The sequence below is a fragment of the Spirosoma agri genome, assembly GCF_010747415.1.
Lineage (GTDB): Bacteria > Bacteroidota > Bacteroidia > Cytophagales > Spirosomataceae > Spirosoma > Spirosoma agri.
The window spans coordinates 115,343-173,013 of record NZ_JAAGNZ010000001.1; the positions used below are offsets into that span (position 1 = coordinate 115,343).

Consider the following 57,671-nt stretch of genomic DNA (forward strand, 5'->3'; position numbering starts at 1 on the left):
TGATGTGGCACAAAGAATTATGGCTGATCGACCACGGTGCCGCGCTCTATGTGCACCATACGGGTCCCAACTGGCCCGAACAAAGCCATCGCCCGTTTGCGCAAATCAAGGATCATGTACTCTTGGCTCAAGCTACTGAACTGGATGCCGTCGATGTCCGCTCGCGTCAGTTGCTCACGGCTGACCGTATCCAGGCAATCGTTTCGCTGATTCCCGACGAGTGGCTGACCAACGAGCTTGCGGTGGAGTCGCCGGATGAACAGCGTCGGGTGTATTCCCAGTTTTTAGAGGCACGACTGGCCTCATCAGCAATTTTTGTCAATGCAGCAAAGGAGGCCAGAAATGCACTTGTTTGAATACGCCGTAATTCGGGTCGTGCCACGTGTCGAACGGGAAGAATTCCTGAACGTCGGTGTCATTTTGTACTGTCGCGGGCAAGGCTTTCTGCAAACGGTATTCGACCTGAACGAGAAACGGCTCTGCGCTTTTTCGAACGAACTGGACATTCAGGAGCTGGAAGCAAGATTTCGCGCTTTCGAACGGATTTGCGCCGGTCGGCGGGAGGGTGGCGTCATTGGTCAACTGGCTATTGCTGAGCGATTTCGCTGGCTTACATCGACCCGTAGCACCGTCGTGCAAACATCACCGGTTCACCCCGGATTATGCGCGGATGCCGCCGAAACACTCGCCCGACTCTTCGCCCAGTTGGTTCTATGAAAGATTGGCAGACGACGCTTCGTTTGTGATTTTCCGTCTTCTTTCGCATCTTCATTGTCATGCGATCCATTCCGAAACGACTCATCGGCGTTTTATCCGTCGTGGCAACCATCAGTTACGGGCAGCCCCGAACAGACTCCTTCCTGACGAACCTCTTTCGCTCGAATCGGAGCGCAGTTTTCCAGGAAGTCATTCGGTATCCGGATACGTACCGACTCCAGATCATTTACACGCAGATCGACCGCGATAAGAACAATACGCCATCGTTCAGGAATTACTATTTTAACGAAGATAGTACTCGCTATTTCAATCCGGCATCTACGGTGAAACTACCGCTTGCCCTGCTCGCGCTCGAAAAACTGAACGACCTGAACAAGCCGCAGGTGACTAAGTCAACCGCCATGCAGTTCGACAGCGCCTATAGTAAGCAAACCAGAGAATGGCGGGATGAAACGTCCGAAACGGGTTACCCCTCGATCGCGCATTTTATCAAAAAAGCGTTTCTGGTTAGCGACAACGACGCTTATAGCCGGATGTATGAATTTGTAGGGCAAGGCGCCATTAATCGTTCACTACACGCAAAGGGCTATCTGGATACGCGCATCACACACTGCTTCGTGCGCATGACTGCCGACGAGAATAGACACACAAACCCGATCCGGTTTATTAGGTCGGATGGGTCGGTAATTTACAAGCAACCAGCCGCTTACAACACCGATCCGTTTGATTTTCGCCGGACGGCGAAGCTCGGCAAGGGCTTTTACCGGAACGATACGCTCATCCATCAGCCGTTTGACTTTACGGAGCGAAATAAGCTACCGCTCGAATCGTTCCAGCAGATTTTGCAGTCGGTTCTATTTCCGTCCTCGGTTTCGCCCCGTCAACGATTCAACCTCAAGCCCGACGATTACACGTTTCTGTACCAATACTTATCGCAGTATCCCGGTGAAACTAACTACCCAAAATACGACGCGAAGCAGTACTACGATAGCTACGTAAAATTCTTTTTTATGGACAGTCTACACCACCGGCTGCCCGATGAGGTGCGGGTTTTTAACAAGGTCGGCTGGGCATACGGTTTTCTGACGGATGCTTCGTACGTAGCCGACTTTAAAAACAAGGTCGAATACATGCTTACCGCTACGATTTACGTCAACCGAGATGGCATTTTGAACGACGATAAATACGAATTCGAGAGTGTAGGTCACCCGTTCATGTATCAGCTGGGTCAGATGATCTATCAGCACGAATTGACGCGTAAGCGGCCCTACAAGCCAAACCTTACCAAATTTCAGATCCCTTACGAGAAACGACGAAACGATAATCGACCTGTTATTAGAGATGTTGATAACTAGAATGTTGAGCTAAAATCAGTTCCTTTAAAACCGCCACCTTGTCTGAATCTTTACTTCCGATTTATGAGGTGCGTTAATCTGGTCAAGGTCGGAGCCGATGGTTTTTTGATCAATCATATCGGTTCGTGACCAGCGCATCCAGATCGACAAGTGCTGGTTCAGGTTGTATTGTACCAGCAGATAGTGTCGAAAGCCGTGATTAAAATAGGCCGGAAAAGAAAACGCGTATAAAACGTCGCGCTCGTACACATATTGGCGGCTGTCGTAATCGTCCGTCCCGAACAGAGCTATTCGTCCGCTAATACTCAATCGCCGAATGTCCAGAGTAGCATCCTGAACCAGCACAAAGCCATTGGACGGCGGCTGACCCGCATACGAGAAGCTGCCAAACTGAATGCGGGACCGTAACGATAATCCCCGCGTGAGCACATAATCAGCGTTCAGTGCTAGGTTTCGGCGCGTTGTGCCAACCGTCTCTTTGGGATCACTATCGGGTAGATTCTTTTCTTTGTGCTCGTCGTGATAAACCAGATAGAAAGCCGTTTGCCGGTTGGGCGTGTAACGCGCCTGGAGTAAGTAATCAAACCCACTGGACGGCTTATCGACCAGGTACTTCAGCCACGGGAAACGAAAATAATCGATGAAGCCGCCAAGGGTGAGCTTTCGGTAAAGGCTGTATTTCAGGCCCAGGTAAGCCCCCGACTCGTTGATGGTGCGGCTTCCTTCACTAAAGCCATTGCTGTAAAAACTGTGAAAATTTCGGTCATAATGCCGTAGCGCGACGGCCATGTCCACTTTCTTCGTTAGGCTTGCCAGCGTACCCGCAACGGCACCGATTTCCCCCGAATTAGTCACAGAGCCACTACTCCGCGCGATCTCACCGAAGAAATTCCAGTTATGCCAGATGTATCCACCGTGCAGGCCCACGACCAGGTTTCGGTTTCCCGTAAATTCATACTGATTATAAGGCAAATTGCGTCGCTGGTAAGCGTGGTCAAAGGTTGTTTGCAGGATGGTCAGACCGGCCTGTACCTGCTGCCGGTTGTGGTATAGCAGATGTGTACCAATGTTGGTTTCGAGCAAACTACCCTGATCGTCGAGTTCGGATTGGGTCCGGTGCAGACCTGATGTTTGCAGAGAAGTCGCCATAATCTCCTGATTGGCGATGGTCATATTGGCGTCGCGTCGGTTGCGGGCGGCTATGAGGGTAAGGTCCAGCGTGGGACGAATGGCATAGGTAGCCGTAGCACCTCGGAAATAACCGTACTCCGTTAAGGACGTATACGGTCGGGCCCCCAGCGTTGGCCGTCGAACCGTCTGTACCGTTTCGGCGCTTTTGCCCAGCACAAAACCTGCCGACAGCACCAGACCCTGCCCAATCTGTACCTGATAATCACCAAGCAGGATAGTACGCCAGCGACCTCGATTCTGCACCTGCGCATGAAAAGAAATGTAATCGGCACCGTACCGGCGGATGGACGGTTGCCAGTCTATAGGTTCGCCGGAATCTTTCTCTAGTGTGAAACCGACACTAAACGCCCGTGGCCGACTGTAACGATAACGGGCGTACCATTGCTGCGCATTGCCGAGATAGCGCGTTGGTAACTTACCATTTTTGTCGGGCGTCGCGTCCGAAAATCCTTTCTGCTGCTCCAAAACTCGCTCATAGCGTACGAGCAGGTAGTTGTCTATAGGCGTTGGCAGGGTTCCGAACAGGCGTGGATTGCCTGCTACTGTCACAAACGGGAGGAGCCGTCGAATCGTTGGCAGATCGAAGTCGGGTACAGCCTGAAGCTCATAAATTGACAATAGATCGCCAAATTGAGCCCGGTAAGTCGCCAGATTACTCAACTGCCGTTCGGTCAGGAGGTAGGTGGCCGCCAACTCATCACGCGTTGCTGTGTTCAGATCAAGCGGATTGGCATAAAGCTGTGTCAGTGCATCGTAAACAGACGGGTAGTCAATGCCTTCCGTCTGAACGGGAAACAAATCCTGTATGTACCGGCTGATAGCGTCAGTCGATCGATTCGGTTGCGTTGATTGGCAAACGGCTTGATTATCAGTGAGAAAATATGCTACGATAGACAGACAAACCGTACGCATAACTACGTACGATGTGAACCGGCCGATTCTGATTACAAACGTCATCTGACTTTGACGAATGCAGTCAAATTAGGTAACTAATATTGCGCTTATAGTTGACTAATCGATACGATCTGAATTGCCCCTTATGAGAACCGTCGTTTCAGGATTTCGACCAATTCGCTGACTTCATCACTGCTCATATCCCAGAGGTATTGGGATGCGTATCGATACGAAATCAGATCAAGCGCCTGACCGTAGTTGCTCAGCGTGTCAATTTCATCAATGGCATTATTATAGGCCCCCGTGTTGCCGTTGAAAAGCTGATTGATGAACCGGAATTTCTGGTTGAGCGAGATGCTGCGCGCTACACTTTCGATGGGTGCTCTGGTAAACGCTTCAGCTACGGATTCTGGCTCGGCAGGTGTAGACAGCCGAATCGTATCGTTCAATGTGGGCGTTGACTCCGTTGTATGGTCAATAGTAACGGATGTATCGTTCTGATCGACTGATGGTTGCGAAATAGCGCCGGTCTGCAACTGCGATGGCTGACTGGTGGGTGCAACCGGTTCCGGACCGGGTGTATTACCGAGAAATAAAGAACCTCCCGAACTGGAAAAATCGTCGGGGAGCGGTGCTGGTGTTGGATCGGGCTGCGGAGGAATGGCGGGTGCTATGCCTTCGGTAGACCAGTTCGTTGTTGACGTCGTGTCGAGCGCAACCAGCGGAGCCGGGGGAACTGTTGGCTCGATGGCCGTATCGAAAAACGACCGTCCGGGGGTTGCCGGAATGCTGTCGGGAACATGACTGCGGAGTAGGGCCGGCACATCCATCGGCACTTTTTCGGAAAATAGCGCGACGAATTTATCGTAATGTTCTAGTTCGTGGCCACGCTGCGTCAGGGCTTCGTCCAGGAAATTCAGGGCCTGGTTGACGTACACAAAAGGCTTGCCATTCATCCGTTGGGCGATGTGTGCCGGGACAAACTGGTTGATTTTCGTGTACCGGGTTATTTGCTTCAGGGCCGTAGCCGTAAGCGTAAATTCCGGTTGACTGCGCAGAATGTCATCAAAGTAAGCGCGCGGATCAAAAATCATGGTAATTGTCCGACGGGTTGCCTCGGCCAGTAAAGGCTCCAGCTGTTCACGCCGAACCGAAATATGCTGCGACACCACGTTCATGAAATTCTGCAACGCTTCCTGAACATCAGCATTGGTAAAGTCGAAATAGGGACTACGGAACTTCTCCGCGTCGCTCTGCCACTTTTCCGATAGGCTGCTGATAACGAACAGGTTGATCTGACTGATGGGTGTCAGCGCCAGAATTTGCTGCCCGCTGATGGTTGAATGATGCTGGTAAAAGTCGGAGGCTGTCCGACGGGCGTATAACTTACTGTATTCGGTGAGCGCGTTGGCGTTAAACTTGTTCGACATCAGGAAAAGCCTTTGTTTTGTAAAGATAAAGTTTTCGGACACAAACCACTTTTTGGCCCTTAAAGAAGTTAAAAAAAAGTGGTTTAAGCCTTAATGTAGGCCAACGATCCAACGCTCGACCTGGTTGCGCGTAAAGATCGACTGGCCTCTGAACCGACTGGCACCAAATGTTTATTGAAACCACTCGACGACCTGAGCCACCTCACCTTCGCACCGGCTGGATTGAGGTAATTTGCGGCTCCATGTTCTCCGGAAAGACCGAAGAACTGATCCGGCGGCTCACGCGCGCACGAATCGCCAAACTGAAGGTCGAGATCGTTAAACCGGCTATCGACACGCGGTATGACGCAGAAAATATCGTTTCGCATTCGTCGCTGAGTATTCAGTCAACACCTGTGCAAACAGCGGGCCAGATAATCGCCCTCACCGGGGACTGTGATGTAGTTGGTATCGACGAAGCCCAATTTTTTGATAAAGAGATTGTCGATGTTTGCCGAATGCTGGCCAATCAGGGAAAACGAGTAGTGCTGGCCGGTTTGGACATGGACTATTCCGGACAGCCGTTTGGTTGCATGCCCCAACTCATGGCCATTGCCGAATACGTAACCAAAGTCCACGCAATTTGTGTAGTCTGTGGCGATATTGCTCAATACTCTTACCGACTCGTGCCTTCCCAGGAACGAGTGCTTCTCGGTGAAACGGATAGTTACGAAGCGCGCTGCCGACGTTGTTTCAATTTGGGCGACAAAGCCGGTCGAAAAGAATGGGCGTACGAAGACGTTCGCGAAAATGAGTGACTACAGGGCTGGCATCCCAGGCAGGAACGAGAGCTGTAGCCAAATCAAGTTGCGGTTCAGGCGATTCAGTTTATGGGGCCTAATGCTGGTAGCCATCGTTCATCAGTCGGTACTGGCCCAAATTGGTAGCTGGCAGACCCACGTCAGTTATCGCTCGGGCCAGTCGATAGCCATAACCCCAGCAACCGTTTACGCAGCTACGCAGAATGGCCTCTTCTATGTAGACAAAGCCACGAATGAACTCGTTGTAGTATCAAAAAAAGATGGATTAAGTGATGTCGGTATCAGCCGATTGCTCTATCTGGCCGATCAGCAACGGATATTGATCGCCTACCGAAATGGCAACCTGGATTTTCTGGCTCTATCAAACGCTGGTGAGCCAGCCGGAGTTGTCAACGTCAATACGATTCTGGCGGCCACCAATCTCCCTGCGTCACGTACGATCTATCACATCAATCGCGTAGGATCGAACGCGTATCTCAGCACCGATTTCGGACTAGTTGTACTGGATGTGGTCAAAAATGAGATTCGGGATACGTACTTTAGTCAGCGTGCCGACGGATCGGCTTTACCGATTTATCAGACAACGACAACGGCTGATAGTCTCTATGCGCTGACGGCACCGCTGATCGCGACCGAAACCGGCCGACGACTTCGGGCCATTCGGTTTGCCGCTAACGTTAACGTTGCTGATCCCGCTAACTGGAAAAGGATTGCGGAGCCGGGAATCCAACTGGAGTCAATCGTCACTAATCAGGGTCGCTTGTCCGCAACAGTCAATGGACAGGGTATTTACGAGCGGCAGTCAGGTCGGTGGGTTTTGTCCCAGGCACTGACCCGTTCACTGGTTCGCCAATTCCCAACCGCCACTACGCCAATTTTAGCGACGACCGGAACAATAACCACGCCAAACGCAGGGCCGTTCACGAGTTCGCTGGTAGTAAATCCCCGCGATGCTGCGCTGGATGGTAGCGCGATTTGGATCGCGGATACGCAGAACGGGTTACTGTCGGGTAGCGGAGGAACTTTGCGGCAAATCGCTCCCGAAGGTCCGGCTCAGGATCAGTTCGCTGGACTATATGCCTACGCACAATGGCTCATTGCCCTGCCCAGAGGGCCGCAGGACACGACCGCACTAACCGTAAGTCAACCTCCGGTTGAGGTGTTGGCTGTTCCTGACGAGCGTTGGCTCACCGTTTCTGGAACGGGAGTCGTGTCTGGATTCAATTCAGCCGCGTATCTGACCGCCGAGCAGAAACTGTACCTCTCCAGTTATGGAGGTGGTTTGTGGGTTCAGAATGATGATCTGACGCTCACTGCCGTCACGTTGCCCGCGACTATCGTGCCGTTTATTACGAGTCTGGCTACGGATATTGACGGAAATTTGTGGATGGCAACGGGCGGTCCAATATTTCAACGGGCTACGCTCCATGTACGGCGACCTGATGGACAGTTTCAATCTTTTTCGATCGTCAATGATCAGAGTATCGTGCAGATTGTTCCCGACGATAATGGCTTCTTATGGCTCCGACTTGGCTTTGGCGGTGTGCTGGTCGTTGATCCGCAGGCGAATCGTATTCGCTACCTGAGTACGCAGACCGGGCAGGGCGGACTGCTGACCAACGCGGTTCGTACGTTGGTAAAAGATCGAAACGGAGCCATCTGGGTAGGCACCGATCTAGGGCCCACTGTTTTTGATAGCCCTTATGGCGCATTTGATGCCACCATCGATGCGCAGCCACCGTTGCTGAACCGGCGTCGATTACTGGCAAACGAACCCGTCACGGCTATTGCTGTTGACGGCGGCAACCGGAAGTGGATCGGCACGCGCGATGGCCTTTACCACGTTTCGCCCGATGGGTCGCAGCTACTCGACACATTTACGGCGGCTACCAGTCCATTACCCAATAACGCCGTTCAGGCGATCGCGATCGAGCCGATCAGTGGCCGTGTCTTTATCGAAACCGGAACGTCGGACCAGCCCAATGGTATCATTTCGTATCGGGGACCCGCCACCGAACCGGCCAGCGCGCTGAGCAGTCTAACCATTTTTCCGAACCCGGTGCGACCCGATTTTACGGGGACCGTTGGTATCAATGGACTGACCGACAATTCAACCGTGAAAATTCTGGACGCGGGTGGTCAGCTGGTGTATGAGGCCCGTTCGCAGGGTGGTTCGGCAACCTGGAACCTGCGCGATTATCGGGGGCGGTCAGCGCAGACGGGTATTTATCTGGTGGTTGTCGTGACGGCCGATGGGACCGAGGGGCTTGCCGGAAAGCTGGCCGTTGTCCGGTAAGCAAACCAGATTGATTCGGGATGAGTTGTGAATCTGATTGTTTGTTATTGCCGTGTTACGTATTTCCTAGACTGATCCGATATGCTTCACCTCGATGCCCAAAACACTGATGTTCTCCAGGATTACTTACGCCGACGTGGCTGGCTCGATACCGAAGAAAAGATCGAATCGGTCGAGAAGCCCGGTGAAGGAAACATGAACTATACCGTCCGGGTGATAACGCCCAACCGAACACTGATTGTCAAGCAGTCTCGGGACTATGTGGAGAAATACCCAACGATTCCGGCTCCGGCTAATCGGGCGGTTATCGAAGGGCGATTCTACCAGAAAGTTCAGCCGATCCCGATGCTGGCCAATTATATGCCCCAACTGCTGGGGGCCGACGAAGACAATAATATTCTGGTGCTTCAGGATCTGGGCACTGCCCGTGACTACACCTTTCTGTATCAACCTGGTCAGCTTTTGAGCGATACGGATTCGGTGGCCCTAACGGCCTATCTGTCTGAGCTTCATCATCAGTTTCTGGTCGAAGAGCCCGATCCGATTTTTGCCAATCAGGCTATGCGAGAATTGAATCACGAACACCTGTTCAAGTATCCGTTTCTGGAAGAAAACGGATTTGATCTCGATACGATTCAGCCGGGTTTGCAGGCGCTGGCAATGCCTTACAAACGCGACGCCGACCTGAAAAAGAGCGTCCGACAATTGGGCGAACGCTATCTGGCCGACGGTACGCGAAGAGGAGCAACAAGTGCTCCTAAAGCACTCTTGCACGGTGATTATTATCCCGGTAGCTGGTTGCAGGCAACGATCGGTGATGAGCTTGTCATTAAAGTGATCGACCCGGAATTCTGTTTCTACGGTCCTCCGGAGTTCGATCTGGGAGTAATGATTGCCCATTTGATGATGGCGCAGCAGCCGCTCTCGACGCTGGACACAATTTTGGCAACTTACGAAAAACCTGCGGGTTTTGATGATACGCTTCGCCAGCGCTTCACGGGCGTTGAACTTATGCGCCGGTTGATTGGACTGGCTCAACTCCCGTTAAGTCTGTCGCTCGAGCAAAAACAATCGTTATTAAGTGAGGCCCGTCACATGCTTTAATCATCAGCCTATGTCATCTGTTGTTCCTGCGCAACCACGCCGAATCTGGCTCGATACGGATATTATGATCGGGATGAAGGATAAAACACCCCGTGAAGTAGACGATGCCATCGCGCTGATCATGGCGCTTGAACACCCCGATAAAATCGAAATCGTGGGGATCAGCACAATCACCTACGCCAATTACGGACACGATGTGACGCAGAAACTGCTGGGCTGGTACAACAAAACCGGTCGAACGATTCCGGTGTATCGTGGGTCCGACACGGCCCAGGACGTTGGCACGGAAAACGAAGCAACGCGTGCCCTGGCGGATGCGCTTCAATTGGAGAAAATGCCGATTCTGGCTATTGGACCGGTTACGAACGTGGCAACGGTAATTAAAAACCACCCGGAACTGATCCCGCAAATCGAAGAGGTTGTCGTCTGTGCCGGGCGAACACCCGGTTTGCCCTTCAAACCGGGCTTGGAAAAGTTGTCGGTGGGCGATTATAACTTCGAGATGGACCCGGAGTCATTCCGGATCTTGTTTGACGCAGGGGTTAACATGGTGCTGTCGGGTTATGAGTGCAGCGTTTATACCTTTTTGGGGAAGACGGATATTGAGTTTCTGAACAACGCGACCGAAGCCGATCAGTGGGTATATGACCAGCTACGTCCCTGGCAGCAATTTAACGAAGAGCTGTTTGGCGTAGACGGTTTTGTACCCTGGGATACAACGCCCCTTGGCTACCTGACGCACCCCGACTACTTCAAGTATTATCGGGATATTCCCGTTCGAATCAATGTCCGCCAGAGCGATACTACACCCGGCGAAGATAAGCCGTATCTGGAAGTTTCGTACTCGTACGAAAACACACAATGGCGGGCGACCTACGCATATAAAACGCTGCCCGGTTTTGAAGAAATTGTGATCAATGATTTGAAACGGGCAGCGCAGAAGAACGTAGTCACGCGGCATTCCGACAGCCTAGTCCGTAGGGCCGAAGACTAATTTGTCATCTTTAGCTCCACGAACCAGACTGTCGGAATGCCGCACCACCGCGTTACTGTTATTTCTTGTCGTCGTTACTGATTTTACGGCTCTGTTTGCCGCCCGAACTCATCTGGCCGAATTTGTAGCTAAGCGTCAGGCGAACGGAGCGATTCACAAACAGGGACGTGTTTTGTGCCGTGAATGAAGGCGCAAACTGCTCGCCCGTTATTTTGACACTCCGGTTAAATGGGTTATTGAGGTTCAGCGTCAGCGTAACTTTTTTATCCATCAGCTCTTTCTTGGCCGAAAGACCGTAGTAATACCAGCCTGAGTTCCGGCTCTGAAGCGAAATCCATCCCGACCCAACATATCCATTGGCCTGGAGCGTCAGGTCTTTGGGGAGCTTGTAGGAAAAGTTAGGGCTCAGGCTCCATACCCACCCGCTTGTGCGCTGATTGAGGGCAATGCTGGTGAGATCCACGTAGGTAATATCACTTCCGACGCTCAGATTGATGCTTTTCGTGGGCTGAAGGGCCAGGTTAAGATTGGCCCCGTAACTGGCATTTCGACCAATGTTCTGCGGAGTCGTCAGCGCAACACCCTGCGCATCGACCGTCGAGAGCCATTCAATCGAGTTGTTGGTCTGCCGCCAGAAAAGCGCGGCATTGAACGACGAGCCTTCTTTACCGAACGTGCTGTAAGATAATTCCGTTGCGTGGGTCAGTTCCGGATTCAGGAAGGGATTACCCGTCTGGATATTTTTGGGATCACTGTAGTTTTTGTACGGGTTCAGATACCAGATCAGCGGGCGCGAAATTCGCTGCGTATAACTGACCTTGACCGTGTGCTTTGTCCAGAGCGTCTTGGCCAGCGTAAAACTGGGAATCAGATTCTGGTACTGGTTGGTAAATCGGCTCTGCGTCGACACAAAATCGCCCTCAATATTCGTGTGTTCGAGTCTTGCTCCGGCGGTAAGGTTCCATTTCCGTTTTGTGTCTACTTTCAACGATGCATACCCCGCCACGACGCGTTGATCGTAGGTGAAGTCGTTGGACCGGCTGGGGTCGATGGCATAATCACGTTCCTGCCCCGACAACGCCTGTTCGATGACAAACTCGCTGCCAATGTTGCGCTGAATGGCTTTGGCACCGGCTTCGGCTTTGAACGTAAGCGTGTCGTGCTTGGTGTAGGCCGTAAACGGGTGCGTGTAATCAGTCTGGAAGGTGTATTCGTTGTTCCGGCTGAGGTTCGTGCTTCGTTCCAGGTAGCTCGGTACTTCCGACTTCATATCCGTCTGGGTAATGGTGTAGTAATAGTTATCGGGCATGCGCGCGTATTGTGTCAGAATCGCAAATTCCCGGCCCGGCTTTTTGAACGACTTCGTCCAGCCCAGGTTAAATTCCGTGTTTCCATATGGATTGCGGAAATTGATGTCACGGTGAAACTGCTGAATGACAGCACCCTGTGGATCGGTCAGGCGGCTATCGAGTGTACTGTTCATCGGGAAGTTACCACCCCAGGCATTGGCCGAAAAGTTGATCCGGTTCGTCGAATCGGGGTCGTAGTCGAGGCTCATTTCCCCGAACCCGCCTGTGCCGGTATTGTCACGACTCGTACTCTGCTGTAAAATACTGCTCGGCTGGTCATTGGTCAGGGCGGTTCGTAGGCTACTGTTCTCTGCGATGTTGCGGTATTGATAGCCGTTCAGGGAGATGGCGAGTCCCAGTTTTTTTCCTTTTACGTTCAAATTACCACCCAACGAACGGTTCAGGTCTCCGCCCGTTACGTTGACGGTCCCGTTTGTGCCCTGAACGCCTTTTTTCGTAATGATATTGATCACACCGGCGGATCCTTCAGCATCGTATTTAGCACCGGGACTCGTGATGACCTCCACCGATTTGATGATATTGGCGGGCATCTGCTTGAGCGCATCGGCCAGATTACGGGCCATAATCGAAGAAGGTTTACCATTGACCAAGACTTTGATATTGCCACTTCCGCGCATTTTCAGGTTACCGTCCAGATCGACCGTCAGCATGGGTACTTTGCGCAGCACATCGACGGCGGTGCCGCCCGTGTTCGACGCGTCTTTTTCGGCGTTGTACACCAGACGATCGCCTTTGTCTTCAATCAGCGCTTTTTGCCCAACGACGTTGACTTCGTTCAGGTTGCGACTATCGGGCGACACCACAATGTTGCCCAGGTCAAGCAGTGGTTTAGCCGCCGAAATCGCTATTTTTTCAATCGTTTTAGTGCGGTAACCGACGAACGAAATGACCAGTTTGTAGGTCCCTACTGCGATCTTGTCCAGAACGAATGACCCTTTTTCGTCCGTCGTTACGCCCGATATAAGTTTAGTATCAGACCCCTGGATAGCCACCGTTGCAAAAGGCACCGGCTTTGTTGAACTGGAATCGGTCAGCGAGCCCGTAATGCGACCCGGATTCGATTGACTTAGGGCCAACATTGGAATAAGAAAGAACAAGGATAGGAATAAGTTTTTCATGAAAAGGTGAAAAGGATAAGGGAAGGGTAATGGCTGATGATGGAGTAAAGCTAAAGCGTCATAAAGGAAGGACATATGCCGTTATGGAAATTTAACATTTCGACAAACGGTCCATTTTCATCGACTAACCCGCTGATTTATATGTGACTGGCGAACTGGAGTATGGAAGGAACAAATTGTCATGTGACATTGCTGATGTGTCGATGCCTTTACGGCAAAGATGCCTTCCGTGGGCAGGAAGTTGCACGGGTAAAAAGATTTATCTGGCCATCCGCTTATATATTGCTGGAAGCCGTAAACGATCGTTTGATGAATCAGGGCATTTTGCCTAATTTTGATCAGTTTTTCAGCCAGTGCTATCGAAACGAGAATTGCTGGTCGATACGAGATAAAACGAAATCAACCGTTCAGGATGAGAGAAATACAGTTCCGCGAAGCCCTGCGGGAGGCCATGTCGGAAGAAATGCGCCGGGACCCGAAAGTCTATCTGATGGGCGAAGAAGTCGCCGAATACAATGGGGCCTACAAAGTCAGTCAGGGAATGCTGGATGAGTTTGGGGCTGCGCGGGTAATTGACACGCCTATCGCCGAATTAGGGTTCGCCGGTATTGGCGTTGGCTCGGCGATCAACGGTCTGCGGCCGATCATCGAATTTATGACCTTTAATTTCTCACTGGTAGCCATTGATCAGGTCATTAACTCAGCAGCAAAAATAATGTCGATGTCGGGCGGGCAATACTCCTGCCCGATTGTGTTTCGGGGACCTACCGGTAACGCCGGCATGCTGTCGAGTCAGCACTCTCAGAATTTTGAGAACTGGTTCGCCAACACATCGGGACTGAAAGTTGTCGTTCCATCCAATCCATACGACGCTAAGGGATTGCTCAAGTCCTGCATCCGCGATAATGACCCGGTCATTTTCATGGAGTCGGAATTGATGTATGGCGATAAGGGTCAGGTTCCGGAAGAAGAATATTTGATTCCGATCGGTCAGGCTAACATCGTTCGCGAAGGGAATGACGTAACGATCGTGTCATTTGGTAAGATCATGAAAGTAGCGATTGCCGCTGCCGAAGAATTAGCCAAGAATGGCATCTCTGCCGAAGTTATCGATCTGCGGTCGGTTCGTCCGATCGATTACGCAACAATCATTAACTCGGTGAAGAAAACAAACCGGTGTGTGATCGTTGAAGAAGCGTGGCCGTTGGCGGCTATCTCGTCGGAATTGACGTACAACATCCAGCGTAACGCGTTCGATTACCTGGATTCACCGGTTATTCGGGTGAACAGCATGGATTTGCCCCTTCCGTATGCGCCAACGCTCATCGAGGCTATTCTGCCGAATGTTAAGCGGACATTGCAGGCTGTGGAAACCGTGATGTATAAGAAATAGGTGATTCGCTGAGAATCGATAAATGCAAAAAAGCATTGGTCGTTATGGCCAGTGCTTTTTTTTGCCCATAAAAAAAGCCCGACCTTGGTGAGATCGAGCCGCTTTCTGGCGTAGTTATTGGTAAAACTAATGTAGACAGCAATTAGTTTCGGGTTTGAAAAATAGGTTGATAGTTTTTCAGAATAGTAGTGCTAATGGAGAAAACTCAGGAAAAGACTGAAAATAGGTCCAACGTACGGTCAACAGGGCGCATTATCTATGAAGTCACTATTCAACACGTAGGGTCGCTCAACCTAATTCGACAGCGAGAACCTACCGTTATTTTTTTCTCAAATCTTCGTAAAGCCGTCGATGCCATCACCGCTGAGTTAGCGCTGATGAATTGGCCACCCAAGGTTAACTATACAGCTGTTTACAGAGGAATTAAGCAGCGGGAGTTTTACAGCTGCGATTTCGATGTGGCGGGAACTCGGGTATTCCGACTAAAAGTTGTCGCCCGAATTTTAAATCCGGCATTGCCTCGTCTGGGCATTGACGATAATCCCGCAGCCTGATGACTGGATTGGCTTACGAGGTGAAGAGCATTAAGCCGGTTCACCTCGTAAGCCAATCCAGACTTAATGAACGACACCCGTCTGGGCAATGACAGGAACCGCTGTCTTTTTTATAGCGGCTAAACCACCCTCTACATTGATCACGTTGTCGAAACCGCGCGCTTTCAGGATTGAGTTAGCCACCATCGACCGATAGCCGCCCGCACAGTGAACGTAAACCGGCTCCGTGCGGTTGAGTTCAGCCAAATGATCATTGATCGTATCGAGCGGTACGTTCTCGGCACCCTCGATATGCTCGGTGCCAAACTCACCCGGTTTGCGAACGTCCACAATCGAAAGGGAATGACTTTCTTGCCATCTGTCGGCAAATTCCTCGGCCGAAATCGATTCGATACTGTCTATTTCGTTGCCGGCTGTTTGCCAGCTGGAAAACCCACCGTCGAGGTAGCCAATGCAGTTATCATACCCGACGCGGGCCAGCCGAACGATCGTTTCCTGTTCCAGCCCGGCGGGTGTTACAAGCGCAATAGGCTGAGTAAGGTCTGGAATCAGCCCGCCAACCCAAGGCGCAAACTGCCCGTTCAGGCCAATATTGATGGCGTTGGGAATAAACCCTTTGGCGAAATCAGCAGCTTCCCGAACGTCCAGAACCACGGCACCCGTTTCATTGACCGCAGCCTCAAACGCTTCGGGTGAAAGAGGTTGACTACTCCGTTTCAGGACACGGTCGAGACTTTCGTAGCCTTCTTTGTTGAGTCGCGCATTTTCGGCAAAGTAAGCGGGCGCTGCTGTCAGACCGTCGAGCACCTGCTCAATAAAGTCAGTCTTCGATTTTGCCCGGAGGGCATAATTGAACCGTTTCTGGTTGCCAAGCGTATCGGTTGTCTCTTTACTCATGTTTTTGCCACAGGCCGATCCGGCTCCATGGGCTGGGTAAACGATCACCTCATCGGCAAGCGGCATAATCTTACTGTGCAGACTATCGTAAAGCATTCCCGCCAGGTCGCGTTCGGTCAGGTCGCCTTTGATGGCCAGATCGGGACGTCCTACATCGCCGATAAAAAGCGTATCACCCGTAAATATAGCGTGGTCTTTTCCCCGCTCATCGATGAGCAGATACGTCGTCGATTCGCGTGTGTGGCCGGGTGTGTGGAGGGCTTTGATACGCACGTCACCTAGCGTGAATTGTTCGCCATCCTGCGCGTGATAGGCATCATACGTTGTATTGGCATTCGGTCCATACACAATAGTAGCCCCCGTTTTCTGGGCTAGATCCAGGTGGCCCGATACAAAATCAGCGTGGAAATGGGTTTCAAAAACGTACTTGATGGTGGCCCCTGCTTTTTCCGCTTTCCGGACATAAGGAGACGTTTCACGAAGCGGATCGATGATGGCTGCTTCGCCATTGCTTTCGATATAATAGGCTCCCTGAGCCAGACAGCCCGTATACAATTGTTCGATAATCATACGTAGTGCGGGTGAAACCCGCATGATTCATTAATAAAAGCGTGCTTCCATCCGCAACGGCGGACCGCCCGCACTACATCACTTCCCGGCTGATCATGTAACAGGCGACCGCCAGCACAAACCAGCCAAATCCTTTTTTGAGTCGGTCGGGCGGCACGAAACGCGCCAGATACATCCCAATGAAAATACCAATAATGGATAAACCCGTAAACGGTAGCAGAAAATTCCAGTCCAGGTCGGTATGCTGAATATCACCAGCAAATCCTACGAACGAATTGACCGCAATAATGAAAACCGAGGTTGCCACCGCCCGGTGCATGGGCAGCCCGGCCATTAGAACCAGCATGGGAACGATCAGAAAGCCTCCCCCCGCGCCAATGGTTCCGGTCAACAGTCCAACCGCCAGGCCGTCGAGTGCCAACGACCCATATCGTGGATGACCGTCGGCGGCTTCACCCTGCTCGGGGCGGGTGCTGCCGCTAATCATAGCGCGAGCCGCCAGAATCATAACCGTCGCGAAAAAATACAGGATGGCGTCGCTCTTGGCTAGAGCAAAGGTATTCACTTGAAACAGCGGGTCGGGCAGGGCCGGAACCAGAAAGCGACGGCTCAAGTAGATGGATATAAAGGAGGGCAGCGCAAAAGTCAGGGTAATGCGAAGATCGACCCGCTTTTTCAGAATATGATTGATCGATCCAACCAGCGAAGTCGTACCCACCACAAAGAGCGAATAGGTGGTCGCCAGCATGGTTGGGATTCCGAACACATACACGAAAATAGGGACCGTTAAAATAGAGCCACCGCCACCAGCCAGTCCAATGACCAGCCCGACAATCAGGGCTGACGCATAGCCTACAAATTCCTGTCCACTCATCACAGCGCAAAATTACGCATACTTCGTTTACTCGCCCGGTTTCACAAAAAACAAACGGCCTCCGGTGAATTCCGGAGGCCGTTTGTTAGCTATAACCAGTTGCTACAATTCTTGTTTATTCCTGCGTTTTGTTCAGGTGGCTATGCTTACGGCTGTACAGGAAGTAAACGATGACACCCAGCGTACACCAGATCACAAACGATATTTTCGTGTCTGTCCGCAGGTTATACATCAGGTACAGGTTTGCGCAGATACCCAACGTAGCGACGACGGGTAAGGCCGGTGTCTTGTAAGGGCGCTCCAGATTCGGTTCGCGAACGCGCAGTAGCCACACTGCCCCGCAAATCATGGCAAAGGCCAGCAGCGTTCCCGACGAGCACAGTTCCGAAACTTTATCGATTGGGGTCAACGCAGCGACAACCGAAACGATAGCACCAACGAGAATGGTACTCTTCCAGGGCGTTTTAAACGTTGGGTGGATAGAGGCAAACAGGTTTTTAGGTAACAGACCATCTTTAGCCATACCCAGGAAAATTCGGGTTTGGCCCAGCATCATCACCAGCATGACCGAGGTTAGACCGGCGATGGCCGCAATCGTAATCAAATAGACAGCCCAGGTAAGACCCTGATCAGCAAATGCCTGAGCTACAGGGGCTTTTAGATCCAGGGCATCGAACTTAACCATACCCGTCAGTACGAGCGAAACCAGAATGTACAACACCGTGCAAATAACCAGCGATGCGATAATCGCAAATGGAACGTCTTTCTTCGGGTTGATGGCTTCTCCGGCCTGCGTCGAAACGGCGTCAAAACCAATGTAGGCAAAGAACACGATACCCGCTGCCGTTACGATTCCATTAAATCCGTAATGCTGCTGACCACCCGCGTCAATGACTGGCTCCGGAATAAATGGTGTCCAGTTGGCAACATCTACGTAAAACGAGCCGGCGATAATGACGAAAATAACGGTCGCTACTTTCAAAATTACGATAGCGTTGTTCGTGCTGGCGGCTTCTTTGATGCCTTTTACCAATACATACGTAACGCACCAAACGATCAGAAAGGCAGGCAGGTTAATCGCAAACGCGAAATCGGGGATGCTTTCTCCGGCAGCCCGTAATTTCTCCGCCTTTTCCTGCGCCGTAACGGGGTCGTTCATCAGCCAGAGCGGTGGGTTGATACCAACGAGATGCAGTAATTTCTCGAAATAACCGGACCAGCTTACGGCTACCGTCGTGGCCCCCATCATGTATTCAAGAATTAGATTCCAGCCGATAAGCCAGGCGAAAATTTCACCAACCGTACCGTAGGAGTACGCATAGGCCGATCCTTCAACGGGTAGAATAGAGGCAAACTCTGCGTAGCAGAGAGCGGCAAAGGCGCAGGCAACGCCCGCCATAACAAATGCCAGTGCCAGTGCAGGGCCCGCCCATTCGTTGGCGGCAATACCGGTGAGTACGAACACGCCCCCGCCAATAACGGCCCCGATACCAAGTGAGGTTAGCGACCAGCGTGTCAAGACACGTTTGAGTTCGCTTTTTTTCATGTCAGCTTCGTAGGCCGCTAACGGCTTCTTCCGCCAAATGCTCGTATCCACTGGTTTCAATTTGGTTTCCATGTAGGAAAATAGAGTTTGGTGATAATGGCTTTTAGTAAAAGATTCTTAGGTGTTTCAGCCGAAATATACGAAAAATAAAGAGCGAAAGAGAAAACGAGCATAAGAGTCGTCCGCCGAAGCGGTGAAAAACCGATTGGATGGCTTTCTCTCTTTTACTCGTTTACCCGTTCGCTCTTCTGTCTTTCAACCTATGACTGCGATGGACGAATCAACGGTGTTTTCGGTTTTTTCTCCTTTTTGGCCGTAAACTCTTCGGGTGTAGCTGGTGCTGCACTCGTAAAGTCTGACGGAATAGCGTCGAAGCCAACTTTCTTTTCGATCGTTGTTGGTGTATCGTTGTCTTTCTCCTGGTCGCGGCTCAAGGCGTCAACCACGATCGGCGTTGCTACGAACAGCGACGAGTATGTACCGACAATGACACCGATCAGCATCGCGAACGAGAAGCCCCGAATCGTTTCACCACCGAAGATGAAAAGTACCAGCAGCACAAGGATTGTCGAGAAACCGGTCACCGCGGTGCGGCTCAGGGTACTGTTCAACGCGTTGTTGATGATGGTTGGAATACTTTCTTTCTTGCCCCGGTTTTCGCTGAGGTATTCACGAACCCGGTCGAAGACCACCACAGTATCGTTCATGGAATACCCCATGATCGTCAGCAAGGCTCCGACAAATGCCTGATCGACATCAAGCGAGAACGGTAGGAAACCGTTGAAGATCGAGAAGATAGCCAGAATGATCAGTACATCGTGGAACATAGCAACGACAGCGCCGTACCCAAATGCCAGCCGTTTGAACCGGATGAGGATGTAAACGAAAACGACGGCAACGGCGAGCAGAATCGACCACAGGGCTGAAGTCAGAATGTCGTACGCAATGGTTGGTCCAACTTTCTGCGAGCTTTCAATTTTGGCCGGGTTGCCTTGCAGACTGCTTAAGCCTTTGTAGATCGTGGCTTCCGCGCGTTTGTCGGCGCCCTGCGAATTGTCATCGACCAGATACGAGGTCGTTACTTTCACCTGGTTGGCACCAATACCCGTACCACCGTATGTTTTTACTTCGGGTGATGCACCCAGAACGCCTTCCAGCGAGTTCCGAACGTCATCCGTACTGACCGCCTTTTCGAAGCGAACAACGTATGAACGGCCACCTTTGAAATCGACACCCAGACCAAAGCCCCGGAAAATGACGGAGATGATACCGGCGGCAATGATAACCGACGAAACGGTGTAGTACAGTTTACGACGGGAAACGAAATCGAAGTTCGAATCAGCAAACAGGTTCTTAGCCCACGTTGATGTAAAGGTCAGCGTTTTGCCGTTCCGGATGTAGTATTCAAGCAGCAGGCGCGTGATGAAAATAGCCGCGAACAAGGACGTTAGAATACCGATAAGCAGCGTTGTGGCAAAACCCAGAATCAGCCCTGTACCGAAAATGAAGAGGACGATACCCGTCAGGAAGGTCGTTACGTTCGAGTCGATGATAGACGACATCGCGTTCTTGAATCCATCGCTGACCGCTACCTTAAATGTCTTACCCAGCGCCAGTTCTTCTTTGATCCGTTCGAAAATAAGTACGTTCGCATCGACGGCCATACCGATTGACAGAACGATACCGGCAATACCGGGCATCGTTAATACGGCACCCAACGACGCCATTACGCCCAGCAGGAAAAACAGGTTAACCACCAGTGCAATGTCGGCAATAAGTCCGGCCCGGTTGTAGTAGAAGACCACAAAGCCAAGAACCAGGAGAATACCGACGATTGAGGAAAGCACACCCGCATTGACGGCTTCTGAACCGAGTGTAGCACCAACAACACTTTCTTCTACGATGGTGGTTGGAGCAGGGAGTTTACCGGCTTTCAGTACGTTGGCCATATCTTTGGTCTCTTCAACGGTGAAGTTACCCGAGATGCTCGAACGGCCATTGGGAATCTCATTCTGTACGTTTGGTGCTGTGTAGACCAGGTTATCAAGCAAAATAGCGACCGGACGACCCACGTTGGCGGCTGTCAGGTTTTTCCATTTACGGCCACCTTCTGCATTCATGTTCATCGTCACTTCCGGACGACCACGATCATCGTAATCGTTCGATGCTTCCGTAATCACGTCTCCTTCGAGCGGAGCACGACCACCTGGTTTTTTCAGGAAGTAAAGCGGCAGAATTTCTTTACCATCCGTTGCTTTGAACGTCTTACGATCCCAGGCGAATACGGCATCGGCTGGAAACAGGCTACGAACTTCGGGCGCGTTCAGAACGGCGTTGGCACGAGCCGTATCTTTCAGGTAAACACCCAATTGATCCTGACCAACTGGTAAAAATAACTGGGTTAGGGCCGTACCTTGTGCCGCAGCGGCTGTCGTATCGGCTTTGCCCGTCGAATCTTTCTTAGAACCCTGGGCCAGCTGCGATTCCAGACTATTGCCCGTAGCTGCTGTTCCGGTTGCTGGTGAGGTAGCTGTTGTTTTTGCCGCAGCTTTACGAGCGGCTTCCTGACTCAGCAGATAAGCGCCCATGCCTTCGATAGCCGGAGCCAGTTCGTTAAGCCGGTACACTTCCGTAAATTCGAGTTTAGCCGCTCCCGTCAGTAAGCGACGAATCCGCTCTGGATTGTCGACACCCGGCAGTTCGATCTGGATACGACCGGAACCCGGTAACCGCTGAATATTCGGGTTCGCTACCCCAAATTTATCGACCCGCGCCTGGATGATCTGGAACGCACGACCGAATGCACCGTTCACTTCGTCATTCAACAGTTTCCGAACTTCGGTGTCCGACGACTGAAAGTTGATTTTGCTCCGGTTGGCACTCGTTGCGAAAACGCTCGCCAGTTTCGTATCAGGAGCCAGTTTCTTGAAATTGTTGGCAAATAGGTCTACGAAGCTGGTGTTGCTCGTTTTCTTGTCTTCAGCCGCCAGTTTCAGGGCTTCTGTGAATTTTGGATCGCGGTTGTTGCCTGACAGGCTACGCAGAATGTCGGCTGGTGATACTTCAAGCACCACGTGCATGCCACCCTGAAGGTCAAGACCCAGGCCCAGTTCGCGCTCGGTAACCTCCTGAAGCGTGCTACCCAGGTAAACAGGCTCTTTCCAGAGTGAATCGAGGTAACGTTGTTTTTTAGCGCGGTCAACCTGACCTTGTTTATTGGTTGCGTATGCATCCGCATCGGCTTTGATGCCGCGCGATACAAACGTAAACGACAGGAAGTAAAGGCAGATAGCCGTAATTACGCCCGTCAGAATGAGTATTCCGGTTCGATTTTGCATTAGATAATAAAAATTTGGAAACTGGATTCCGGACGTTAGACACGGTGGTTGAATTGACTAATGAACGACACAGGGTGCTGCGTTAGCGGGTCTAACGTCCGATGTTCACTACTCAACGTCCTGAAAAACTAGGGCGCATTTGTGGCAATATGATGCCCAAAGACAAACTTGAAGTAAGAAAAATAGAAATGCGGAATGGTAAAATGCCGGAGCAGGGGAACGCTCAACAGCAACAGAATAACAAGCGTCGGGGCCGGGAGTAGAAATGCCGTTTGGCTATTTCCGTCTACTGTGATGGCCGGGGTAACGACCGCTTCAAACTGGGCCGCGCTCAGGTGGGCATCCGACGACTGAGAATCCGTCGCTTTACCCGTTTTGCTTTGTTCCGCAACCGCTTTTTTGGTTGTCACCGTCTTATGGTCAACACCGCCACTATACCCGCCAACTGCCAGCGAAAGCAGCAGGAAGGCCAGAAAGAGGCTTGAAAGACGTTGTATGACGCGAGGTTGCTTCATAAAGTTATTAAGCGGATAACAAATTTCGTATCATTTTTTAAACAATGCAAATACTATTTGTATTCTCTGCTGCGAAGCCGCTTTTTTGTATGGGCTGATGCCGATTTGAACTAACGAAAAGGAGGTAAAATCGCCTGTAACGTTGATAAAACCTTAACGTATGAAAACTAGATATAGTCTTCTCGTCGGTTGGCTATTGTTATCTACGCCTGTATCGGCACAACACGTTTTGTCCTTCACAAACGGGCATACGGGCAAAGCCAGTGAAATTGCGTTCAAGGCAAGAACTGTGTTGGTGAAAAGTTTTGATAGCCCACGCGCTCCGCTTCAGGAGATTCCCAAGAATAGCCTTGATCGTATTACGCTGGCCGATGGTGTCGTGCTGACCGCCGGCGAAATCAAGCAACGGCAGTCGCCACCCGATCAAATTGCTCTATTCGTTAAGCAGGAAGCTTTACGGGTCGCTGCCGACGATGGATCACCTCGCCCCGTAGCCTATGAGTGGTCAAACTTTCTGGACAAATCGATGACGCTGACTTCGGTTTTCAGTGATACCAGCTACACGGTACTGACTTTTGTGCGAAGACAGGCCGGGGGTTCACGGTTTATCCTAAGCTCGGCTACCTATTTATACAATCGGCAGGATGTTCGGGAAGCGTACCGGATTGTTCGGGCCGATAAATTTGACCTGGATGTACCCGTTACAATACCTGCTGCCGTCGATTCGATCCAATATAGTTTGTACTTCGAGCGCGTCAGGCCAGGGCTGGATACCATCAATTTCAAAAGTTTGCCTATTGCTGCTGGTCTGATCGGCGGTCCTGTTGGAGGCTATATGATCACTGGTATCGAACTGGATCAGTCGACTCGATTAGGTATGGCCGGGAAGACGGATCTGCCCGTTATGGCGTTCGGAAAGTCCAGAAATTGCATAAGCTGTGGCGGAGTCGCTGCGGTACGGTGTCCTAACTGTCTGGGTGAGCGTACCATCCTCATCACTGAACAACGGCAGGTTCGTGAACGTAACCGATTCGTCTATCGCCCAATTACGGAACGGGTTACCTGCCCTGTTTGTCAGGGTAACGGGAACTTCCGCTGCCCGAATCGGCCAAACCATACCGATGCTCCCTAAGTTAAGAGAGATAAACCTTACGATTACTGTCGGAGCGCATCCGGTAAATTTAGTTACTTTCGCCCCATGAATTTGCACGAATTTATTCAATCCGCCCTAGCCGAAGATATCGGCGACGGCGATCATACTTCTTTATCAACGATCCCGGCTGATGCGCAGAAGCGGGCTCGGCTGCTGGTTAAAGGAACTGGTATTCTGGCGGGCGTGGAAGTGGCCCAAGCAATCTTCGCCGAAGTAGATCCCACGTTCCAGGTTGAGGTGTTGATGCAGGACGGAGCCAGCATTAAACCCGGTGACATCGTGTTGACTGTTAGTGGGAATGCCCGTAACATTCTGACCGCCGAACGATTGGTACTGAACTGTATGCAGCGGATGAGTGGTATCGCTACCCATACGCGCCAGTTGGTCGATTTGCTCGAAGGCACACGGGCCAAGCTGCTGGATACGCGAAAAACGACGCCGAACTTCAGAATATGTGAAAAGATGGCAACCAAAATCGGGGGGGCTGTCAATCACCGGTTCGGGCTGTACGATATGATTTTAATCAAAGATAACCATATCGATTATGCCGGAGGTATTGAAGCGGCTATCAATAAAGCCGTTGCTTACCTAAACGAAACAGGCCGGACGTTGCGAATCGAAGTCGAAACCCGTAACCGGGCTGAGGTAGAAGACGTGCTTCGGATAGGCCAGGTTGACGTCGTTCTGTTGGATAATTTCCAGCCGGATGGCATCCGGGAGATGGTTCGGCTTATCAACGGTCGATTTATCACCGAAGCGTCGGGAGGCATTGACGAGAGTAATCTACGCGCCTACGCTGAAACAGGCGTAGACTATATCTCATCCGGTGCGCTGACCCACCAAATCAATAGTCTGGATTTAAGCCTGAAAGCGTATTGATGCGTGTTGTTCCTGATTGTGATAATGACACAAAGCGCCTGATCAGGAACAACACGTTATTTCTCCATTTCGCGCAATAGCTTGTTCGCGAAGATGAACTCGTTCAATTCCTTCACGTCCGATTGCGTGATCGTGTCGCTGTTGCCCTCCCAGAGTTTGTGGCCTTTGTAGAGGAACATGATCTGCTCGCCAATCTCCATCATGGAGTTCATGTCGTGGGTGATAACAACCGTTGTGATCTTGTATTCATCCGTGATTTCCGAGATAAGCTGATCGATCTTGATCGACGTGAGCGGATCGAGGCCCGAGTTCGGTTCATCGCAAAACAGGTATTTGGGATTAAGAACGATAGCACGGGCAATGCCGACCCGCTTCTTCATACCACCACTGATCTCCGATGGCATCCGATCGCCCGCATTCTCAAGTTCCACCCGTCGCAGACACTCCTGAACCCGATCTAGCTTCTCCTCTTCCGACTGATCGGTGAGCATATCGAGCGGGAAGCGGACATTCTCGAATACGGTTTTCGAATCGAACAGCGCCGATCCCTGGAACAGCACACCCATTTCGCGCCGGATGGTTTTCTGATCGTCCAGATTCGCCGTCAGAAAATTACGACCGTCGTAGAGTACTTCGCCCGAATCGGGTTTGATCAGGCCGATCATACACTTCAGCAGCACACTTTTACCCGTACCGCTACCGCCAATGATCAGACTGGTATCTCCTGGTTTGAACGTTCCATCAATGCCCGCCAGCACCTGACGGTCGCCGAAGGTCTTCGTTATATTCTTAATGTCAATCATAAGGCCGTTACTACGTCAATAATACCTGTGTCAGAACAAAGTCAGCGGCTACAATCGCAATACAACTATTGGTCACAGCCGCTGTTGACGCAGCCCCGACTTCGAGAGCCCCACCTTGTACACTATACCCCTGATACGCTGATATTGTTGATACCAGAAAGGAAAAGACAACGGTTTTGATCAGGGCGAACACAACACCGAATGGTTTGTACTCGAAGCGTAGTCCGGATACGTAATCTTCGGGAGAGATGACACCCGCCAGAACACCAGCGATATAGCCACCCAGGATAGAAAGAAAGCCCGCCATAATAACCAGCAACGGAATCATCAGGACCGATGCGATTACTTTGGGTAAGACCAGATAGGAGCTCGAATTAATGCCCATTACCTCCAGCGCGTCGATTTGTTCGGTGATCCGCATCGTGCCCAACTCGCTGGCTATGTTAGAGCCAACCTTACCGGCCAGCACGATACAGGTCAATGTGGGGGCTAGCTCCAGAATGGTACTGTCCCGCACGATGAGCGCAATAATGTTGTGGGGAACGAACGGGTTTGTGAGGTTGTAGGCCGTTTGAACGCAGGTAACCGCGCCGATGAAGGTGTTGACCAGAGCAACGATAAAAACCGATCCTACGCCGATCGACGTGCACTCGTTTAGAATAAGCCCCAGATAGACCCGCATTTTCTCCCGATTCCGGAAGAGCGACCCCAGAAAAATAAAATAATGACCTAACCGTGACATAACTGCATGTAGCGAAGCAACTCGTCGATCCAACTACCGGATGCGACAACATCCAGAGAACCCCGGCAACGATAGAATGGTTTCTAACGTAACTTGCGCCATATCTTAAAACTGGCCCTGTCTCTAAAAAGTCGGTTTAGTTTAACCGACATTTATTCGTTCTTATGAATCCACTAGTTGTTGTAACGGGGGGCACTAAAGGAATAGGCCGCGCGGTTGTCGATCAATTCGTTACCGAGGGTTTCGATGCCGTTGTTTGTGCCCGGTCGGTTGCCGGTTTGCAGGGAGCGGGGTTATTGCCCTTTGCAGCTGACCTCTCGAAGCGGGCGGGCGTCGAAGCGCTGCTGGCTTATATTCACTCGCTTGATCGGCCTGTCGATGTGTTGGTGAATAATACGGGTGTGTTTCTGCCGGGCCAGATTCAGGATGAAGCCGAGGGCACGTTCGAGCAATTGATGAGCACGAATGTGGGCAGTGCCTATCACCTTACACGCGGCCTGGTTGGCGATATGGTGGTCAGAAAACAAGGTCATATTTTTATGATGTGTTCAACCGCCAGCATTACGGCCTACACGAACGGAGGTTCCTATTGCATCTCGAAGTTTGCGCTGCTGGGCATGAGCCGCGTTTTGCGGGAAGAATTAAAACCGCACGGCGTTAAGGTAACGGCTATCTTGCCGGGCGCTACACTGACCGCGAGCTGGGAAGGAACCGACCTGCCGGAGGAGCGTTTCCTGAAACCGGACGATGTGGCGCAGAGCATCTGGGCCGCGTATTCGCTCTCTAAAAGTGCTGTTATAGAAGAGATTCTTATTCGTCCCCAACTGGGCGATATTTAGCAAGTTGCGGGCAGATGAGTGTTGACTAGCGACTCTTTCGTATCTTGCGGACCGCTTCATCTGCCTGCACACATAACTGTTCACTGTTAACCGATTACTGTTACGAATGTCTTCTGTTGAATATTTGGGTATTGACGTCGGCGGAACGAACGTCAAAATGGGTATTGTCGATGCCAATAGTGGCAAGATCTCCAATTTCTACAGCCACGATACTATTAGCTGGCGACAGTCCGGTCATTTCGTTGAGCGGTTTGGCGATGCGGTTGCCCTGCAATTGTTTTCCAATAAGGATGTCAAAAAGGTCGGTATCGGTCTGCCAGGCATGCTGAGTCGGGACCGCACGGTTCCCCTCGAAATCACGGCTATCCCCGAAATTAACGACATACCACTCGTCGATACGCTGTCCAAACGGTTCCCCGGCGTTGAGTTTTTTCTGGAAAATGACGCTAATGCCGCAGCGTTGGGTGAATATTATTTTGCGGAAGAAAAGATAACGGAAAACTATATCTTCATTACCCTGGGTACGGGTGTTGGGGGAGCGGCCATCATCAACAAGAAAATATTTACAGGTGGTGACGGTAACGCTATGGAACCGGGCCACATTCCGTCACGTCATGGACGTGTACTGGAGCGTAACATTGGTAAAAAGGAACTGCTGGAGCTGGCCATCGAACGTCGGAACGCGTACAAAGGCGAAACTCACCTGCCCAGCGATGGGGAAATATCAACGACGGGCCTGGTTGCCGCAGCTGCCGAAGGGGACGAGCTGGCTCTTCAAATCTGGACGGAAGTTGGTGAAATTCTGGGTGAAGGACTAGCCGCGTTGATCAAAATTCTGGATATCAAGCAGGTGCTGATTGGCGGTGGTCTGTCGGCTTCCTTCGATTACATAGTGCCTGCGGTAGACAAAACCCTCGACTACTGGCTGAATCCTTATTATAAAAACGGTCTTGCCATCAAACGGGCAACGCTGGGAAATGATGCCGGGTTGCTCGGAGCGGCATCGCTTTGTTTCGAATAGAATAAAGAATAAACGGATCAGGTTCATCGGATGACTTACGGTAGTCATCCGATGAACCTTGCCTTCCCGATGAGCTTAACTCGTCATACGACGTTGACCTCCGGCGAAATTTCTACGCCAAATTTATCGGCTACTGACTGCTGAATCTGTTTGGCAAGGGCTATAATATCATTGCCAGTGGCGTTCCCGTAGTTGACCAGTACCAGAGCCTGTTTGGCATGTACACCCGCATCGCCGGAGCGGTAGCCTTTCCAGCCAGACTGTTCAATAAGCCATCCCGCCGGTACTTTAACAATATCGTTGCCAAGCGGATAGCCGGGTAAGGCTGGGTACGCTGATTTGAGCGCGTCGAACTGTTCCTTGGGTAGTTCCGGATTTTTGAAAAAGCTACCTGCATTCCCAATTTGAGCCGGGTCGGGCAATTTGCTGCGCCGGATATGGATAACGGCTTCGCTGATTGCTTTGATCGTCAGTGCATCGTCCGAAACACCCATTTCGGTAAGGGTTTCCTGAATAGCTCCGTACCGGGTATGAAAAATAGGTTGTTTGTTGAGCTGAAATGTTACGCTCGTAATAATATACTGCCCTTTGAGTGCTCGTTTGAAAATACTTTCCCGATAACCAAAGGCACAGTCTGCATGGGTGAACGTATGCTTTTCGCCCGTCAGAATGTGAACCGCTGTCAATGATTCGAACACCTGCTCCAGTTCAACCCCGTAGGCGCCGATGTTCTGCATAGGAGCCGCACCAACGGTGCCGGGAATAAGCGACAGGTTTTCCATACCCGCATAATTCCGCTGCACACAGAACCGAACCAGCTCATGCCAGTTAACACCCGCACCCGCTTTCAGATAAATATGGTCATCGTCTTCGCGAACGATGTCGATGCCCTTGATACTCATTTTGACAACCAATCCGTTGAAGTCGTGGCAGAGTAGTACGTTACTGCCTCCGCCAAGAATCAGCTTGGGCGTATCGACAAATTCACTCAGTTGTAATAGTGTCTGAATATCGTCCTCCTGATTAACTTCAACCCAATACCGCGTTGTAACGTCAATCCCGAACGTGTTGTAGGGCTTGAGCGACACGTGGCTTTCTAGTGTTAGCATGTGTTGTTTGTAGTAAGCGCCCAAAAATAACTAAAATATAGGTTTGGTAGCTTACGGACGATCTGCTTGAGCAACAAGAATGACTAAATAGTTATTTTTGTCATCTACTTAAATTATGGCTATGCGTTTTGGTTTGAATAAAGGCTCCGTAGTGGCCTTGCTGATGTTGGCCGGTTGCGCAGCAAGTCGTCCAACGGTGTCGACCAAGTCGGTCAATTACAATAGTTACGATGATGATTTGTCATCGGTACGCCCTGTCTATAACGCTACCGTGCCTGGGCGCTCGTCAGCGGCAACGCGGCCAGCTGCACCATTACCACCAACAGCGCCAGCTCCGACACGTAGGAGCGAAGCAGCAAAACCCACCGGCCCGGAAGAAGCCCTGCATGTTAACCGTAAGCTCGATTCGGTGATGGACACGCTTGCCGTTAAAAATCGAACCGTTCGGTACGCGCCCGGATACCGGATTCAGGTTTATGTAGGAAACCAACGTCAGGAAGTTGATGCGGCTAAGTTACTAATTTATCAAAATTTTCCCGAACTTAGCCCATATTTGAGCTATACTCAGCCAACTTATAAACTTAAGATCGGTGACTTTATGCGACGAATAGATGCCGAACGATATTACACATCGATTCGCCAACTGGTGCCCTCAGCTCAGTTGCAACCTGATAAAGTAGACGTTCGACGGAGCCTCTCAATAAAATAAGTTATATTTTTTGACTCTTTTCATTTAGTTTTGGTGAGTTATGTACAATTTAAGCGGTGGAGTTCCCCCGTGTAACAAACTATGAAGAAAGCATTAATAACCGGTATAACCGGACAGGATGGAGCTTACTTGACCGAACTACTCCTGTCGAAGGGGTATGAGGTACACGGCATCAAGCGCCGGAGTTCGCTGTTCAACACGCAGCGGATCGACCACATGTACGAGGATCCGCACGAAAAAAATGTGCGGTTTAAACTGCACTACGGTGATCTGTCCGATTCTACCAACATTATCCGTATCATTCAGGAAGTACAACCCGACGAAATTTACAACTTGGGTGCTATGTCGCACGTACAGGTGAGTTTCGAGGAGCCTGAGTATACGGCGCAGGTAGACGGTATCGGAACACTTCGGATTCTGGAAGCTGTTCGACTACTGGGCCTGACGGAAAAAACCCGCATTTATCAGGCGTCAACGTCTGAATTGTACGGTGGTGTTCAGGGGCACGCGCAGTCGGAGACAACACCGTTCTATCCCCGCTCACCTTACGCGGTAGCCAAGCAGTATGGTTTCTGGATTACGGTGAACTACCGCGAAGCTTACAATATGTATGCTTGCAACGGTATCCTGTTCAACCACGAATCGCCATTGCGTGGTGAAACGTTCGTAACCCGCAAAATCACTCGTGCCGTAGCTCGTATCGGTCTGGGCCTCCAGGATAAAGTTTACCTGGGTAACCTCGATTCACAACGCGACTGGGGCCATGCTAAAGATTACGTCGAAGCGATGTACCTGATTCTTCAGCAGGAAAAACCGGAAGATTTCGTAATTGCTACTGGCGTTACGACTCGTATTCGGGATTTCGTGCGGATGTCTTTCGCTGAGATCGGTGTTGAACTGGAATTCAAAGGTGAAGGTGAAGCAGAGATTGGTGTGGTCGTGAGTTCGTCGAATGCCGACTTCCCCATTGAAGTTGGTAAAGAAGTTGTCGCTGTTGATCCACGTTACTTCCGTCCAACGGAAGTTGACTTGCTGCTTGGCGATCCAACCAAGGCAATGACCCAATTGGGCTGGACACCTAAGTATGACTTGCCTGCTCTTGTTAAAGATATGATGACGGCTGACATTGATCTCTTCCGTCGTGATCAGTTATTGGCGGAAAGCGGTCACCAGGTACCGAACTACTACGAGTAGACAACGGGTTGCTATACCGCTCATTGCTTAAATTGTTTACAAAAAGAAAGCCCGTCTGTTGAGACGGGCTTTCTTTTTGTAAACAATCGTTTCTGGTTACACAGGAACCGCGTAGTAGTACATCCGCGAACTGTTCGGGTACATGCCAATCAGCATCAGACCCTCGCCTTCTTTTACGGATGATAGAATGGCTTGCAGGTCTTTCGTCGTTTTGACGTTTTTGCCATTTGCTTTCACGATGATGAAGCCTTCTTCAACGTCCGTTTCAGCCAGTTTGCCATCTACAATCTTCTTCACGCGTACACCGCCCGTAACACCCAGTTGTTTAGCATCCTGCGCGCTCAACTCTTCGAAGTCGGCACCTAGCGTGCTAAGTGCAGTGCTGGCTGCTGTAACATCCGCTTTTTTGATCACATCGCGACCACCGTTCCGATTACGGAGTTCGATTTTGAAATCGCGCTCTGTACCGTTGCGGTTAACCGTAACGTTGAGGACATCACCTGGACGACGACGACCGATGATTTCACGCATCTGAGCGTCTGAATCCAAAGGCTGACCTTCCATTTTAACGATCACATCGCCTTTTTCCAGACCGGCTGTTTTCGCAGCACCGTTATCGACCACGCTCTCGACATAAATACCCCGACCAACTTTAGCCCCTTTATCTTTAGCGACTGTACTGTTCAATTCTATGGGCAGAATACCGAGGTAACCCCGTTGAACGTTACCGTATTTCAACAGATCAGCAGAGACTTTCTTCACCAGCGAAACAGGAACGGCAAAGCCATAGCCACTGTAATAACCCGTTGCCGAGGCAATCGCCGAATTGATCCCAACCAATTCACCACGTAGGTTTACAAGCGCACCACCCGAGTTGCCGGGATTGATCGCTGCATCTGTCTGGATAAAGGCTTCGATTGGTGTATCAGCCTTCGGATCGTTCTGCTGACGAGCATTCTGACCCTGGCTCAGGATACCGATACCACGGCCTTTTGCACTCACGATACCTGCCGTAACCGTCGATTCGAGATCGAGCGGGTAACCAACGGCTAACACCCATTCGCCTAATTTCAGCGCATCAGAATCGCCAAGCGTGATGGCAGGCAGGTTGTTTGCGTCTACTTTGATAACCGCTAAGTCTGTCAAAGGATCGGTACCGATCACTTTTGCTTTGAAGCTACGCTTGTCGGTCATAATCACTTCTACTTCGTCAGCATCCTGGACAACGTGGTTGTTGGTTACGATATAACCATCTTTGCTGATGATAACGCCCGAACCTGATGCCTGGCCCTGCTGACGCCGTGGACGCTGATTACTGCCTCCGAAATCATCACCGAAGAAGTCCCGGAAGATGTCAGGTACTTGTTGTTGACGAACCGTTCTGGTCATGGTCGTGCGAATGTGAACAACCATAGGTGTAACGGCTTCAGCTGCCGTAGAAAAATCGCCCGGTGTAGCCGTTGGGCCATTACCAGTCAGGGCAGCTAACCGCCCCGTAATCGTCGGGGTAGGCGACGATTCATTGAAAAAAACATCGCGCTTATTAAACCCCAGAAGGTTGTAAGCCGCCAGCGTAACTGCACTTGATAAAAGTGCCATCAGCGCTAATAGTTTCCAGTTGCTTTTCATGATTAATTGGGAAAATCTAAAAATTGCTATCCTTATGTGTAAGACGTGTACTAATTTACTGTCACTTGTCTCTATAACGGAAACTTGGTGCTGAAAAATTCGACCTATATCGTCCTTAACAATTTTTAACAGGGCTTTGTTAAGGGGGCTAATAAGACGATTTAATTCCTGTGAGGATCACCAGCACAGGCGTTAAAACAAACGGATTAATGGTCGTGTTAACCACCGATCTCAATTTGCCGGGGCGGTTTTACTTTAGTCTCTTTACGCTTCGGAAGCTCGATTTTGAGAATGCCATCCGCGTAGGAAGCCTGAATGGTATTGACATCGACCGAAGTAGGTAACGTAAACGTTCGCTGGAACGACGAATAGCTGAACTCCCGGCGTGTATAGTTCTCTCCGATCCGTTCGCCTTTGCCAGCTTCCTCGTTCCGCATTTCCTGACGAGCCGAGATTGTAAGAGTCGTGTGATTTAGGTTTATCTTGAAATCTTCCTTCTTCAAACCCGGAGCAGCCACGTCAATACGAAATCCATCCTGATGTTCTACGACATTAACGGCTGGAACATTACGTACTGAAGAGGAACTTGTGTTGGAGAGTTTGTTGGCATCACGACCGAAAAAATTCTCGATCAACGTTGGGAAATTGTTGTTCGTGTGCATCAACGGATTCATGATCAGCATTGGTCCAAGATCGAAAACTGGTTTAACAGCTCGTGCTAGTTCGTTTTCAAAGTTTGTGCCAGTACATGTACAGAAGCAAGGTCGGTCAGATTGTCATTTTTGCTTGAGCTTGATCGCTAGCAACAGAGACAAGATGGCAGGAAATGGCTAAAATACCAAATAGGGGAGGACACTGTAGTAGGCCACAAAAGAGTACGCTTCGCGAAGCGGTTTCGCCTTGTAAAAGAGAAAGGGCTTATTTAATGTCCAGGAGTTCGAGTGCTTTTTCGGCAGCCGCTTGTTCCGCTTTTTTCTTGCTATAGCCCGTACCGGTGGCGAACTGTTCCTCGTCGATAATGACTTGCGCGATAAATTCCCGGAAATGGCTGTTGCCTTTCTCCGATAAGATCTCAAAGCGTATTTCTTTCCCCATACGTTGCGCCCACTCGATAAGGCGGCTTTTGAAGTTTGCGTTGTTCTGCACTACCGAGTCGATGTCATAGTGAGAAAGCAGCTCTTTCAGAATAAATCGACGGGAAAATCGGAAGCCTTTGTCCAGATAGACGGCTCCAACCAGCGCTTCAAGCGCGTCGCCGTACATAGACGTACGGGCGGGTAAACTACGGGTACGGCTACCATCGTATTCGATCAGGTGATCGAGGCCAATTTTGCGCGAGATGCCATTGAGCGTTTCCCGGTTGACAATCCGGGAGCGAATTTCGGTTAGGAAGCCTTCGTCTTTGTAGGGGTATTTTTTGAAGAGGAATTCCGCAATAACCATACCCAGCACTGCGTCACCCAGATACTCCAATCGTTCGTTCGATTCCCGGAACCCCTCAATAGCCGTAGCCTTGGACGCTGACGTATGGCGTAAGGCCAGCTGGTACAAGCCTATATTTGATGGTCGTTCTCCAATGATGTGAGCAATGGACCGTCGCAGATTTTTGCGCGGGTCAGCATCACTCGACCGGAACCAATCGAACGGATTGAACAAACTACGGGGTAGCGCGAGTTGCACGACTCAGCTTAGTTTACGGAAAATGACAATGGCATTGTGTCCACCAAAGCCAAACGCATTGCTCATTACGGTTGTTAACGGACGGGCCTGCGCTGTTAATGGTGTTAGATTGAACCGAGAGTCAACAGCTTCATCCAGATTAAACAGGTTAATCGTGGGCGGAACGAGCTGGTACTCCAAAGCCTTAATACTGGCAATTGCTTCAACCGCTCCAGCTGCCCCTAGCAAATGGCCGGTCATTGACTTCGTTGAACTGATGTTTAGCTTAAACGAGTGATCGCCAAACAACTGATAAATGGCTTTCAACTCCTGCGGGTCGCCAACGGGTGTAGACGTACCGTGGGTGTTGATGTAGTCGATATCCGTCGGGGCAATCCCCGCATCATCGAGTGCATCCTTCATTGCCAGATATGCACCTAAGCCATCCGGGTGCGGGGACGTAATATGGTAAGCATCCGACGACATGCCACCACCAATTAATTCGGCATAGATTTTTGCTCCCCGTGCTTGAGCATGTTCGTACTCTTCCAGAATGAGCGATCCAGCACCTTCGCCTAGCACAAAACCATCACGATCTTTGTCGTAAGGCCTTGATGCGGTTTCGGGTGATTCGTTCCGTTCCGAGAGGGCACGGTTGGCGTTGAAGCCGCCAATCCCGGCGCGGGTAACGGCTGCCTCGGAACCACCAACAACGCACATGATCATCCGGCCTAACCGAATGTAATTGAATGCGTCGATAATGCCATTGTTCGTTGACGCACAGGCCGAAACCGTTACGTAATTGGGGCCGCGAAAGCCGTACCGCATGGAGATTTGCCCCGATGCGCTGTCGGCAATCATGCGAACGATAAAGAAAGGATTGATCCGTGGTGTGCCGTCGCCTTTGGCGTAGTCGATCATCTCATCTTCGAACGATTTGAGACCGCCTATTCCGGAACCCCAGATAACGCCAACCTTGTTCCGATCAATTTTCTCCAGATCCATACCGGAATCCCGGATGGCCTCATCGGTAGCAATGAGCGCGTAATGCGTAAACGCATCCATTTTGCGGGCATCCTGCCGGGGAATGAACTGCGTGACATCAAGCCCCTTTACTTCACACGCGAATTGCGTCCGAAATTTTGAGGCATCAAATCTCGTGATCGGTCCGGCACCGCTTACGCCGGCTGATAAGTTGTTCCAATAGGTCGGTACATCATTACCAATCGGCGTAAGTGCGCCTAAACCCGTTACGACTACTCGTTTTAACGTCATACAGTTTAACTGCGGGGTAATTAGAAGAGAAAAGCGTTAGTCGCTCAATCTCGAAGGATTATTTACCGGCGTTTTCTTCCAGGTAGGTAATAGCCTGACCAACCGTACCGATGTTTTCAGCCTGATCGTCTGGGATAGAAATGTTGAATTCTTTTTCAAATTCCATGATCAACTCAACCGTGTCGAGTGAGTCTGCGCCCAAGTCGTTCGTGAAGCTAGCCTCTGGCGTCACCTCCGACTCTTCTACACCTAGTTTCTCGACAATGATATTCTTGACCTTTTGTGCAATTTCTGACATTTTAGTAGTCCTTTGGGGTTGAAAAACTGCGCAAAGAAACGTATTTACCTTTGTATTGTCAAACAATTTTTTGAACAATACGCCGTTTCGTTTAACGCTCCTGCATTTGGTATACTTTTGTATATCAGTTGATTAGGCTAAATTTTGTTCATAGTCTGTTGACTGCCAGACGGCAGCAGTTAAAAGACCATTAGGCCGGACACATGTTTTCAGGGGACAAAACGTAGCTGTTGTAGCACCCGCTTTTTTTCAATCCGTCGACTTTTGTGCTGCTATTTATAGACACTAAATCACCACTTCTGTCTATTTATCGATTAGGTCAGCGAAGTCTGCCCGATAAGTCAGTTTGGCGACAGCACTAGTGATTAATCGGCCAGTGGTGGTTGTACGTTGTCCAGATTGAAGTGCAGCCCCCGGTTTTCGCGTCGTGCCATCGCCATTTTGATCACCAAATAAGCCACTTCGATCATGTTGCGAAGCTCACAGATCGGTACGGAAACTTTCGACTGGCGATAAAGCTCCTCGTGTTCCAGATAGATCAGTTCAAGCCGGTCCATAGCCCGCTTTAGCCGCCGGTTCGTCCGAACAATGCCGACGTAGTTCGACATGATCGACTCTAGTTCCTTTTTCATCTCAGTCACCAGAACCAATTCTTCCGGATGGGTTGTGCCCGCATCGTTCCAGGTGGGCAGATTGTCGGGGACAACGGCCTGATCGAACAACTCGACCGTTTTCTGGTAAGCCCGATGACCGAATACGACTGCTTCGAGCAGGGAATTTGATGCTAGCCGATTGGCTCCGTGCAAGCCCGTGCAGGAACATTCGCCGACCGCGTAAAGAAACTGAATGTTGGTTTGCCCCCATTCGTTGACCCGAATGCCTCCGCACAAGTAATGCTGCGCCGGAACGACGGGAATGTAGTCTTTCCGTAAATCCAGCCCCAAATGGTCGAAGCAATAGGCTGTGATATTCGGGAAATGTTCGACAAACTTCTCGTAATCGCAATGGGTCACGTCGAGATAAACATGCGAATCACCCGCTTTTTTCATTTCGGAGTCGATCGCGCGGGCCACGATGTCGCGGGGAGCGAGCGAAAGCCGTGGATCATAGTTCTCCATGAACGTTTCGCCTTTCTTGTTCCGCAGAACACCCCCGAAACCGCGTACAGCCTCTGAAATCAGGAAGTTCGGTTTTTTGCCCGGTTCGTACAGAGCCGTCGGGTGAAACTGGATGAATTCCATGTCTTTACCAATCCCTTTGGCCCGATAAGCCATCGCAATGCCGTCGCCAGTAGCAATGTTGGGGTTTGTCGTGTTCTGGTAAATATTACCGATCCCGCCCGTGGCCAGTAAGGTTGTTTTTGCCAAAAACTGCTCGACCTGACCAGTCTGTGTATTCAGTACGAACGCTCCGTAACACTTATTATCGGTGTCGTACCGATGAACGGTGTCGCCCAACTGGTGGCGGGTGATGAGTTCAACGGCGTAGAAATGCGTGAATATCTCGATTGACTTCAGTGAATGCGCCTTTTCGAGCAGTGCTCGTTCAATCTCGGCTCCGGTAATGTCTTTGAAATGCAGGATACGGAAATCGGAGTGACCGCCTTCCTTCGCCAGGTCGTAGCTGTCGCCGTCATGCTCCTTATCGAAGCGAGTACCATAATCGATCAACTCACGAATCCGACCCGGCCCCTCATTCACCACGATCTCCACAATGTGCCGGTCGTTCAGAAAATCGCCCGCAATCATCGTGTCGTCGATGTGTTTTTCGAACGAATCGTCTTCCGACCAGACGGCGGCAATACCGCCCTGCGCGTATTTAGTGTTTGTTTCGTCGGCCTGAACCTTGGTAATGACGCCAATGCGGACCGGAGCCGCGTTCGACTCTTGTTGTAGATTCTCGAAGTGCATGGCCAGCTTGGTGGCATAACTCAGGCCCGCAATACCGGAGCCGATAACAAGAAAGTCGAATTGATGGGGCATTACTATGAATTTGGACGTACCCTATTTATAACTGGGTAATAACGATGAACTGGAAGAAGGAAAGTCAGTAGCTTTTCTGTTCTACCTGATAGCTGGTTAATCAGCCTACGTGTGGTCAATACCTGTTGAGCATATTATGGGTTAACTCAACTCCAGCATTCTGGCTACCGATTCGTAGGCTTTCAGGCGTACATCTTCCGGCACGATGATTTCCGGTTGTTCATAAAGCATAGCGTTGTACACTTTTTCCATCGTGTTCATCTTCATGTATGGGCACTCGGAACAGGCGCAGGTATTATTCTGGCTGGCCGGAGCCGGAATGATTTTCTTGTGCGGAGCGGCTTCTCTCATTTTGTGAAGAATACCGGCTTCCGTTCCCACGATAAAGGTCTGCTCCGGGCTGTCAACGACGTATTTCAACAGCGCCGTTGTTGAGCCCACGTAATCGGCCTGACTCAAGATGTGCTCCTGACACTCGGGGTGCGCAATGAATTTCGCTTCCGGGTATTGCTGACGCAGTTTTTGCAGTTTTTCGAGCGATATGTCGATATGGACAATACAGGCACCATCCCAAAGCACCATCTCACGACCGGTCTTCTTCGACACGAAACGGCCCAAATTGGCGTCCGGCGCAAAAATGATCTTCTGATCTTTGGGCAGGCTCTCAACGATTTTCAGCGCGTTCGACGAGGTAACGATAATGTCGGATAATGCCTTGATTTCGGCTGAACAGTTGATGTATGACAGGACAATATGGTCAGGATACTGTGCTTTAAAAGCCGCGAATTTGTCGGCGGGGGCAGAGTCAGCTAGGGAACAACCCGCGTTGAGGTCCGGAATGACGACTTTTTTATCGGGGGATAAAACTTTGGCCGTTTCGCCCATGAAGTGTACACCGCAGAAAACGATCATGTCAGCGGGTGTAGCAGCGGCCTGCTGGCTCAGACCAAGGCTATCGCCAATGTAATCGGCTATATCCTGAATGGCACCATCTACGTAATAATGTGCGAGAATGACGGCGTTCTTTTCTTTCTTGAGCCGGTTAATTTCGGCCACTAAATCTATGTCGTCCGCAACGGGTGCATTAACGTAACCTACGCGTTGAACTTCTTCAAGGAGTGCTTCCATCGATGGTATAGCAGGGAGTTTTATACTTAACAACGAATAATGGTAAAATGTCACGGTAGGCGCTCAGTGAGCATCACTGTAACGAGCGTAGTAATGTAGTAATACTGACTTGATGCCGGGCGAATCTACCGCACCGGCGGACCGGCGGGGCAAGTCCATGCAGGGCGAATCCACGCGGGGCGAATTTCAGGAAATCGATTGGGCTTTCAAACAACAGTCTCTATTTGGTTCGTTTTGTTATAAAGTTAACTCTGTTCATGACCGACGATTTGCTCAAACTCCGCATTGTTCGTATTCATACTGAAACGTCAGATACCAAGAGCTATTTCTTAGAATCGGTGGATAGGAAACCAGTTCGCCACCGGGCCGGGCAATTTCTAACGTTACTGCTGCAGCATAACGGTCATGAAGTCCGACGATCTTATTCGCTCAGTTCAGCCGGTACCGAACCATTGCGACTTACGATCAAACGTGTGCAGAACGGCGAGATTTCCCGCTATCTGCATGATACCTTACGAGTAGGTGATGTGCTGACCAGTCTACAACCCGCCGGACGCTTTACGCTGGACGAAAATTTACCGGGTGATCTTGTATTGTTAGGCGCCGGAAGTGGCATTACACCGTTGTTCGCACTTGTCAAGCAGGTACTGTGGATAGAGACGCATCGGCGAGTGACACTGCTATATAGTAACGCCAATGAACGGGCCACCATTTTTCGGGAAGAGCTGGACGATCTACAGCGTCAGTTTCCTGACCGTTTCCGCCTGTTATATCTGTTGAGTAACCCGTCTGACGAATGGAATTGGCTGCGTGGACGGTTAAACAATGTGATGCTCGAACGGCTGCTTCCCGATCTGGTCGGTGAGTCGGATGGTGAGACAGTACATTTTTACATATGCGGACCGGGCGATTACATGCGTATGGTGCAATTTACGCTGGTGTTCAGCGGATTTCGTCCTGATCAGATTCGGCGGGAAAATTTCGTCGTTGAACCGGTTGTATTGACACCACCACCGCTCAGTGCGCAGGATCGAACGGTATTGCTACGCTTTCGTGGTCGGGAGACAGAGATTCAGGTACCAGCCTACAAATCCATTTTACAGGCTGCTCTGGACGAGGGTATTTCGTTGCCTTACAGCTGTCGGGGTGGACGATGCTCGACCTGCGTGGCCCGTTGTCAATCGGGACGTGTGCATATGACAATCAACGACGTGCTGACTGAACGCGATCTTCGCGAAGGTTGGGTACTGACTTGTACCGGCTACCCGGAAAGCGATGGAGTTGTTATTGAAGTGTAGCGTGATAGTGTAACGCGGATATCCTGTCCGCATAGTAACATAGAAACTCGGCGGACAGGATGTCCGCGTTACACTTTCGTCTTCAGGAATTCAATAACCACGTTTAAGCCTCGCTGATAATGATTGTTGTTCGGGATAACAATGTCGGCTTCAGCGCGATAGGGCTTAATAAATTGCCGGTAAGTGGGTTTAACATGGTATTTCCAGCGGTACATGACATCATCGAGATCATAGCCGCGTTCTTCGGCATCCCGTTTTACGCGTCGTTCAAGTTTGATACTGTTTTTGGCGTCGATAAAGATTTTCAGGTCCATCTGATCGGCCAGTTCGCGGAAATGAAAAACGAAAATGCCTTCGACAATAATAATTGGCGCGGGCTGAAACGTCAGCATCCTCGGGATGATAGTCGGATTATTGAACGTATACTCTTTCTGGATGACGGTTTCACCCTGACGAAGTTGCTCGATATGCTGCGCATACAGATGGTGGTCAATCGTTTCGGGTAGATCGAAATTGTGAACACCCTGATCATCGACTGGAATCACATCGCGGCTGAGGTAATAATTGTCCTGAGAAATCAGGCAAATCTGGTCTTCACGAAATGCACTTAGAACGCCCTTCAAGAACGACGTTTTGCCAGAAGCACTGCCGCCGGTAATACCGACAATAAACGGTTTGATCGCCATAATAGGACAAAGATACGGAGAACACAAACCAGTTTGATTCTCCGGTTGGCCTACAGCGTGAATAATCGAATGAGTAGACCACCAATACCGGCTCCAACCAACGGACCGAGTACAGGAATCCACGAATAAGCCCAATCGGAAGAGCCTTTGCCCGGAATAGGCAGCAGTGTGTAGGCCAATCTCGGACTCAGATCGCGGGCAGGATTTATGGCGTATCCCGTTGTTCCACCGAGCGAAAGGCCAATGCTCCAGACTAGAATTCCGACCAGATAGGGACCAACGCCAATGGCCAGTTCACCCAGGTTTTTTGACGAAATACCGGCCAGGCCAAGAATCAGCACCATCGTGGCCAACGCTTCGCTCAGAAAATTAGCCCCCTTATTACGAATGGCCGGACCGGTAGCAAAGCAGGCTAGTTTGTCCCATGGGTCGGGCGTAGCAGCCCAGTGTGGGTAGTAATGAAGCCATACGAGTAGTGCCCCCAGAAAACCGCCGATCAACTGAGCCGTGATGTAAGGAATTACGTGCGAAAAATCATTGGTGGCAATAGCAAAGGCAACGGTAACCGCCGGGTTTAGGTGCGCATCGACACTCCCGAAGGCTTTGGCTACGAAAACGCCCATCGTCACGGCAAACGCCCACCCTGCCGTGATGACGATCCAACCGGCGGATTCGCCTTTGGTCTGTTTCAGGACGACGTTTGCCACTACACCGTTGCCCAAAAGAAGTAAAACTGTTGTACCAATTAATTCGCCGAGAAAGGGAGACGTTTGCATAAACAGAGTGTGCGTACCAACAAGTGATTCGTGAACAGACTGTTGCTGTCGATAATCACCAATATCAGGATTTAGGAATAGTTTGTGCGAATTAAGTCATATTTTTGACGCAAACGTAAGGCGGGAAAATCATTCTTGTAAAATCTGGTTTATACCCGACCCCGCAAACCCTTTCGTCGTTTACTTACTCACGTATGAAAAGCATACTTTTTGAACAAACGGGCCATCCTGCCACGGTCTTGACGGCAAAAGAAGTGGCACTGCCCGAACCCGGTCCCAACGAGGTTCGGATAAACGTGATCGCAGCTCCCATTAATCCATCGGACATCATGTTCGTGCAGAATCTGTACGGTATTCGACCCCAGTTGCCATCGGGCGTGGGTTTCGAAGGGATGGGGGTCATTGATGCCGTGGGTGAAGGCGTTGAGATGCCTACTGGAACGCGGGTAAGTTTCACGGGCACCGGAACCTGGTCAGACTATGCCATTGCGCATCAGCGGAGTTTAATTCCAGTCCCCGATGCCATCAGCGATGAGGTAGCCGCGCAATTGTTTGTCAATCCGTTTACGGCTTATGCGATGGTGCAGGATTCGGGCGTGACGGAAGGCGGTTGGCTAATGATAACCGCTGCCGGATCGGCCTTTGGCAAAATGGTGATTCAATTGTGTATGATGCGGGGTATCAAAACAATTGGCACCGTTCGGCGCGATGACCTGAACAACGAACTGAAAGCACTGGGTCTTACCGAAGTAATCAATACCGAAATCGAAGACCTGGCTGCCCGCGTCAGGCAAATCACTGATGGCGCCGGTGTACCCTGTGTGCTGGATGCTGTTGGTGGTACCACAACGACCGAAGCGATAAAGTGCCTGAGTAAAGGTGGTGTGCTGATCATATATGGTCTGTTAAGCTTGCAGGACCCATCTATCAACGTTGGCTTGCTAATTTTTAAGGAGTTGACCATCAAAGGATTTTGGCTGACCGACTGGATGCGCCGGGCCGATAGCAAGACCCGCCAGGATGTTGCGCAGAACGTCATTAGTCTGCTGGCATCGGGTAAAATACAACTGCCCGTGGAAGCATCGTATTCGCTGGATCAGATCGTTGACGCCGTTGACCATGCTGATCGGCCGGGACGGTGGGGAAAGATTCTGATCAAGCCCTGACCTGGTTCAGTAAATAGGTTTATGAACAGCGGTATAAGGCCAGAAGCCGTTGAGGCTGATTTTTGTGTGGTCCACGCTGCGTTTGGCCCCGTATTCGCTAACTTTCTCTTTCTCATAAGACAGGCTTCGTTATCTTTGGAACAATATCCGAGGAAACTGACTCGTTTGTTCCAAAACAACTGCTGGTCCAACTCATCCACTTACCCGACTCGTTCGTATGCTCTTGCTTCAGGTTCCGGCCGTTGACACCACGGCCGCATCGCTGTCGGCCACAACGGCTGCTCAACCCCAAAGTCTACAATTATTTGATCTGGTAGCCAAAGGCGGTTGGGTCATGGTGCCCATTGCGTTTTTGTTCTTCGCATCGCTCTACCTGATCTTCGAGCGTTATTTCGTGATTCGTTCCCAGACGAAATCAGACTCGAATTTCATCGATAACATTCGGGATATGGTAGCGCAGGGAAATATAAAATCAGCAGAGTCCTTTGCCAAAAACCAGCGGACAGCTATGGGACGCGTGTTCGAAAAAGCAATAGGCCGCATCGGTTCGCCGATTAAGGACATCGAAAGCACCATCGAAAGCGTCGGTCAGATCGAACTGTCCCGACTGGAACGGAATATGGGCTATCTGGGTATCATCGCCGGTATTGCCCCGATGCTTGGCTTTATCGGTACGATCTCTGGTATCATCCGTATTTTCTACGATATTTCGCTGTCCGACAACATCAGCGTGGGTATTATTGCCGGTGGTCTGTACGAGAAAATGATCACATCCGGCGCGGGTCTGATCGTTGGTATTCTGGCCTATACCGGATATCACCTGCTGAACATGATGGTGGAGCGGTTTACTCTTGCGCTCGAGATAAACGCCTTTGAGTTTATTGAAGTTCTCCAGAAACCGACGTCGGAACCCGCTCGTATGCGGTAATGTACGGCCTTAGACCCTGGTCTAACGTCCACTATCCCAGTGTCTTTCACTATGAAACTCCGAAGAAAAAATAAATTTGCTGCCGAAGTAGCGACATCGTCGCTGAACGACATCATGTTCTTCCTGCTGCTGTTCTTCCTGATTATTTCGACAGTTGCCAACCCGAACGTTATCAAACTAATGCTGCCCAAAGCGTCATCGACGCAGCAGTTGAGCAAAAAACAGGTGACGCTATCGGTAGACGATAAAAAACAGTACTTCATCGACAAAAAGCCCGTCGATCCGGCCAATCTGGAAAATGAGCTGAAAACAATGATGGCCGGTATTGCGGAACCAACCGTTGTTGTTCGCTTTGATAAAGCACTTACTGTGCAGGATCTGGTCGATGTACTCCAAACGGGGGCTAAGCTGAACATTAAAATGGTCATGGCCACCTCGAAGTAAAATCAGTTTTTAGAAACTAGGTAACTATTCAGCCGATGCAAAAACTGCATCGGCTTTTTTATTGGTTCTAATCAATTGGGCTGGCTTTCTAGTTTATAGGCTAAACCCAACTATCTTTTCTCCGTATGATTGCTGACTACACTGAAGCCGCCGTTTGTCATGTTGATGATCTTGTTGACGGACAGTTAAAAGAGGTTCGCGTTGGTGATACCGACGTGCTGCTGGCTCGCGCCGACGGGCAATACTATGCGCTTCATCCTAAATGCACCCACTATCAGGCTCCCCTGGCGATGGGTTTGCTGCATGGAAACCGACTCGTTTGTCCCTGGCACAATGCCTGTTTCGACGTTCGGGATGGCCATCGACTCGAAGCGCCCGCTCTCAATGGGTTGCCGACCCACGAAGTCCGAATAGAGGGCGATCAGGTCTTTGTACGGCTGACCACCTATAAGGAAAGTTTAGAGAATCCGATGGTTGCGCCTGATGAGGCTAACGCTACTGTTTATACCATTGTTGGCGGTGGCGGAGCCGGGGCATTTGCTGCGGAGGCCATGCGGGAAGCTGGATTTACGGGTAAGATCGTGATGCTGACCGAAAGCCAGGAAGGCCCTTACGACCGCCCTAATTGTTCGAAAGATTACTTACAGGGTAAAGCTCCCGATGAGTGGATGCCCCTGCGTACGGACGAGTTCTATAAAAACTACGGCATTGAGGTTCGGACGGGGCAACACGTAACGTCGCTCGACCCCACGACCAAACAGATTGAACTGGCTTCCGGCGAAACGCTTACTTATGACAAAGCGCTACTTTGTTCGGGAGGAAAGCCAAATACGTTACTGGGGTCGAATGCAGATATGAAGGGTGTTTACATGCTTCGTAGCTTGCACGACAGCCAACACCTTCGTGAAATAAGCCACCAGGGGAAGCGCGTGGTCATTGTTGGCAGTTCGTTTATCGGGTTGGAAGGAGCCATGAGTTTACGCAAACTGGGCTGCGAAGTCGAGGTCGTTGGCACCGAGCCTGTTCCTTTTGCAAGAACATTGGGCGAAAAAATTGGCCGGCTCATGCAGGGCTGGCACGAGAAAGAGGGCATCCGGTTTCACCTGGATTGCAAAGTAGAGCGGCTGGAAGGTGGTGATTCGGTCAACGCCGTTGTGCTGAATAATGGGCAACGACTCCCCGCCGACTTTGTCCTGCTGGGCCTTGGTGTAAAACCGAATACGGATTTTCTGAAAGGTGTTACGCTCGAAGACGACGGTGGTGTCAAAACCGACGAATACCTCAAACTGGCCGATGATCTTTACGCGGCCGGCGACATTGCGCACTATCCGGCGGCTGATGGCTTCCAACGAATCGAGCACTGGAAAGTAGCTGGCTTGCAAGGGTATAACGCGGGAATAAACATGGCTGGCCAAGAGGAACCTTATCAAGCTGTGCCCTTCTTCTGGACGAACCAGCAGGGGAAGCGAATCAATTACGTCGGTCATGCCGACCATTTTGAGGATATTATCTACGATGGTAATCCTGAAACGGACGAAGCCTTTTTGGCGCTGTACGTTCAGGATAATGTGATAAAAGCCGCAGCGGGTCTCAAGCGCGATCAGGATATTATCGCTATTCGGGAACTGATGCGCGAAGGTCGTATGCCTTCGGTGGATGCCGTTCGGCAGGGTATAAACTGGGTCGATGTGCTGAAGAAAGCCTAGTGCCGTATCGAGACAAGTCAGCTATAAGTGGCAGTGGTGGCTGACTTGTCCGCCAAACGGTTTACCTTTGCGCCCTGACCGTGCTAAATACCCGGTTTGGTTATGACGCATCAACTTGTACTTAAGAAACCGCTGGCTTTTTTCGATCTCGAAACAACTGGCATCAACGTCGCTAAAGACCGCATCATCGACATCTGCATTATCAAGGCGCTGCCCAACGGGGATGTCGTTACTAAGAATCAGCGTGTTAACCCCGGGATGCCGATCCCGCTGGAGTCCAGCATGATTCATGGCATTTACGATGACGATGTAAAAGACGCTCCTCCCTTCAAGTCCGTTGCCCGCACGCTGGCTCAATTTATGGACGGTTGCGATCTGGCCGGATTCAATAGCAATCGGTTCGATGTCCCCGTGCTGGTTGAAGAATTTCTGCGGGCAAACGTCGAGTTCGAGATGAAAAACCGACGCATGATCGATGCTCAGCGAATTTTTCACCTGATGGAACCCCGCAACCTTTCGGCAGCGTATCGATTCTACTGCGACAAAGAACTGGTCGGTGCCCACGGAGCCGAAGCCGATACCATTGCGTCACTCGAAGTGCTCAATGCGCAGGTACAACGTTACATGGGTATGGTTGCGAAAGCCGACAGTGGCCAGGAGGTTGTCTTCGAGAACGATGTCGATATGCTGCACAGCCTGACCGCGAACAAAAATGTTGACCTTGCCGGACGGATCATTATCAACGAGAAAGGCGAAGAAGTTTTCAATTTCGGCAAGCACAAAGGACTACTGGTACTGGACGTGCTGAAAAAAGAGCCTTCGTTTTACGACTGGATACTCAAGGGTGAATTTCCGCTCGACACCAAGCGACGACTGACCGAAATCAGGTTGCGTGCGTTGAGTAACGGTATTGGCAAAAAATAAGACAAGCAGGCGTTTCGGACAGTCGGGCAATTGAAATAAATGCTATGAATAACGGCAAAGCTTTATTAATTCCCCGAATTCCCTATCTACCTTAGCTACCCAAATTTGAGCAAGCCCGAATAATCTTTACATTTGCGGCACTTTCTATTAACCGGCAAGCCATGCAACCCACGCAGGACGTCCTCATTCCGGAAGTCATTCAGCAAATACCACTTACGTATTACCTGATTCTCAGCACCGCGCTGTTCGTTATCGGCATCATCGGCGTACTGACCCGACGCAATGCGATCATCATCTTCATGTCGATTGAGTTGATGCTTAATGCCGTCAATTTGTTGCTCATCGCATTTTCTTCCTACCGTTCTGACTCCTCAGGACAGGTATTCGTCTTTTTTATCATGGCTGTAGCTGCCGCCGAGGTATCGGTTGGGCTGGCTATCATTGTGATGATTTATCGAAATACCCGATCAATCGATGTAGGACTACTTAATAAGTTGAAATGGTGAACTAAGTTTTCAGTTCATGGTTTGCGGGCCGAATACGACCGTTGACTGTTGATTGTGAACCGTAAACGTCAAACAATTTCATGCAAATAGAATTACTCTGTGCGTTAATTCCGCTTTTTCCGCTGATCGGTTTCCTCATCAACGGTATAGGCTTTCGTCGGGTACCGAATGGCCTTGCCGGGACGCTGGCTACGGCGGCCGTGTTGGCTTCATTTCTGACGTCGATCTATCTGTTCGGCGTTTTCCGGGCAGGTGATAACCAGACCATTGTTGCCACCTTATTTGATTGGATCAGTGTCGGCGACCTGCACATCAACTTTTCGTTCCAGATCGATCAATTATCGCTGCTGATGCTGCTGGTCGTGACGGGTGTCGGAACGCTTATTCATCTCTATAGTATTGGCTATATGAGCCACGATGAAGGATTTGGCAAGTTCATGTCGTTTCTGAACCTGTTCATTTTCTTCATGCTCCTGCTGGTGATGGGGTCAAACTACGTCATCATGTTTATTGGATGGGAAGGCGTGGGACTTTGCTCCTACCTGCTGATCGGCTTCTGGAACAAAAACACGAGCTATAACAATGCCGCCCGGAAAGCATTTGTCATGAACCGCATTGGTGACCTGGGCTTTTTACTGGGTATATTCATGCTGATCAACACTTTCGGCACGGTCGAATATCTGGACGTTTTCAAGCAGGCTACGAGCCTGGAAATCGGGGACAAAACCATCCTGCTGATCACGATGCTGCTGTTTGTCGGCGCAATGGGTAAGTCGGCACAGATTCCGCTCTACACCTGGTTGCCTGACGCGATGGCCGGTCCAACGCCCGTATCAGCCCTGATCCACGCAGCGACAATGGTGACGGCGGGTATCTACATGGTCGTTCGCTCGAACGTATTGTATACGCTGGCACCGCTGACGCTGGAAATCATTGGATTCATCGCGATTGCAACCGCTTTGCTGGCTGCGTCCATTGGTCTGTTGCAAAACGATATCAAGAAAGTACTGGCCTATTCGACGGTGTCGCAGTTGGGCTACATGTTCCTGGGCTTGAGCGCAACGGCCTACACGGCGGGTATGTTCCACGTAATTACGCACGCGTTCTTCAAAGCACTGCTGTTTCTGGGAGCCGGTAGCGTCATCCATGCGATGTCCGACGAGCAGGATATTCGTAAGATGGGTGGATTGCGGAAAGCGCTTCCGGTTACGTTCATTACATTTTTAATCGGAACGATTGCTATTTCTGGTCTGCCACCCTTCGCGGGCTTCTTCTCCAAAGATGAAATTCTGGCGCACGTTTTTGAGCATAATAAACTCCTGTGGGCGCTTGGCGTAGTGGGTTCGGGTCTGACTTCCTTCTACATGTTCCGATTGTTGTTCCTGACTTTCTTCGGTGAATTCCGGGGAACGGACGAGCAGCGGCATCATCTTCACGAGTCACCCATTACCATGACGGCTCCCCTGATTGTATTGGCCGTTCTGTCAGCCATCGGTGGTCTGTTGAATTTGCCCGGTTCGGGTTGGTTGGGCGATTTTATGGCTCCTTTGTTTGAAGGGTCACGTCAGGTAAGTCCGGCAGCCTTCGCCGAATCGACGATCGAACACAGTACCGAATATATTTTGATGGCTGTTTCGGCGGGTGTTGCCTTATTTGCCTTGATTGTAGCGTACGTTATGTACATCAGCCGCGGGGCTGTACCTGCGCCGGATACAGCCGATCGGTCATTACCACAGCAGGTCATCTACAACAAATATTACGTTGACGAACTGTACGAAGCCATTATCGTTCGGCCAATCCGTGGCATGGGCGATGCGCTCTACAGCTTCGGGGAAGGACTTATCGATGGCGTTGTCAATGGCGTAGCCTGGCTCGTGCGTCAAAGTTCGGCTCAGCTACGACTCCTGCAAAGTGGCTCGATTGGTTTTTACGTGCTGGCAATGGTCGCCAGTATTGCCGCCATTTTTGCGCTTCGGTTTTTCATCCGATTTTAGTTAGCTACAACGATTCACGATCTATCGCCAATCGCCCTCGAAAAATACTATATGATTACACTATTTCTAATCCTTTACCCTGCCGTAGCGGCCACATTGATCCTATTGTTCGGGGGAGAGCGGGTAAAACAGGCGGCTCTGGTGGCTGCACTGGTCGAACTGGTTGTGGCGGGCTACGCTTTTTATACGTTCCAGCCCAACGCAACGTCCCAGTTTGGTTTCGATTATCCCTGGATAGGTACGATAGGTATTCGGTTCAGTGCCGGTATCGATGGAATCAGTGTTTTACTGGTAGTATTAACGGGTTTGCTGGTGCCATTCATCGTACTGTCTACATTCAATCGTAGCTATGAGCGCCCAAATACGTTTTACGCGTTGATGTTGTACATGCAGGCTGCGCTCATTGGTGTTTTTACCGCCCGTGATGGCTTTCTGTTTTACCTGTTTTTCGAAGCCGCGCTGATTCCCATTTACTTCCTGGCGGCCATGTGGGGCGGAGAGAATCGTATTCCGGTTACGTTCAAGTTCTTCGTCTATACCATTTTCGGTAGTTTGTTCATGCTGGTTGCATTGGTGTATTTGTATTACCAGACACCTGCCACAGCGACAGTCACCCATTCCGCTGCCATTGCTGATTTCTATAACCTCAAACTGACTCCGGAAGCGCAGAACTGGATTTTCTGGGCGTTCTTTATTGCGTTTGCCATCAAGATGCCGGTTTTCCCTTTTCACACTTGGCAACCTGATACGTATGTTGAGTCGCCTACGCCGGCGACAATGCTGTTGGCGGGGATCATGCTGAAAATGGGCGTTTATGGCCTGATCCGGTTTATTCTTCCTACGGTGCCACTTGGCGTTGAAACATGGGGGAAAACGGCGGTTATTCTTTCCGTTATCGGCATTATTTATGGCTCAATAATTGCCATTCGTCAGCGCGACATGAAGCGGCTGATTGCTTATTCGTCGTTTTCGCACGTTGGCTTGATGGCCGCTGGTGTGTTCTCGCTTACCGAAACGGGCATGCAGGGCGCACTGATACAAATGCTGGCCCACGGCATCAATGTTGTCGGTATGTTCTTCGTCGCTGATGTGATTTTCTCGCGTACCAATACCCGCCAGCTCGATCAGTTGGGCGGTATCACCCGAACAACTCCCAAGTTGACCGTTTACTTTATGATCATGCTGCTGGGTAGTGTGGCGTTGCCGCTCACGAACGGGTTCATCGGGGAATTTTTGCTGTTACACGGTGTCTTTACCTATAATCATTACCTCGGTTTTGCGGCCGGTCTTACTATTATTTTTGGTGCTGTATACATGTTGCGGATGTTCCAGAAAAGCATGTTTGGGCCAACGTCGTCGCGCACCGAAACGTTTGCTGATCTGACATCGTCCGAAAGTTGGGTATTCATTCCGCTGGTCGTTATGGTCTTCTGGATCGGTATTTACCCCCATTCGTTTTTAAAAGTAACCGAACCTGCCGTTGCCAACCTGATGAAATACATCGGTACGACTGCGGTGTCAATGAAATAAGTGTTAAAAAGTGTACGGTTACCGGTTCCAGCTGATCTGCATGGGTCAGCTACCAACAGAGCCAGAAGCCGTAGATCGAAAAACGAACTAATATGCTTCCCATCGTTCTATTATCGGTTTTTGGTATCGCGCTATTGTTCCTCGGCTTCCTCAAGTCCAAGGCAGTGCTGTTACCGGCTACATTACTTTTCCTTGCGATTACAATAGCCGCTAATTTCTTCGACTGGAACAAATCGTATCTGTACTTCAACGATATGCTGCTTACCAACAACTTATCGATGGTCTTTACGGCTATTATGTTGGGATCGGCGTTTATGGTTGTTGCCTTATCAAGTAGTTTTGCCGACGATGAATCGGCGCAACCCGCCGAATATTATTGTCTGATTTTGTTCTCGCTGGTTGGCGCGGTCATGATGGTTGGTTTCGAAAACCTGATCATGCTGTTTGTGGGCGTCGAAATCCTGTCCGTTTCCATGTACGTGTTGACCGGTAGTGATAAGAAGAACCTACGCTCGAACGAAGCTGCACTGAAATATTTTCTTATGGGCGCTTTTGCCACAGGGATCATGCTGTTTGGTATGGCTCTGTTGTATGGCGCAACCGGTTCCTTTACGTTAGCAGGCCTACATGCTTACGCGTCCAATGGGCAGGTGGGTCTGTCACTGCTCATGTACGTGGGTCTGTTGATGTTGCTGATCGGTTTGTTGTTTAAAGTTTCGGCTGCTCCATTCCACTTCTGGACGCCCGACGTGTACGACGGTGCTCCGACAATTTTCACTGCGTTCATGTCGACGGTTGTGAAGACAGCTGGCTACGCGGCTTTGTTTCGGTTATTATCCGTATCGTTTGTCGGCGTGTATTCGTTCTGGTGGATCATTTTAGCCGTCCTTACCGCATTGACGCTAGTGATAGGTAACGTTACGGCGGTTTATCAGAACAGCTTCAAGCGCATGATGGCCTATTCGAGTATTTCCCACGCAGGATACTTGTTGCTGGGTCTGGCTGCGTTGGGTACGCAAACGAAGCAAGCGATTGTCTTTTATTCGCTGGCGTATTCGGTGGCTACGATTTCGGCGTTTGGCGTTCTGCTGTTAGTGGCCCAGCAGCGCAGTACCCAAACATTTTCGAGAGAAGGGGGAGCGAGCGAGAGCTTTGAATCGTTTAACGGACTTGCCCGGCAGAATCCGCTATTAGGTTTTGCTATGGCGGTGTCGATGCTGTCCCTGGCCGGTATTCCGCTGACAGCTGGATTCTGGGGTAAGTTCTACATGTTCTCGACCGCCGTTGAGCGTGGTCAGATTTGGTTGCTGGTCGTTGCCGTACTTATGTCAGCCGTTGGTATCTACTATTACTTCCGGGTAATCATTGCCATGTACTTTCGCGAAGGGGCATTCGAGCCAATTCGGGTAGCGCCGTTTTATCGCTATGTATTACTAGCAGCCACAATTCTGACACTAGGTTTAGGTATTGCTCCTGGATTGCTACAGGGTCTTTTTTAACAAAAGGTAAGTCGATGTCAAGCCGTAGCCTAATAATTGAAACACAATTACATACGTGTTTGCTATCTTCGCTGTACGTTTAGGGTAGTCTATACTTACATTGACCGATCTATTTTCTATTTTTCTCAGGTAAAAAGTGAACGTGAGCAGCATTGAACAGCCAAAGCCTAGAGCATTTAAGGATATTTTCTCGTTCTTTCTAACGGCTTTGCTGGGTGCATCCATCAACTTCGTAAGTCAGATTTTTTATCGTACTTATTTTGATTACGCCACCAGTGTTCTTTGTGGTTATCTCACGGCTACCGTCCTGACGTTTATTCCAACAAAACGCTATGCCTTCTCGGCGGCCCAGACCGGCAACACTGGTCGGGAAGCGGTCAAGTTCTTAGCCATCGCTCTGGTCGCACTGCTGGTGCAGGTGTATGTAGCCAAATATACGCTGGAGTGGGTTGCCAATCCGATGTTTCCAACGGCTACCAAACTGATGCGCGAGAAAGGCTCACACGTAGCGGGCATGGGCATGAGTTTCATGGCAAACTATTTCGGGCATAAGCTGCTAACATTCCGGACAACTGGTATGTACGACAAGCTAACCGCGAAGTCGCCCCGTCGAAACGAAGAAAAAGTATAGCATCTCAGCCCTGGCAATTCTTCGATTTGTTTAATTCTGTATTGTACTTTTCTTTGTGATAGTCCTCTATAGTGGAAGAGGATGCAGTCAGTTTTGCATCATTGAGAAAAAATGTATATTTGTCCAACAAACGTTAATTAACACAAAAAGGCAATGAAAAAAATCTTCGCTTTATTATTCGTAGGCAGCACGCTGGCATTCGCGGCTTGCCAGAGCAAACCTAAGACAGAAGCTGGTACCGAGTCAACGGCTACGATGTCGACAGACACCATGACGATGGCTACGGATTCATCATCGACGATGGCTACTGACAGCATGAAGTAATTTGTTCTCGTTCCGATAGAAACTAAAAAAGCCTTATTTTTATAAGGCTTTTTTAGTTTCTACATTGACAGACGTATTTACCGCACATGTTCCGCTAGGAACGGATAGTTATTGCCGCCATCTCTGGCAACAATATGGATTTCTCTTTCGGGTCGTAAAACCGCGCCGGTCACGGTTGGGTGATTTTCGCGCTTTCCCCGACGGGAAAACACAGATTACCGTTAACGCAAATTTGAATCCGTACGCTTTTCTGATCACGTATGTGCATGAAGTGGCCCATGCGGACGTCAATCGTAGGTACAAAAGACGGGTTCAGCCACACGGGAAAGCATGGCAGACGGCTTTCCAGCGACTGATGGAGCCGCTTATGACCGAGGCCGTTTTTCCTGATGATATCCTTCGCCCCCTTCAGCGATACATGAGCCAACCCGCTGCCACAACGTATGCCAATCCTGCGTTGATGCTGGCCCTGCGGAGGGAGGATCAGGAATCGATAAGCCCCGAGCAGCATAACCGGATACTGTTACGTGATGTACCAGAGGGTAAAGCGTTTCAGTTTGACAAAAAGACCTTTATTCGGGGTACGTTACGACGAACTCGTATCGTTTGTAAAGAAGTATCGACAGGAAGGTCATACGCCATTTTAGCACATGCATGGGTGGAACAGCACTAAGCGAATACGTGGCATCAAGTGGCTGATAAAACAGACCAGACAGTTGGGGATAGGCTCCATAACATGGGTACCTTATCTGGTCGTTTACCTGCTGCTTAATAGCTCATGGACGAAAGCACAATCCGTGCTTAAGGAGGGAGTATGGGTAAAAATTGGGGTAACTGAATCCGGCGTTTACCGGCTGGATCAGGCAACGCTGGCCCGGTTTAATCCCGCTTTCGCCACGGCTGATCCACGTAAACTCAGACTCTACGGCAATGACGGTGCCGCACTACCGCAACCCAATGCCACCCCGCGCGCGTCCGATCTGACCGAAAATGCGGTTCAGGTAACCGGTGAGGCTGATGGTAAATTTGATACCAGCGATGCACTGGTTTTCTTTGGCCAAAGCCCACACGTTATCCGGTACGATTCGCTCACCAGACGTTTCAAGCACCAGATCAATCCTTATTCCGACACTACGTTTTACTTTCTGACAATTGGCAGCTCGACCGGACTACGCATCGCCGAACGTCCGACGGGACCGCTGAGCGCTACGACATCTGTGACTACGTTCGACGACTACCAGTTTCATGAACAGGATCTTCTGAAAGTGCCGGGCGTACGGTCCGGGCGGGAGTGGTTGGGAACGTATATGACGAATGATACGACCAAGGTTCTATCCTTTGATGTTACCGGAATCGTACCGGATGCGCCCGTTCGAGTAACCTCATCGGTTGTTGCGGGCGCATTGGCAACCACGCAGTTTCGCCTGCGACTAAACGGCCAGGTGGTAGGAACGCAGCTCGTATCCAGCATTTCCGGTTACGAATACGACTACCAGGGTATCGCCCGAACGGATACATTCTATAGTAAACCCTCGGCGACGACCAACTTGATGGACGTGTCGATTACGTTCCAGAAAAATGGGCTATCGTCAGCACTGGGTTATCTAAATTATATGGGTCTTCAGGTTCGGCGTGAACTTCGGCAACTTGATCAGCCGATCTGGGCACGTCGGGTAGACAGCGGCACTTGCACGATTCGTCAGGTAACAACCGGTTTGCAAGTCTGGAATGTGACAAATCCGCTCGTTCCAATAGCGCAAACGTACACGTTGTCTGCCGCATCGGAAGCGAGATGGAACGCGGGGAGCCGGGCGGACTATTTTCTGTTTACGGACAATCAAATCAAAACGCCGGTTTCGCTGGCATCGGTAGCCAACCAGAATGTAGTTGGCCTGGCTACTCCGACTCTATTGATTGTTACGCCAGAGTCATGGCGCGCTGAAGCCGAGCGGCTGGCTACCTTTCGGCGTGAGCACGATAAGTTAACGGTGCAGGTTGTAACGACGCAGCAACTCTACAATGAATTCGGCTCCGGACAGGCTGACCCAACGGCCATTCGGGATGCGGTTCGCTTTCTTTACCTGAAACAACCCAATCAACTTCGTTATTTACTGCTTTTTGGGGATGCTACGTTCGATTATCGAAATATAAATCAAGTGTTCAATGCCAGCCAGTTGGCGAACACGATCCCGGTTTATGAGAGCTACGAATCCCTGCACCCCGTGCTGAGCTATTCATCGGACGATTACTTCGGGTTTATGGATTCGTCGGAAGGAGAATGGGTTGAAAGCAGTCAAGGTGACAGCAAAATGGATATCGGCGTCGGTCGCTTGCCCGTAAAGTCATCCGATGAAGCAAAGACCATTGTCGATAAACTAATCCGATACAGCGCGGATCCGTCGTTAGTGGGTGACTGGCAGACGCGGGTTATGCTCGTTGCCGATGATGGAGATTACAATATTCACCAGCAGGATGCCAATACGTTGGCAATGATAGTCGAAAAAAACGCGCCAGCTTACCGACCGGAGCGCGTATTTCTGGATGCGTACCCCCAGGAGTCGACGTCAGTCGGTCAGAAATCACCGATTGTCAACCAATTGATCAACAATGCCGTCGCTGATGGACGGTTGATCATAAATTATAGCGGTCACGGAGGAACCACAACGCTGGCGGATGAGCAGATTGTGACGCTGAAAGATATACTGGGCTGGAAAAACCGCCGTCTTCCCCTGTTTGTAACGGCGACCTGTCAGTTTGGTCGGTACGACGATCCGAGTATTAGTTCGGGCGCTGAACTGGCCTTATTAAGTCGGTCGGGTGGCGCTATTGGTTTGCTAACCACCACACGTCCTGTCTATGCCAATACGAATCTGCTCTTGAATGAATCGTTTTACCGAGCGGTTTTTACTCCCATTAACGGAGAAATGCCCCGGCTCGGTGATGTGATCAGGCTGACTAAAAATGGGGGTCTGGCTGGACCGGTCAACCGTAACTTCGCTTTGTTGGGTGATCCGTCCATGCGTCTGGCGTATCCACAGGCGCAGATCGTACTGACAAACGTGAATGGTCGTGCCGTGAGCATCACCCGTCCGGATACCTTACATGCGCTGGAGTCCGTTGAGCTTACGGGTGAAATACAACAGCAGGGACAACGATTGACCAATTTTTCGGGTACGCTCCGGCTTACGCTGTACGACAAGGCATCAACGCAGACCACTTTGGGAACCGAAAGTGCGAAAATGGCGTACAGTGCTTTTTCCAGCACGTTATTTGCTGGTCAGGTAAACGTGCAGAATGGTTTGTTCAGCGCGAAGTTCGTCATGCCGAAAGACATCGCATACGCTGTAGGTCCTGGCAAAGTATTTGCGTATGCAGTACGGGCTGATAGCTTGTTCGACGCGTTGGGTAGCTTTGACAGTCTTCGTGTAGGCGGGAGTTTATTGGTCGATAGTCTCGATACACAGCCCCCTGTTATGCAGTTGAGTATTGACAGAAGTATGATCGATGGCGATCAGATTCGTGTAGCCGGACCCGACGTAACGCTTCGTGTCGGCCTGCGCGATAACCAGGGAATTAACACGGCCCGATCGGGTTTAGGTCATGAATTGACCGCTCAGCTTGGTGAACAGTCGCAGGTTATTATTAACGATACATATGTAGCCGTAGGCAACGATGGGAAGCAGGGAGAAGCCATTTATACCTTTCGGGATGTTGTACCCGGCACGTATACCGTACGGGTAAAAGCCTGGGATATTAACAATAATTCAATTGAAGAGACGTTGAGCATAATAGTTTCCGGTAAGCCAGCCCTGTCCATTGTTGCGGTTCGGGCCAGTCCCAATCCGACCTCAACACAGTCGACAATAGCTGTTGAGCACAATCG

49 protein-coding genes (2 of these 49 running past the window's edge) are annotated in these 57,671 nt (G+C 50.4%); 29 read left to right on the top strand and 20 right to left on the bottom strand.

What is annotated here, in order from left to right; genetic code table 11:
- The 3 genes in view from GK091_RS00455 to GK091_RS00465 are tightly spaced (at most 59 nt apart) and all read left to right on the top strand, a layout consistent with a single transcriptional unit that may run on beyond the window.
- On the top strand, positions 1 to 356 hold the 3' end of the coding sequence (locus GK091_RS00455; protein WP_164034686.1) for a HipA family kinase. 442 nt of this gene lie to the left of the window's left edge; the window shows 356 of its 798 coding nt (coding positions 443-798); its start codon lies off the left edge, out of view; its stop codon occupies positions 354 to 356.
- On the top strand, positions 343 to 717 hold the full coding sequence (locus GK091_RS00460; RefSeq protein ID WP_164034687.1) for a DUF3037 domain-containing protein: 375 nt from the start codon (positions 343 to 345) through the stop codon (positions 715 to 717). The genes GK091_RS00455 and GK091_RS00460 overlap by 14 nt, the downstream gene beginning before the upstream one ends.
- A 59-nt stretch (positions 718 to 776) precedes the next feature.
- On the top strand, positions 777 to 2,072 hold the full coding sequence (locus GK091_RS00465) for a serine hydrolase (RefSeq protein ID WP_164034688.1): 1,296 nt from the start codon (positions 777 to 779) through the stop codon (positions 2,070 to 2,072).
- Positions 2,073 to 2,096: 24 nt separating this feature from the next.
- On the opposite strand, the gene GK091_RS00470 is transcribed toward GK091_RS00465, so the two are convergent.
- Both GK091_RS00470 and GK091_RS00475 read right to left on the bottom strand, forming a co-directional pair.
- The gene (locus GK091_RS00470) at positions 2,097 to 4,175 is read right to left on the bottom strand and encodes a ComEA family DNA-binding protein (protein WP_164034689.1); all 2,079 of its coding nucleotides are present in this window, start codon (positions 4,173 to 4,175) and stop codon (positions 2,097 to 2,099) included.
- 125 nt (positions 4,176 to 4,300) lie between these two features.
- Positions 4,301 to 5,587 (bottom strand): hypothetical protein, encoded by a 1,287-nt coding sequence (locus tag GK091_RS00475; RefSeq protein ID WP_164034690.1) that lies wholly within the window; start codon positions 5,585 to 5,587, stop codon positions 4,301 to 4,303.
- A gap of 167 nt (positions 5,588 to 5,754) precedes the next feature.
- Here GK091_RS00475 and GK091_RS00480 point away from each other — a divergent pair, with 167 nt between their 5' ends.
- The 4 genes from GK091_RS00480 (at position 5,755) to GK091_RS00495 (ending at position 10,781) form a co-directional block, all read left to right on the top strand.
- A complete protein-coding gene (locus GK091_RS00480; protein WP_164034691.1) occupies positions 5,755 to 6,384 on the top strand; it encodes a thymidine kinase in 630 nt (209 codons plus the stop codon).
- Positions 6,385 to 6,466: 82 nt separating this feature from the next.
- Positions 6,467 to 8,683 carry a type IX secretion system anionic LPS delivery protein PorZ gene (porZ, locus tag GK091_RS00485; protein ID WP_246202106.1) on the top strand — a complete coding sequence of 739 codons (2,217 nt, stop codon included), beginning with the start codon at positions 6,467 to 6,469 and terminating at the stop codon, positions 8,681 to 8,683.
- An 81-nt stretch (positions 8,684 to 8,764) separates the two neighbouring features.
- Positions 8,765 to 9,787, top strand: a complete 1,023-nt coding sequence (locus GK091_RS00490) for a phosphotransferase (RefSeq protein WP_164034693.1) — start codon at positions 8,765 to 8,767, stop codon at positions 9,785 to 9,787.
- Positions 9,788 to 9,797: 10 nt separating this feature from the next.
- A complete protein-coding gene (locus tag GK091_RS00495; RefSeq protein WP_164034694.1) occupies positions 9,798 to 10,781 on the top strand; it encodes a nucleoside hydrolase in 984 nt (327 codons plus the stop codon).
- 58 nt (positions 10,782 to 10,839) lie between these two features.
- Here GK091_RS00495 and GK091_RS00500 read toward each other — a convergent pair whose 3' ends face one another.
- Complete coding sequence (locus GK091_RS00500) at positions 10,840 to 13,269, bottom strand: TonB-dependent receptor domain-containing protein (protein WP_164034695.1); 2,430 nt, start codon at positions 13,267 to 13,269, stop codon at positions 10,840 to 10,842.
- Positions 13,270 to 13,681: 412 nt separating this feature from the next.
- On the opposite strand from GK091_RS00500, the gene GK091_RS00505 reads away from it, so the two are divergent.
- Both GK091_RS00505 and GK091_RS00510 read left to right on the top strand, forming a co-directional pair.
- On the top strand, positions 13,682 to 14,662 hold the full coding sequence (locus GK091_RS00505) for a pyruvate dehydrogenase complex E1 component subunit beta (RefSeq protein ID WP_164034696.1): 981 nt from the start codon (positions 13,682 to 13,684) through the stop codon (positions 14,660 to 14,662).
- A 194-nt stretch (positions 14,663 to 14,856) separates the two neighbouring features.
- Entirely contained in the window at positions 14,857 to 15,216 is a 360-nt protein-coding gene (locus GK091_RS00510; RefSeq protein ID WP_164034697.1) for a hypothetical protein, read from the top strand.
- 63 nt (positions 15,217 to 15,279) lie between these two features.
- Here the strand turns inward: GK091_RS00510 and GK091_RS00515 are convergent, their stop codons facing one another.
- From GK091_RS00515 to GK091_RS00535, 5 genes are all read right to left on the bottom strand, one after another.
- The gene (locus GK091_RS00515; protein WP_164034698.1) at positions 15,280 to 16,683 is read right to left on the bottom strand and encodes an MBL fold metallo-hydrolase; all 1,404 of its coding nucleotides are present in this window, start codon (positions 16,681 to 16,683) and stop codon (positions 15,280 to 15,282) included.
- A gap of 73 nt (positions 16,684 to 16,756) precedes the next feature.
- The gene (locus GK091_RS00520; protein ID WP_164034699.1) at positions 16,757 to 17,557 is read right to left on the bottom strand and encodes a sulfite exporter TauE/SafE family protein; all 801 of its coding nucleotides are present in this window, start codon (positions 17,555 to 17,557) and stop codon (positions 16,757 to 16,759) included.
- 115 nt (positions 17,558 to 17,672) lie between these two features.
- Entirely contained in the window at positions 17,673 to 19,175 is a 1,503-nt protein-coding gene (locus tag GK091_RS00525; RefSeq protein ID WP_164034700.1) for an APC family permease, read from the bottom strand.
- A gap of 188 nt (positions 19,176 to 19,363) precedes the next feature.
- Complete coding sequence (gene secDF / locus GK091_RS00530) at positions 19,364 to 22,441, bottom strand: protein translocase subunit SecDF (protein ID WP_164034701.1); 3,078 nt, start codon at positions 22,439 to 22,441, stop codon at positions 19,364 to 19,366.
- Positions 22,442 to 22,569: 128 nt separating this feature from the next.
- A complete protein-coding gene (locus GK091_RS00535; protein WP_164034702.1) occupies positions 22,570 to 22,956 on the bottom strand; it encodes a hypothetical protein in 387 nt (128 codons plus the stop codon).
- A gap of 160 nt (positions 22,957 to 23,116) precedes the next feature.
- Here GK091_RS00535 and GK091_RS00540 point away from each other — a divergent pair, with 160 nt between their 5' ends.
- Both GK091_RS00540 and nadC read left to right on the top strand, forming a co-directional pair.
- The gene (locus tag GK091_RS00540) at positions 23,117 to 24,088 is read left to right on the top strand and encodes a DnaJ-like cysteine-rich domain-containing protein (RefSeq protein WP_164034703.1); all 972 of its coding nucleotides are present in this window, start codon (positions 23,117 to 23,119) and stop codon (positions 24,086 to 24,088) included.
- Positions 24,089 to 24,154: 66 nt separating this feature from the next.
- Positions 24,155 to 24,988, top strand: a complete 834-nt coding sequence (nadC, locus tag GK091_RS00545; protein WP_164034704.1) for a carboxylating nicotinate-nucleotide diphosphorylase — start codon at positions 24,155 to 24,157, stop codon at positions 24,986 to 24,988.
- A 56-nt stretch (positions 24,989 to 25,044) separates the two neighbouring features.
- On the opposite strand, the gene GK091_RS00550 is transcribed toward nadC, so the two are convergent.
- Positions 25,045 to 25,791, bottom strand: a complete 747-nt coding sequence (locus tag GK091_RS00550; protein WP_164034705.1) for an ABC transporter ATP-binding protein — start codon at positions 25,789 to 25,791, stop codon at positions 25,045 to 25,047.
- A gap of 10 nt (positions 25,792 to 25,801) precedes the next feature.
- A complete protein-coding gene (locus GK091_RS00555) occupies positions 25,802 to 26,533 on the bottom strand; it encodes an MlaE family ABC transporter permease (RefSeq protein WP_164034706.1) in 732 nt (243 codons plus the stop codon).
- A 164-nt stretch (positions 26,534 to 26,697) separates the two neighbouring features.
- Here GK091_RS00555 and GK091_RS00560 point away from each other — a divergent pair, with 164 nt between their 5' ends.
- Together GK091_RS00560 and GK091_RS00565 are read left to right on the top strand one after the other, a co-directional pair.
- Positions 26,698 to 27,372 carry an SDR family oxidoreductase gene (locus GK091_RS00560; RefSeq protein ID WP_164034707.1) on the top strand — a complete coding sequence of 225 codons (675 nt, stop codon included), beginning with the start codon at positions 26,698 to 26,700 and terminating at the stop codon, positions 27,370 to 27,372.
- 106 nt (positions 27,373 to 27,478) lie between these two features.
- Complete coding sequence (locus tag GK091_RS00565; protein WP_164034708.1) at positions 27,479 to 28,393, top strand: ROK family protein; 915 nt, start codon at positions 27,479 to 27,481, stop codon at positions 28,391 to 28,393.
- A gap of 83 nt (positions 28,394 to 28,476) precedes the next feature.
- Here the strand turns inward: GK091_RS00565 and murB are convergent, their stop codons facing one another.
- Positions 28,477 to 29,502 carry a UDP-N-acetylmuramate dehydrogenase gene (murB, locus tag GK091_RS00570; RefSeq protein ID WP_164034709.1) on the bottom strand — a complete coding sequence of 342 codons (1,026 nt, stop codon included), beginning with the start codon at positions 29,500 to 29,502 and terminating at the stop codon, positions 28,477 to 28,479.
- Between the two features lie 121 nt (positions 29,503 to 29,623).
- On the opposite strand from murB, the gene GK091_RS00575 reads away from it, so the two are divergent.
- Both GK091_RS00575 and gmd read left to right on the top strand, forming a co-directional pair.
- Entirely contained in the window at positions 29,624 to 30,211 is a 588-nt protein-coding gene (locus GK091_RS00575) for an SPOR domain-containing protein (protein ID WP_164034710.1), read from the top strand.
- Positions 30,212 to 30,292: 81 nt separating this feature from the next.
- Positions 30,293 to 31,405, top strand: coding sequence for a GDP-mannose 4,6-dehydratase (gmd, locus tag GK091_RS00580; protein ID WP_164034711.1), 1,113 nt, complete (start codon positions 30,293 to 30,295; stop codon positions 31,403 to 31,405).
- A gap of 96 nt (positions 31,406 to 31,501) precedes the next feature.
- Here the strand turns inward: gmd and GK091_RS00585 are convergent, their stop codons facing one another.
- The 7 genes from GK091_RS00585 to nadA all read right to left on the bottom strand — a co-directional run bounded on the left by GK091_RS00585 (position 31,502) and on the right by nadA (position 39,376).
- Positions 31,502 to 33,034 carry a Do family serine endopeptidase gene (locus GK091_RS00585; RefSeq protein WP_164034712.1) on the bottom strand — a complete coding sequence of 511 codons (1,533 nt, stop codon included), beginning with the start codon at positions 33,032 to 33,034 and terminating at the stop codon, positions 31,502 to 31,504.
- Between the two features lie 218 nt (positions 33,035 to 33,252).
- Entirely contained in the window at positions 33,253 to 33,708 is a 456-nt protein-coding gene (locus GK091_RS00590) for an Hsp20/alpha crystallin family protein (RefSeq protein ID WP_164034713.1), read from the bottom strand.
- A 244-nt stretch (positions 33,709 to 33,952) separates the two neighbouring features.
- Positions 33,953 to 34,714: a ribonuclease III gene (rnc, locus tag GK091_RS00595; protein WP_164034714.1), complete on the bottom strand. Its 762-nt coding sequence runs from the start codon at positions 34,712 to 34,714 to the stop codon at positions 33,953 to 33,955.
- A gap of 3 nt (positions 34,715 to 34,717) precedes the next feature.
- The gene (fabF, locus tag GK091_RS00600; protein WP_164034715.1) at positions 34,718 to 35,968 is read right to left on the bottom strand and encodes a beta-ketoacyl-ACP synthase II; all 1,251 of its coding nucleotides are present in this window, start codon (positions 35,966 to 35,968) and stop codon (positions 34,718 to 34,720) included.
- Positions 35,969 to 36,026: 58 nt separating this feature from the next.
- A complete protein-coding gene (locus GK091_RS00605; RefSeq protein WP_009284998.1) occupies positions 36,027 to 36,266 on the bottom strand; it encodes an acyl carrier protein in 240 nt (79 codons plus the stop codon).
- Positions 36,267 to 36,631: 365 nt separating this feature from the next.
- A complete protein-coding gene (gene nadB / locus GK091_RS00610; RefSeq protein ID WP_164034716.1) occupies positions 36,632 to 38,248 on the bottom strand; it encodes an L-aspartate oxidase in 1,617 nt (538 codons plus the stop codon).
- A 141-nt stretch (positions 38,249 to 38,389) separates the two neighbouring features.
- A complete protein-coding gene (nadA, locus tag GK091_RS00615; RefSeq protein WP_164034717.1) occupies positions 38,390 to 39,376 on the bottom strand; it encodes a quinolinate synthase NadA in 987 nt (328 codons plus the stop codon).
- A 257-nt stretch (positions 39,377 to 39,633) separates the two neighbouring features.
- Between nadA and GK091_RS00620 the strand changes: the two genes are divergently transcribed.
- A complete protein-coding gene (locus GK091_RS00620; RefSeq protein ID WP_164034718.1) occupies positions 39,634 to 40,674 on the top strand; it encodes a ferredoxin--NADP reductase in 1,041 nt (346 codons plus the stop codon).
- Positions 40,675 to 40,742: 68 nt separating this feature from the next.
- On the opposite strand, the gene udk is transcribed toward GK091_RS00620, so the two are convergent.
- Positions 40,743 to 41,360, bottom strand: coding sequence for a uridine kinase (gene udk, locus GK091_RS00625; RefSeq protein ID WP_164034719.1), 618 nt, complete (start codon positions 41,358 to 41,360; stop codon positions 40,743 to 40,745).
- A gap of 50 nt (positions 41,361 to 41,410) precedes the next feature.
- Positions 41,411 to 42,136, bottom strand: a complete 726-nt coding sequence (locus GK091_RS00630; RefSeq protein WP_164034720.1) for an MIP/aquaporin family protein — start codon at positions 42,134 to 42,136, stop codon at positions 41,411 to 41,413.
- 194 nt (positions 42,137 to 42,330) lie between these two features.
- Between GK091_RS00630 and GK091_RS00635 the strand changes: the two genes are divergently transcribed.
- The 13 genes from GK091_RS00635 to porU all read left to right on the top strand — a co-directional run.
- A complete protein-coding gene (locus tag GK091_RS00635; protein ID WP_164034721.1) occupies positions 42,331 to 43,302 on the top strand; it encodes a zinc-dependent alcohol dehydrogenase family protein in 972 nt (323 codons plus the stop codon).
- Positions 43,303 to 43,519: 217 nt separating this feature from the next.
- On the top strand, positions 43,520 to 44,230 hold the full coding sequence (locus GK091_RS00640) for a MotA/TolQ/ExbB proton channel family protein (protein WP_164034722.1): 711 nt from the start codon (positions 43,520 to 43,522) through the stop codon (positions 44,228 to 44,230).
- A 51-nt stretch (positions 44,231 to 44,281) separates the two neighbouring features.
- The gene (locus GK091_RS00645) at positions 44,282 to 44,674 is read left to right on the top strand and encodes an ExbD/TolR family protein (RefSeq protein WP_164034723.1); all 393 of its coding nucleotides are present in this window, start codon (positions 44,282 to 44,284) and stop codon (positions 44,672 to 44,674) included.
- A 125-nt stretch (positions 44,675 to 44,799) separates the two neighbouring features.
- Positions 44,800 to 46,380: an FAD-dependent oxidoreductase gene (locus GK091_RS00650; RefSeq protein WP_164034724.1), complete on the top strand. Its 1,581-nt coding sequence runs from the start codon at positions 44,800 to 44,802 to the stop codon at positions 46,378 to 46,380.
- Positions 46,381 to 46,482: 102 nt separating this feature from the next.
- Positions 46,483 to 47,304 carry a 3'-5' exonuclease gene (locus tag GK091_RS00655; protein WP_164034725.1) on the top strand — a complete coding sequence of 274 codons (822 nt, stop codon included), beginning with the start codon at positions 46,483 to 46,485 and terminating at the stop codon, positions 47,302 to 47,304.
- 161 nt (positions 47,305 to 47,465) lie between these two features.
- Positions 47,466 to 47,810 carry an NADH-quinone oxidoreductase subunit NuoK gene (gene nuoK, locus GK091_RS00660; protein ID WP_046577146.1) on the top strand — a complete coding sequence of 115 codons (345 nt, stop codon included), beginning with the start codon at positions 47,466 to 47,468 and terminating at the stop codon, positions 47,808 to 47,810.
- Positions 47,811 to 47,890: 80 nt separating this feature from the next.
- A complete protein-coding gene (gene nuoL / locus GK091_RS00665; protein WP_164034726.1) occupies positions 47,891 to 49,804 on the top strand; it encodes an NADH-quinone oxidoreductase subunit L in 1,914 nt (637 codons plus the stop codon).
- Between the two features lie 51 nt (positions 49,805 to 49,855).
- The gene (locus tag GK091_RS00670) at positions 49,856 to 51,334 is read left to right on the top strand and encodes a complex I subunit 4 family protein (protein WP_164034727.1); all 1,479 of its coding nucleotides are present in this window, start codon (positions 49,856 to 49,858) and stop codon (positions 51,332 to 51,334) included.
- A gap of 92 nt (positions 51,335 to 51,426) precedes the next feature.
- Positions 51,427 to 52,833: an NADH-quinone oxidoreductase subunit N gene (locus tag GK091_RS00675; protein WP_164034728.1), complete on the top strand. Its 1,407-nt coding sequence runs from the start codon at positions 51,427 to 51,429 to the stop codon at positions 52,831 to 52,833.
- Positions 52,834 to 52,969: 136 nt separating this feature from the next.
- Positions 52,970 to 53,464, top strand: a complete 495-nt coding sequence (locus GK091_RS00680; protein WP_164034729.1) for a GtrA family protein — start codon at positions 52,970 to 52,972, stop codon at positions 53,462 to 53,464.
- 153 nt (positions 53,465 to 53,617) lie between these two features.
- Positions 53,618 to 53,788 carry a hypothetical protein gene (locus GK091_RS29360; RefSeq protein ID WP_170312614.1) on the top strand — a complete coding sequence of 57 codons (171 nt, stop codon included), beginning with the start codon at positions 53,618 to 53,620 and terminating at the stop codon, positions 53,786 to 53,788.
- Between the two features lie 64 nt (positions 53,789 to 53,852).
- A complete protein-coding gene (locus tag GK091_RS00685) occupies positions 53,853 to 54,461 on the top strand; it encodes a SprT family zinc-dependent metalloprotease (protein WP_164034730.1) in 609 nt (202 codons plus the stop codon).
- Positions 54,439 to 57,671, top strand: the 5' portion of a protein-coding gene (gene porU / locus GK091_RS00690; protein WP_164034731.1) for a type IX secretion system sortase PorU. It continues 238 nt past the right edge of the window; 3,233 of the gene's 3,471 nt are visible here — the first part of the coding sequence; the start codon lies at positions 54,439 to 54,441; its stop codon lies beyond the right edge, outside the window. Before GK091_RS00685 ends, porU begins: the two co-directional genes overlap by 23 nt.

What these genes read in the sequence shown, in the direction of transcription:
- GK091_RS00460 (WP_164034687.1), top strand. Translation starts at nt 343, where the DNA reads ATGCACTTGTTTGAATACGCCGTAATTCGGGTCGTGCCACGTGTCGAA.
- GK091_RS00465 (WP_164034688.1), top strand. Translation starts at nt 777, where the DNA reads ATGCGATCCATTCCGAAACGACTCATCGGCGTTTTATCCGTCGTGGCA.
- GK091_RS00470 (WP_164034689.1), bottom strand. Translation starts at nt 4,175, where the DNA reads ATGCGTACGGTTTGTCTGTCTATCGTAGCATATTTTCTCACTGATAAT.
- GK091_RS00475 (WP_164034690.1), bottom strand. Translation starts at nt 5,587, where the DNA reads ATGTCGAACAAGTTTAACGCCAACGCGCTCACCGAATACAGTAAGTTA.
- GK091_RS00480 (WP_164034691.1), top strand. Translation starts at nt 5,755, where the DNA reads ATGTTTATTGAAACCACTCGACGACCTGAGCCACCTCACCTTCGCACC.
- porZ (WP_246202106.1), top strand. Translation starts at nt 6,467, where the DNA reads ATGCTGGTAGCCATCGTTCATCAGTCGGTACTGGCCCAAATTGGTAGC.
- GK091_RS00490 (WP_164034693.1), top strand. Translation starts at nt 8,765, where the DNA reads ATGCTTCACCTCGATGCCCAAAACACTGATGTTCTCCAGGATTACTTA.
- GK091_RS00495 (WP_164034694.1), top strand. Translation starts at nt 9,798, where the DNA reads ATGTCATCTGTTGTTCCTGCGCAACCACGCCGAATCTGGCTCGATACG.
- GK091_RS00500 (WP_164034695.1), bottom strand. Translation starts at nt 13,269, where the DNA reads ATGAAAAACTTATTCCTATCCTTGTTCTTTCTTATTCCAATGTTGGCC.
- GK091_RS00505 (WP_164034696.1), top strand. Translation starts at nt 13,682, where the DNA reads ATGAGAGAAATACAGTTCCGCGAAGCCCTGCGGGAGGCCATGTCGGAA.
- GK091_RS00510 (WP_164034697.1), top strand. Translation starts at nt 14,857, where the DNA reads ATGGAGAAAACTCAGGAAAAGACTGAAAATAGGTCCAACGTACGGTCA.
- GK091_RS00515 (WP_164034698.1), bottom strand. Translation starts at nt 16,683, where the DNA reads ATGATTATCGAACAATTGTATACGGGCTGTCTGGCTCAGGGAGCCTAT.
- GK091_RS00520 (WP_164034699.1), bottom strand. Translation starts at nt 17,557, where the DNA reads ATGAGTGGACAGGAATTTGTAGGCTATGCGTCAGCCCTGATTGTCGGG.
- GK091_RS00525 (WP_164034700.1), bottom strand. Translation starts at nt 19,175, where the DNA reads ATGGAAACCAAATTGAAACCAGTGGATACGAGCATTTGGCGGAAGAAG.
- secDF (WP_164034701.1), bottom strand. Translation starts at nt 22,441, where the DNA reads ATGCAAAATCGAACCGGAATACTCATTCTGACGGGCGTAATTACGGCT.
- GK091_RS00535 (WP_164034702.1), bottom strand. Translation starts at nt 22,956, where the DNA reads ATGAAGCAACCTCGCGTCATACAACGTCTTTCAAGCCTCTTTCTGGCC.
- GK091_RS00540 (WP_164034703.1), top strand. Translation starts at nt 23,117, where the DNA reads ATGAAAACTAGATATAGTCTTCTCGTCGGTTGGCTATTGTTATCTACG.
- nadC (WP_164034704.1), top strand. Translation starts at nt 24,155, where the DNA reads ATGAATTTGCACGAATTTATTCAATCCGCCCTAGCCGAAGATATCGGC.
- GK091_RS00550 (WP_164034705.1), bottom strand. Translation starts at nt 25,791, where the DNA reads ATGATTGACATTAAGAATATAACGAAGACCTTCGGCGACCGTCAGGTG.
- GK091_RS00555 (WP_164034706.1), bottom strand. Translation starts at nt 26,533, where the DNA reads ATGTCACGGTTAGGTCATTATTTTATTTTTCTGGGGTCGCTCTTCCGG.
- GK091_RS00560 (WP_164034707.1), top strand. Translation starts at nt 26,698, where the DNA reads ATGAATCCACTAGTTGTTGTAACGGGGGGCACTAAAGGAATAGGCCGC.
- GK091_RS00565 (WP_164034708.1), top strand. Translation starts at nt 27,479, where the DNA reads ATGTCTTCTGTTGAATATTTGGGTATTGACGTCGGCGGAACGAACGTC.
- murB (WP_164034709.1), bottom strand. Translation starts at nt 29,502, where the DNA reads ATGCTAACACTAGAAAGCCACGTGTCGCTCAAGCCCTACAACACGTTC.
- GK091_RS00575 (WP_164034710.1), top strand. Translation starts at nt 29,624, where the DNA reads ATGCGTTTTGGTTTGAATAAAGGCTCCGTAGTGGCCTTGCTGATGTTG.
- gmd (WP_164034711.1), top strand. Translation starts at nt 30,293, where the DNA reads ATGAAGAAAGCATTAATAACCGGTATAACCGGACAGGATGGAGCTTAC.
- GK091_RS00585 (WP_164034712.1), bottom strand. Translation starts at nt 33,034, where the DNA reads ATGAAAAGCAACTGGAAACTATTAGCGCTGATGGCACTTTTATCAAGT.
- GK091_RS00590 (WP_164034713.1), bottom strand. Translation starts at nt 33,708, where the DNA reads ATGAATCCGTTGATGCACACGAACAACAATTTCCCAACGTTGATCGAG.
- fabF (WP_164034715.1), bottom strand. Translation starts at nt 35,968, where the DNA reads ATGACGTTAAAACGAGTAGTCGTAACGGGTTTAGGCGCACTTACGCCG.
- GK091_RS00605 (WP_009284998.1), bottom strand. Translation starts at nt 36,266, where the DNA reads ATGTCAGAAATTGCACAAAAGGTCAAGAATATCATTGTCGAGAAACTA.
- nadB (WP_164034716.1), bottom strand. Translation starts at nt 38,248, where the DNA reads ATGCCCCATCAATTCGACTTTCTTGTTATCGGCTCCGGTATTGCGGGC.
- nadA (WP_164034717.1), bottom strand. Translation starts at nt 39,376, where the DNA reads ATGGAAGCACTCCTTGAAGAAGTTCAACGCGTAGGTTACGTTAATGCA.
- GK091_RS00620 (WP_164034718.1), top strand. Translation starts at nt 39,634, where the DNA reads ATGACCGACGATTTGCTCAAACTCCGCATTGTTCGTATTCATACTGAA.
- udk (WP_164034719.1), bottom strand. Translation starts at nt 41,360, where the DNA reads ATGGCGATCAAACCGTTTATTGTCGGTATTACCGGCGGCAGTGCTTCT.
- GK091_RS00630 (WP_164034720.1), bottom strand. Translation starts at nt 42,136, where the DNA reads ATGCAAACGTCTCCCTTTCTCGGCGAATTAATTGGTACAACAGTTTTA.
- GK091_RS00635 (WP_164034721.1), top strand. Translation starts at nt 42,331, where the DNA reads ATGAAAAGCATACTTTTTGAACAAACGGGCCATCCTGCCACGGTCTTG.
- GK091_RS00640 (WP_164034722.1), top strand. Translation starts at nt 43,520, where the DNA reads ATGCTCTTGCTTCAGGTTCCGGCCGTTGACACCACGGCCGCATCGCTG.
- GK091_RS00645 (WP_164034723.1), top strand. Translation starts at nt 44,282, where the DNA reads ATGAAACTCCGAAGAAAAAATAAATTTGCTGCCGAAGTAGCGACATCG.
- GK091_RS00650 (WP_164034724.1), top strand. Translation starts at nt 44,800, where the DNA reads ATGATTGCTGACTACACTGAAGCCGCCGTTTGTCATGTTGATGATCTT.
- GK091_RS00655 (WP_164034725.1), top strand. Translation starts at nt 46,483, where the DNA reads ATGACGCATCAACTTGTACTTAAGAAACCGCTGGCTTTTTTCGATCTC.
- nuoK (WP_046577146.1), top strand. Translation starts at nt 47,466, where the DNA reads ATGCAACCCACGCAGGACGTCCTCATTCCGGAAGTCATTCAGCAAATA.
- nuoL (WP_164034726.1), top strand. Translation starts at nt 47,891, where the DNA reads ATGCAAATAGAATTACTCTGTGCGTTAATTCCGCTTTTTCCGCTGATC.
- GK091_RS00670 (WP_164034727.1), top strand. Translation starts at nt 49,856, where the DNA reads ATGATTACACTATTTCTAATCCTTTACCCTGCCGTAGCGGCCACATTG.
- GK091_RS00675 (WP_164034728.1), top strand. Translation starts at nt 51,427, where the DNA reads ATGCTTCCCATCGTTCTATTATCGGTTTTTGGTATCGCGCTATTGTTC.
- GK091_RS29360 (WP_170312614.1), top strand. Translation starts at nt 53,618, where the DNA reads ATGAAAAAAATCTTCGCTTTATTATTCGTAGGCAGCACGCTGGCATTC.